Here is a 56,885-nt window from a genome sequence, read left to right as displayed (position 1 = left end):
CATCTCCGAACGCGATGTGGTCCGGCGCCTGGCCGAGGAGTCAACCAATGTGCTGGCTCGCACCGTCTCCGAGGTGATGAGCACCGAGCTACGCACCTGCGCGATGACCGACGAGCTGGCGGATCTGGCACGTCAGATGACCGATAGCCGCATTCGCCATCTCATCGTCACCACCGACGACGAGATGGTGGGCATCATCTCCATTGGCGATGTGGTGAAGTCGCGGCTCGACCAGCTCGAGTATGAGAAGGCCCGCTTGGCCGAAGAGAACGAGCAGATCACCGAGTACATCCAGACCGGACGCTGACCATCTAGCTTCGCAATCATGCTTGCTGTTGCCGCCGTCTCGCAGTCATCTCACGACCCACTGAGTGGACTGGAGGTGGGCGAACGACCCGAACCGGAGGTGCCCGAGGGTTGGACCACGGTGGAGCTTCGGGCGGCCACGCTGAACCATCACGACCTGTGGTCGCTTCAGGGGGTCGGGCTTCCTGCCGACCGGCTGCCAATGATCCTGGGCTGCGATGGTGCCGGGCTGGACGCCGAAGGCAATGAGGTGGTGGTGCACGCGCTGGTGGGCGACCACAACTGGCGCGGCGACGAAACCTTCGACCCCAAGCGCTCGATCCTGTCGGAACGCCACCCTGGCACCTTCGCCCAGCGGGTGGCCGTACCCAAGCGCAACCTGGTGCCCAAGCCGGCGTCACTCAGCTTCGAGGAGGCTGCGTGCCTCCCAACGGCCTGGCTCACCGCGTACCGCATGCTGACCACGCGGAGCGGCATTGCCCCCGGATCTGCGCTTCCCCCTGGAAGCACGGTGCTGGTGCAGGGCGCCGGTGGAGGCGTGGCCACTGCGCTCGTCGCGCTCGGCTCGGCGATGGGCCTGCGCATGTGGGTCACCTCGCGCGACGAGGCCAAGGGTGCCTCCGCCGTCGACCAACTGGGCGCCGATGCCCACTTCCCCTCGGGTGCGCGCCTGCCCCACAAGGTGGATGCCGTCATGGAGACCGTGGGTGCAGCCACGTGGGGGCATTCGATTCGTTCACTGCGGCCGGGTGGCACCGTCGTGGTCTGCGGGGCCACCAGCGGCGATCCCTCCCCTGCCGAGATGACCCGCATCTTCTTCCTCCAACTGTCGGTGATCGGCTCCACCATGGGCACCCGCGACGAGCTGGAACGACTGCTATCGTTCCTCGACGTCACCGGGGTTCGTCCAATCGTCGATGCCTCCTACCCCTTGGCCGACGCCGCCGGCGCGTTCGCCAAACTGCACGAGGGCGACGTGTTCGGCAAGCTCGCCCTCACCATGGGCTGAAGTGGCCGGGGTGACCCGCCGAGTTACCGGCGGGTAACGTGGCAGGTCCGACAGGACGTCTCGCGCACACAGCGCCCCAAAACGCACTCTGGGAGTTTCCATGGCAGGTTCAGTCATCCTCGGCGGAGCACGCACTCCGTTCGGCAAGTTCTCCGGCTCGCTCGCCGGGTTCTCCGGCGCAGAGCTGGGGGGCAAGGCCATCGCTGGCGCCCTCGAGCGCACCGGCATCTCAGCCGATCAGGTCGACTACGTACTGATGGGCCAGGTGCTCCAGGCAGGCGCAGGCCAGATCACGGCCCGCCAGGCAGCAGTCGCCGCCGGCATCGGCCTCGATGTGCCCGCGACCACCATCAACAAGGTGTGTCTCTCCGGCATCAACACGATCATGCTGGCCGACCTCCTCATCCAGGCGGGAGAGGCAGAGATTGTCGTCGCCGGGGGCATGGAGTCGATGACCAATGCTCCGTACCTGCTGCGCGAGGCCCGCTCGGGCATGCGAATGGGTGACAAGACCGTCGTCGACTCGATGATGCACGACTCCCTCTTCTGCGCCATCGATGAGCTGGCCATGGGCGCATCCACCGAAAAGTACGCCGCCGCAGCCGGCCTGAACCGCGACGTCCAGGACAATCTGTCGGCCCAGAGCCACGAACGCGCCGCCGCCGCCCAAAAGGACGGCAAGTTCGACAACGAGATCATCCCGGTGGCGATTCCTCAGCGTAAGGGCGACCCGATCTTGTTGGAGGCCGACGAGGGCGTGCGTCCTGGCACCACCGCCGAGTCGCTGGGCAAGCTGCGCCCGGCATTCGCCAAGGACGGCAACATCACGGCGGGCAACGCCTCACAGATCTCCGACGGCGGCGCCGCCGTCATCGTGTGCTCGGCTGCCAAGGCCAAGGAGTTGGGCCTCACCCCGTTGGGCGAGATCGTGTCGATCGGCCAGGTTGCAGGCCCCGATGCCTCGCTGATCTCCCAGCCCGCCCAGGCGATCAAGGCCGCACTGGCCAAGGCCAACCTGGCGGTTGAGGACGTCGATCTGTTCGAGCTCAACGAGGCCTTCGCCGCCGTCGGTTGTCAGTCGATGAACGACCTGGGTATCTCCGACGACATCGTCAACGTCAACGGCGGGGCGATCGCCATTGGCCACCCGGTGGGCGTGTCCGGCACCCGAATCGTTTTGACGCTGCTCAACGAGTTGCAGCGGCGTGGCGGTGGCACTGGTGCCGCTGCGCTGTGCGGCGGTGGCGGCCAGGGCGACGCCATGATCGTCCGCACCGTCTGAGCCGACCGAGTTCTCCAACCCTGGGGTAGACGAGGCGTCGCCGGCGACGATCACACGTGCGCGCTCGCAGACGGCACCGTCTCATGCTGGGGCCTCAATAGCGCCGGGCAGTTGGGCGACACCACCAACAACGGCATCAACACGGCCAATCCCACTCCAACACCGGTCGCCTGGCTCGACCAAATTCGGCGCCCCCCGGTTGATCAGGCGGTGCCGCCAACGGAGGGCGGAGCTTCGGTTGCGGTCGGCTCTGGTGATGGCGGAACGGCCGGTGATCCGCCGACGTGGGTGCGGCCCTCCAGGGCACGCCCCAAAGTGAGCTCGTCGGCATACTCCAGGTCGCCGCCCACCGGCAGGCCGCTGGCGATGCGGCTGACCTCCAGGCCGGGTAGGTCCAGCAACCGGCTGAGATACAGCGCCGTGGCCTCACCCTCAAGGTTTGGGTTGGTGCACAGAATCACCTCGGTGATGTCCTCCTCGCCGATACGAGCGACCAACTCACGGATGTGTAGCCGGTCCGGCCCGATGCCGCGGAGATGGTCGATGGCGCCGCCGAGCACGTGATAGCGACCCGAGTAGGTGCCGGTGCGCTCCACCGCCACCACGTCCTTGGGCTCCTCCACCACACACAGCACGTGTGCGTCGCGGCGGTCGTCGTCGCACACGCCGCACAACTCCGCCTCGGACACATTGAAGCAGCGCTCACAAAACCGCACCTTGTCCTTCACCTCGATGATCGCCCGAGTGAGACGCATGGCCTCCTCCCGATCGGCATCCAGCAGATAGAAGGCAATGCGCTGGGCCGACTTGGGGCCGACCCCCGGCAGACGCCCCAACGAGTCGATCAGTTCCTGAATCGGTGCGGCATAGGTGGGCACCGGCCTTAGGCCTCGCCGTCGACCGCACCAGGAAACGCGTCGCTTTCAGGTCCGCCGCCGAGACCCAACGCCGACGGGTCGAGCCCCATCGACGACAGGTCCAGTCCAGCCATCGGGTCAGCCGCCTGGTGGGAGCGTCCCACCTCTGCCACTGCGTCGCGCCATGCGGCAAGGATGAGATCCTCCAGCATTTCGGTCTCGGCCGGATCGACCACCTCGGGGTTGAGCCTCACGCTGACCGGCAAGAAGTCGCCGGTGATCGTTACGAGCACCTTGCCGCCCCCGGCGCTGCCCTCCACCTCGGTGGCGGCCAGCGCGTTCTGGGCTTCGGCCATCTGCTGTTGCATCTCCTGGGCCGTCTCCATCAGCGAACCCAGGTCCAGACCGCCCAGCAACGCCGCCATCGGGTCGGCATCGACGTCCGCCAGATCAGCATCGGCACCTGCCGGATTGGCGCTGTGATGGTCGTTGCCGGGTATCTCGGGTGTGGTCACGTCAGCTCCGGGGCGGGTTGGCCCAAGTTGGTGGATGGCGATGCAGGGCGGGGTTCACGTTACGTCGGCCGCCTCGGCGGGCCACGCAGGAGTCACTTGTCGTCGGGTGCGATCAACTCGGCGCCCGGAAACGCCTCCAGAAGCCGATTGGCGGCGCTCAGCGGTGGGTCGGCGTCCTCCAGGTCGGCCACCACCAGCCCGTCGTACTCGGAGTTGTCGGCCCATTCGGCCTCATCGGCATCGTCGCCGCCGCGAGGTGCCGGACCGCCATCGTGGGCGCTGCGCCCGTGTCGGCCAGAAGCATCACGCTCGGCGCCCGGGCTACCGGCGCTTCCCGTTCCGGCCACCAGCTTGAACGACACCCGGCGACCCGCCGCCCCAGCGAGCACCTCGCCAAACTCACCCTGACGAGACTGGGCCCGCTCCATGATGGCTGGATTGTCCAGCCTGAACTCCAGCGTGTCGCCCGTGTCGTCAAAGTGACCGACGAACAATGCCCGCGTGATGGGCTTCAGCTTTGACAACACTTCGTCGAGCAGGCCGTTCAGACGGTCGGCCTCGCCCAATGCAGCTGCCCCGGGTGCGTCAGGCAGGCTGTCGGGCTGGGCCTGGCCGGAGGGCGTGGTCGGCGGTGCCGGGGCCGTCGGCGCTGCTGGGGCGGTCGGCGCAAGCGGCACTATGGGGGCGGTCGGCGCGGTCGGCGCTATGGGGGCGGTCGGCGCAGCTGTCGCTATGGGGGCGGTTGGGGCGGTCGGCGCCGCTTCGCCGTCACTGCGATCAACCAGCGGGCGTGCGGGGTCGAGGCCCTGATCGGCTGATCTGGCGCCTTGAGGCGGGTTGGGCCGACGACGCCGGGGGGGCGGAGGCGGCTCGGCCGCGGGGTCGACGGTGATCGGTTCTGCCCTTGGAGCCTCCTTGCCGGTCTTGGCCCGCAGCATCTCCCTGGCCTCCTCCACCTTGGCTTTGTGGCTGTCCGGAGCGGCGCCTCCGCTAGGACTTCGGGGCGGCCGCGCTGCGGCGGGGGTATCCACGTCCGGCCGCCCTTGAGCGGCTTCTGGCGCCACAGCCCCAGAATCGGCTGCACTTTCACCGGCGGGACCTGCAGGTGCTGCACGAGTCGCAGGTGCTGCGGGAGGCACCGGCGCCGAGGAAGTAGGCGGCGAGGCTAAGGGAGGTGCCCCTGACCCGGGGGCAGCGATCACCGGGGCCGCACCCCCTGCCAGCGCCCGCTCCAGCGCCTCCACCCGCTCGGCCAGTGCATCCATCGACAGGTTCGCGCTCGGCGCCGTCAGCCGCACCAGCGCCACTTCAAGGGGCACCCGCGGATCGGACGCCTGGCGCATGTCGACCAGGGCCGACCCAAGTTGTTCCAGCGCCCGGGTGAGGCGGGCCGGTCCGAAACGTCGAGCCTGGTCGGTGAGTTCCTCTCGGTCCCCCTCGGCCACGTTGGCCCCATCGACACCCATGGTGAGGAGAAAGAGGTCGCGGAGATCGGCCACCAGTGCCTCGGCGAGCACCCTGGGGTCGCTGCCCTGGCCGAGCGCGTCGGCGACCGACGCCAAAACAGCACCGGTGTCGCGTTCCACCAACGCCGCCACCAGCCCGGCCGATGGCTCCTCGCGCGGCACCACGCCGCCTCCGGCCACTACCTGGTCGAGGGCGGAGAGGGTGTCACGGGCCGAGCCGCGACCTTGGCGAACCACGTAGGCGATGGCGTCGTCCTCGACGGTGAGGTCAGCCTCGTCGATCACCCAGCGGACGTAGTCCTCCAACTCGCCCGGCGACAGCAGTTCAAAGTTGAAGTGCTGGGTGCGGCTCTTGATCGTGGGCAGAACCTTCTGCGGGTCGGTGGTGGCCAGCACGAAGATGACGTGCGGCGGCGGCTCCTCCAGCGTCTTCAGCAATGCGTTCGAGGCCGCACCCGACAGCATGTGCACCTCATCGAGGATGTACACCTTGTTGCGGCCCGCCGTGCCCAGGGCCGCTCGGCTGACCAGGTCACGCATGGCGTCCACACCGTTGTTGGACGCCGCGTCCAACTCGTGCAGGTCCATCGACGTGCCGGCCTCCATGGCCCGGCAACTGTCGCACTCGCCGCACGGCTCACCGTCGACAAGGTTGGTGCAGTTCAGCGCCCGGCCCAGGATGCGGGCGGTCGAGGTTTTGCCGCAACCTCGCGGGCCGCTGAACATGTAGGCGTGCCCCACCGTGTCGCTGCGCACAGCATTGCGAAGGGCCACCGTGATGTGATCCTGGCCCCGCACCTCGGCGAACGTGCTGGGACGGAAGCGGCGGTACAGGGACTGGTAGGTCACGCCGCGAGGATACAAGGGGCGCCGAGGTGGGCCGTCCGATCAGCACGGCGGTCGGCCGCTACGGCGTACCCCGCCGTGCGGGTCCCGACGAGGGACGACCAGGCGGTCTGCGGCACTCCGAACGCTCCGCTGAGGGCTGCTGCCTTCCGGCCCTGACCCGGTTCACGGGGTTCGGTCGCACAGGACCCGGTCGTCCCACGTCGGGACCCGCCTCGTCCCCAACGGGTGGGGGCTTGGCGTGGTGCACACGATATCGTGTTGAAGCGCAGAACATGCCAACGGCTCCGGTCGTGGTCGGTTCAGCCAACCAGGAGAGGTGCGAGAGCGGCCGAATCGGCACGCTTGGAAAGCGTGTGAGGGGCAACCCTCCGTGGGTTCAAATCCCACCCTCTCCGCTCAAGTGAGTTGCAAGACATTCACGAGAGTTCAGCGAAGCCCCCGGACCACGTTCGGGGGCTTCCTCATACCTGGTTGGATTCGACGTAGGTGCGAAACCTGCGAAGCATCGCCCGGTTGACCGGTCCCATCGCCGGGCCGGTCACTGGAGCAAACCGCGCCGACACCCCGGCGAGGGTCATGGCCATGGTCCACTCCACCAACGACCGCCCATCGCGCAGGTCGGTCACCACGTAGTCCTCGGCGAAGGCGGTGGGGCCGCCCTTGATCGTCTGGTTGAACCGAAAAGCCATGCGGCGGAACGGCTCCCAGGCGATGAACTCCTCGTGGCCCACCATTCCGGCGCGCATCCACACCGTTCGGGTGGAGCCGACCTCCAAGGGGAAGGGTGAGGTCCAGTCCACCGACGTGATGGGATACGCCCAGCGACTCCACGAGTCGGCATCCAGAAAGACGTCGAAGATGCGCTCCGGCGTGGCGGCCACCACCTGGGTCGCCTGTACAACGACCGGAGCGGTCTCGAAGTAGTCCAACCCCACCCGTTCGCACTCGATGAGTTCCTTGGTCGGCAACGGTCACCTCGTAGGTCGACGAACCAGACATCGTAACGTTCACCCAACTCCACACAAGCGCCCGTTCCCGGCGTTCGCGTCCTCCATGGCCCAGTACGCGCGCTCCCCGACATGCCTGCGGGGGTCACCCTCCCATCAGATCCATCAGGGTGACCATCATCAGTGACTCCTGACACCGTAACAAAGGTTGCAATTCTGTAACCAGAACGTAAAGTAGCGACTCTTCAAACAACCCACACGGCCGCAGCATGCCGCCCCCAACCTCAGCACTGTCGCTGGCCGGGGGTATCGGCGCCGCAGCGGACCGTCCGCCATCAGCCGATGGCACCAACCCCCTGGAGGCAACTCCCATGACCACCCCCCTCAACATTCGCCGCGCCTTTGCCGCAGGAGCCGTCCTCCTGCTGGCCGCAACCGGCTGTGTCTCAGCGCCCCGCGGGCGCACCACGTCCCGCTACCAGGCAGGCGCCGCGTCGTACTACACACAGGCTGGCGGACCGGTGTCCTTCCCCCGGGTACGCACTTCCAATGGCTGTGCCCACCGGACCGCCGCACCCGGCACCCTCCTGCACCTACGTCGGGGCGACCGCACCGCCACCTGCGTGGTCAACGACCGCGGCCCGTTTGTTGGTGGACGCATCGTCGATCTGCAGCCACAGCAGTTCCGTCAGCTCGGGCCCATCTCCGCTGGGGTGCTCCGTGGCATCGAAGTTCGCTACTGAGCAACACCGCAGCCGCCCGTTCGTCGGGCAGCACCGGTAAACACCAAGGCGCCCCGGGGCAACCGCTCCGGGGCGCCGTTGTGTCCAGGCAGCTCCTCGGGCCCAGACCGTTTGGCGCCCCGCACGGGACCGCGTAGGGTTGTCCGCTCAACACATGCGCTCGTAGCTCAATTGGATAGAGCACCTGACTACGGATCAGGAGGTTGGGGGTTCGAGTCCCTCCGAGCGCACTGAAGATCTGCGACGTCAGGCGGCCTCGGTCGCCGTCGTCAAACCTGTGTCAAACAGCAGGGCAAGGTGAACCTACCGACGCCGAGTGATCCTTGTACCGGAGCGACCACACCAGTTGGGCTCAGCCTTTGCGATGGCCAGTGCCGCTATAGAAACATCGTCCCTTCACTGGCCCGCACGCAGAAAGTGGCTCGGCGGTTCCAATGTGGCGGTGCTACGGGCGGCGCGAACCCGATGAGATCACCCACATAACGCCGGTTTTGCGGCGCGGCATCTGTCGACTCCATCCGCGAATATCGATTGCGATTTCAGCGCTCTGAATGGATCCGATGGTCGTGATCATCGTCAGCGTGAGTGATTGAGTCCCGCCGGATGGTGTAGTTCGGTTGTGCGGTCCCCAGGGATTTCAGGTTCGGGGTGCTGCTGGGAGTGAGGCTATCGATCCTCCTGGTCGGTGGTGATGGTGGCGAGGGATCCGGCGGCGATGTAGCGCCGTCCGGAGGACATCTTTTCGTCGTTGACCTCGACGAGGAGCGCGCCGACGAGGCGGATGACCGACTCGGTGTTGGGGAGGATCTGGACGACGTCGGTGCGTCGTTTCGGTTCCCGGTTCAGTCGCTCGATCGGTTGTTCGACCACGGTCCGGCGTTGGGTTCGGTCGACTTCGGGGTCGGGTTGAGCGAAGATCGTGCGGATCAACGCGGCGATCATCAGGCGATGCTGGTGTTTGCCGACAGCGAGCAGGTTCCGCATGGCATGAACGCGGCATCGCTACCAGCCGGAGCTTTGGAACACCCTGCAGATCGCGGCTTTGAGGCCGGCGTGGGCGTCGGAGATCACCAGGCGGACCCCGTGCGGCCTCTCACGGTCCGCATTTCAAGCAGATTCCGCGGTGACGCTTGGTCGACCTTCTGACTACGGATCCGAAGGTTGGGGATCGCCGCTCGGCGATGTCTAGCTCTGCATGAATTGTCGGGGTGCCGACCCAAGCTCGGATCGAAACGCTGCGACGAAGGAACTGGGGGAGGAATAGCCGACGGTGACGGCGACTCGCGTCACGCTGTCGCCTTGGGAGAGCAGAGACACGGCAGCGAGCACGCGGGCCCGTCGACGCCACTGGCCAAGGCTCATGCGTGTCTCTGACTTGAAGCGCCTCTCGATCGTTCTCCGACTGGCACCGACAGCTCGTCCCAGATCGTCCAGAACCACCGCCGGGTCCGCCATGATCGATGATGCGACGACACGGGCTACCGGGTCGACTGGGAGCGGCAGGTGCAGTGGCGCGTTAACGGTGCTCGCCAGCCGATCAGCCAGCAGGGTGATCGTCGCGTGGTCCGCTGGGACTTCAAGGTTCATGGGGGCCGTCGAAATGGCATGACCAAGCAGTTCGCGTGTCAGCGTGGTCAGGTTGACGACCCGAACATCATCGCCAAGAGCATCGAGTCGTTCGTCGACGTAGAGGCACCTGATTGTAGTTCGACGTGCTGTCTCGATCCGCACATGGGTCCCATCGGGGACACACAGGGCCGTGTGGGTCGGGATGGTCCAGGCTTGGGCCTCGGTGATGGCGGTGAAGAGCCCGAGGTGGGCAAAGACGAGATAGTCCCAACCGGGTTGCGTTGGAAGCGCGACGCGTCCGGGGGGATGGGTGATCGAGTAGCTGCGCACCCGAGGTGGTACGTGGCGAGAATCCGACATCATTGGTCGAAGTGTAGGAAGTCGCCAACCGGGTCGTTGCGCGACGATGGCGCGCATGAACCCGAAACTGACCCACTTCGCGATCAACGCCGATGATGTCGATGCCACCCAGGCGTTCTACAGAGCGGTCTTCGGCTGGCAGTTCCAGGACTATGGGCCCCCAGGATTCGTGCAGATCCTGGATGCTTCCGGCTCGGCCCCAATTGGGGCGATTCAGCAGCGCCGTCAGCTTCTCGACGATGAACCGACCCGCGGGTTTGAGTGCACCTTCGGCGTCGACGACGTGGAGGCGGTCCGCGAACGGGTGCTGGCGGCCGGAGGCAGAATCTTGATGGAGAAGTTCACGATCTCGAAGGTGGGAACCCTTATCGCGTTCGAGGACCCGGGCGGCAACCCCGCCCTTGCCATGGAGTATGACGACGATGCCGAGTAGTTCTCCGTCCGGCCCTGACCTGAACTAGGTCTGCCGATCGTGAAATCTGGCAAACTGCCGTCGACGAGCCGAACGTCAGTTGTCCTCGGCGAGCAGGAGCATCAGCGACTCCACCTCTTCTCGACAAACCTGGCAGCCGGTCAGGTGCGCCGTCATCGCCAGCAACCACTCGAAGTCGGTTGTTGGCGAGCAGTCGACGTACTCATCGAGGTGCTCGAAGCACTCATCGCACGACATCCACGGTCGGGCGTCCACCACGAACTGCCGCGCCTGCGCATCGCTGAGTTGCGGTGACGGATTGAGGGTCATGAGGTCACCTGCTCTGCGATCGGCCCGCCGAAGTAGCCTGCTGCGGTGAGGTGGGCCCGAAGACGGGCCCGGGCTTCGAAGACGGTTTTGTAGAGAGCATTTCGGTTGGTGCCCATCCGTTCGGCAAGGACGTCGATAGGGACCCCCTCGACCAGCAGGGCGACGGCCACTTTGCGTTGGTGCGGGGTGAGAACCGTCTCGATGGCGGTCTCCACGGCTCGGGCGAACTCGAGGTGCTCGACGTGTTGTTCGGGGGAGGTGAATGCACCGGCAAACTCGGGCAGGTTGTCGAGGTTGACCTCACGATGGCGCCACATGTTGCGACGCACTTCGTTGGAGGCATACAGGATGCCGAACTTGTAGGCCCACGTCGTGAACCGGCTCCGCCCCTCGAACGAGGCGAGCTTGCCGAGGGCCGCGACGGTCGCCTCGTCCGCCGCCTGCTTGACGATCTCGTCCACCCGGACGCCTCCGATGACCGGAAGGTCCGGCGACATGTAGGCCACCTGGTGATGGGCCGCCTTGGTCATCAATGCGTGCAGCCGCCGCACCGCCGCGTCGTAGGCAGGTCCTCCGGCGAGGAACAACTCGGGCCACACCTGATTGGAACCGTCGGGCACCGACACGGTTGGTGCAGGCGAGTCGAGGAGTTGGCTGGCAATGCGTTCAGGCACAGGCACTCGGTCCTTGCTCCAAGTTGGGTCCGTCCCACCAGTATCACTGAACGACCATCGACTCGCAATGGCGAATGGGTGGCTGCGGGGGTGTGGTGCGGCTCCGCAGAAAGTTGGCGCAGCGCGGTAAGAACCTGCCGGGGCGGCACACCTACTTGTTGTGACCAACCGAACCCACCCGATGTTCGAACCGCACATTGTCAGTGGGCAGCGACTGGCCTGCGACCGGAACTCGTTCCGGCGCCCAACGAGAAAAAAGGACCTCCACTCATGAACATCCATCGCTCCAACCGCCAGGACGACTCACGCCGCCAAATACCACGTCGTCTCAGCGCGGTCGGCGTTGCCGTCGTGTTTTCAGCGAGCCTGCTCGCCGGTTGCCACTCCGGCCACAACAGCGCCCCGCCGCCCACGGATGCTCCTCCCACCACGACGGTCCCCGTTGACACCACGATGCCTCCGATGACGCCCGGTACTCGCAATGCTTCGGAGAACGCCCTGTACCAAGGCATGCAGACCCTGTGGATGCAGCACATGGAGTGGACGTACGCCGCCGTCGCCGCCTTTGCGGTGGACTCGCCCGGATTTCCAGCCACCGCCGACCGGCTGCTGCAGAACCAGGTGGACATCGGCAACGCGGTCCGGTCCTTCTACGGCGATGCCGGCGCCGACCAGCTGACGACGCTGCTTCAGGAGCACATCACGGGTGCCGTGGCCGTGTTGACCGCTGCCAAGGCCGGTGACTCGGCAGGGCTCGATCAGGCCGTGGCCGCCGAATATGCCAACGCCAAGGCGATCGGCGACTTCCTGGCCGATGCCAACCCGACGAACTGGCCGAAGGCGGACATGGAGGCGATGATGGCAACCCACATCGACCAGACCCTGGTCTATGCCACCGACATGCTCCAGGGCGACTACAGCCAGGCCATCGCCAACTACGGCCTGGCTGAGGCGCACATGGTTGAGATGGCCGACATGCTGAGCGCCGGGGTGATCGCCCAGTTCCCTGACAGGTTCATGGCGTAGCAACCGTCCATCCCCGCGACCGGGGTATCGACCTGCACCCACCGGGTAGGCGCCGGCTGCACAGCAGCCGGCGCTGCGCCCGTTCCGGGGCAGTCGGCACAGACGTCAGCTGGAGCGACGAGACCTTCGCGTGGCGCCGACCATCGCCAGCCCGCCGATGAACAACACCAGGCCGGCAAACAGCAGGGTCCCGTTGTCCGACCCGGTCGTCGCCAAGGCAAGCGGACGTGTCTGGGACGGGGCGGCTGGGGCCGGCGCTGGGGTTAGAGGCCGAAGCGTTACCTGCCTCGCCGCTGGGGGCGTAGCTGCCGGCGGCACCAACACCGGTGTGGAACCGCGGGGTGACGCCACCATCGGATCTGCGGCCGACGCCACCGACGAAGCGGCCGTGGTTCTGGGCGTCGCTGCACCACGGACAGCGGCCGGGGCCGTGGTGGGCGGGGTCGTGGCTACCGGAGTTGTCGTGAGCGGGGTTTTCGTGGCTGGGTTGGTGGTCGACGTCGTGGTCGGAGCCGGAGTCGTCGTGGACGGGATCACGGTTGACGTCGTGGTGGTTGGCTCGACTTTTGCCGTGTTGGTGACGACCAGGGTGTGGTCCTGGCCGTTGGGGAAGGGAACCGCATCGAACGCAGAGTCGATGGGCGACCCGTTGAGCGTCTCGCTGACCGTCCAGCCTGCGCCGGGGTCGATCTCGTGAGCGTTACAGACCTGGTACTCGACGGGAAGGTCCACCGACTTCGATTCGCCATCGTGAAGGCTGAACGTGTCGACCACGGTGTCCGGACCGATGAGGTCGTTCGGGTGACAGACCACCTCGAAGTTGAAGGCCGGGTTGCCAGTACCGCCCACCACGACTTTGGACACGGTGACCTGATTCGGCGGTGAACAGTCCACCACGGCGTCGATACCGTCGAGCAACACGCCGTCGGCGAAGGCCTCGGCTTTGAGCTGAACATCCTCGAAGACCGGCTTGGATTCGATGGCCGGGTCAGCCATGTTCTTGACGCCGGTCTTCATGATGTCGGGTCCGTAGGAGTCCACGAAGGTGAAGTCGACGGGAACCTGACTGTCGTTCTGGTAGGTGTACTCGAGTCGTGGGACCTCCCCAGGAAACGACGGGCAGATCACCGCCACGGTGGCCTCCGGGTTCGACTGACAGTCGACCGCTGGAACCTTCAACGAGAAATCCACACCGGGACCATCGATGGATGTGATCGTGATCGTCCCTTCATGACCCTCCGGGAACGCATGGCTCAATTCCCCCGGGTTGTCAGCGACATCGAAGGAGTACGACCCGCCGTCTTGAATGTTGCCATCCAGCGTGTCGTTCCAATCGGCAAAGAAAGTTGCGGTACCCGCACCCTCGTTGGTCATCAAGATGCTGACAAGCAGACCGCCTTCGACGCACTGCTGATTGGACGTGACCTTTGGGATCGGATCGAACTCGACAGCGCCGGCGCTCAGCGAGAACGCGAACAGTGCTCCGACGAACAGGGCGATCACCCCCAGCGATCCAAGCACTCTGCGGGAGGGGCGGATGGGCACGTTCTTCGGACTGACGCCATGAGGTTCCACGACGACACTGTCCGCCATCGTCGGTCCGATGTGATGAGTAGACACTGCTCATTGTCCCGCGCCGGGTGCACCCTCAGGTGCTGCCGAGTACCGATGCCAGCTGATCTCGCCCGGTCACCCCAAGCTTCGCGTACACCCGTTGCAGATGGTTGTCCACGGTGCGGACCGATAGATAGAGACGCCCGGCAATTTCCCGGCTGGACGCCCCCTGACCAGCCAGCGCTGCGATCTCGCGTTCACGTTTACTCAGGGGAACGACGGCCTCGATGGTGGCCAGCCCGGGGGTGACCGCACCGGGGCATCGGGCCGCGATTGCCTGGGAACGGCCGGCCTCCCGGGCCCCCGACCGTTGATCGCCACCACGCCGGAATGCATCGGCAGCGGACCCGGCGGCTTCGGCCGCAGCCAGATCCAAGCCGAGACCCTCCAGCTGTTTCGAGGCCTCGACCAACGCCGACGGGTCGCCGGACTCGAGCGCGGCGACGTGGAGAGCCCGAACGGAGATGAGCAGGCTGTCCGAGGCTGCTTCCAGGTTGCGGAGATGCGCGCTGATGCCGGTGGCGCCGAGACGTGCAGCGTCATGCCACAACCACGCGGCCGACGCTCGGTTGGATGCAGCGGCAGCTCGCTCGGCCTCGTCCAGCAGGATTGCCCGGGCCTGGGCGGGCCCTCCCCCGGCCGAGACGGCCCACGCGCGACCGATCGCCTGATCGGCAGCGAGAAACCCGAACGGCGGGAGCGAGTCCAACTCCTCGACCGCCGTGGCGGCGGCTACGTCGTGGCCGAGGGTCGCTTCGGCGACGGCCTCCCCGGCAACAGCCAGACGTAACGGTCCCCGGAATCGATGCAGGCGAGCAGTGGATGCACCCTCGCGGTACCAGGACCGACTGTCGGCGATGCGCCCCCGCAGTAGCTCGATCTTGCCCAACATGATGGCGAACCAGATCTGGGCCACAGGGATACGGTCGGCGACGGCGACGTCGTAACCGGCCCGCGACAGCTCCTCGGCCTCGCCGAGCCGACCTGCTTCGATGAGGCCGAATGCCTGGTTGACCACGTGGGTCCCTGGGTGGGCAAGGCCGACGGGTTGAGGGAGGCCGAGATGGTCGATGAGCCCCGCCTCGGCGACCGCGATTGCCTCGTTCGGTCGCCCCACCAATGCCAAAGCGGTGCTGCGGTCTATCGCCACCTGAACGGCCACGGCAGGAATGGGGGACGAAATTCCATCCAACAAGTCGAGTGCCAGCTGAGGCCGACCGGAGAACAGCATGACCGACGCTTCTGCGGTGGTCAGCTCGGCGGCGACTTCGGGCCCCGCCTCTACCCGTGCATCGATCACCACCTGGAGGGCGCCCTGCCAGTCGCACAACCCCCACTGGAGGTTCTTCGCCCGGGTGGTGGCGCGCTGGGCGAGGTGGAGCGATGAGGTTCCGTTGGCGGCCGGTTCTGCCAGAACAGCCTCTGCCTCCTCGAAATCCCCCAATTCGTAAAGCGCTTCACCAAGCAGGACAGCGGCCCCGACGGATGGATCCTGCCTGCGCAGGGAGCCCGCCAAACGCGCGACCCCACCAAAGTCGTTGGCGTTGCGGGCGACGTGCGCCGCCTGGCGCAAGAAGACGGGATCCGGGTCACCGCCACCGTCAAGAAGCCAGGTGGCCACCCGCCGCGGATCCTCCCGCCGTCGAGCACCTAGTGATGCGGTGGACTCGGCAACCGCAAGCAGGATCGCCTGGCGGTCCGTCGCAGTCATATTGGCGCGCAGCACCTCGCCGTAGAGGGGGTGTGCCAACACCAACTGATGACGCAGCCCATCCACCACCTGACGCACCAGGCCGGCCCGCTCCAGGGCAACAACGTCCGCACGGGACACATCATCGATCAACTCGGCAATGCCGAGCGGTGCGCACAGGGCCAACTGGTTGAGGATGGAGCGGGCATCGTCGGTGAGCGCTGCGAGACGAGCGCCGAGTAGATCGTGGAGCCGCTGACTGTGCCCCAGAGCTCCGACCAGACGCCAGGTCCCGGTGTCTGGTCGGAGCTGACCATCGGCCAGCGCGAGGTGGACCAATTCGCGCAACACCAACGGGTTGCCATCGCTCGCCTCATGAAACGACAGCACCGCATCGGCTCCGACCGGCCCCGCCAGGCTTGTCTCGAGGACCTCCCGGGTTGCGGTTTTGCTGAGGTCGCCGACGTCGATTCGGACGGCGTCCGGGGTGCGCCACCAGCCGGCCACCGCATCGGGAAGTGGCTCGCCATCGCGGATGGTGGCCACCACCATCACCACGCCGGCAGCGATGAGTTGGGTCAGCAGGACCGCCGAGGACACGTCCAGATTGTGGGCGTCGTCGACGAGGATCACCGGCCGCGAAGTGCCGAGGGTGGCCATGGCCCGACGAGCACTCTCGAACAGCGCACCCGGCGCGCTCGACGCATCAACATCCGCCGGCAGGACCGGTGCCATGGCACCAAGGGGCATGGTCGCCGCCGCTGCACTGGCCAGCACCCGCGCGGTGGGGTGACCCATTTCGTCGGCCGAGGCCAGAAAGGTATCGGCAAGCCTGCTCTTGCCCACCCCTGCCTCTCCGTAGAGCACGACCGCCGCACAGGTGGGCCGCGACAGCGCACGTTCGAATGCTTCGAGCTCGATCGCCCGCCCGATCAGTGGCCACTCGCCCAGCGGGGGTACTGCCCTCGAAGCTGACACCACGGCCCCCTTCGCTGTCCGCCTGGTGACACTACCGCGGTGCTCAATCTCGACAGGGCGGTGGATGAGCAGTCGTTACTCATGACCTCTTCGCTGGCTCGGCGCAGAGTTCATTCGACGGCCGGATCGACCGGTCGCCGGTAGAGGAGGCAGTTTCATCATGGGAATCTTCAAAGACATCAAGGGGCTGACGGACATGGCGCATGCAGCCCCCGGGCTGATCGCCCAAACGGGTCAACTGGCCGAAGCGGCGAAGGCCAACGGCGCCGCCCAGCAGGCTGCAGGGGCGCAGTACCTGAACCAGGCACCCAGCATGGCACCGCCATCGGCAGACGGGACCGAAGCGATTGCCGGAGTGGACCTGGTGCTCTACGTCACCATCTCCCGGTCTTTTGCCGAGGTTGGCTACGACCAGGCGCGAGGGCCGGAACTGGCCGCTCGACACGGCGTCGGTGCGGCTCAGTGGCAGATGGCCATGGACGGGTGGAACGCCCGCATCGCCTCCGACCCAGCGGTGGCCTCGGCGTTCAACACGCTCTACACCGGACGCTGAAATGGGGCTCTTCAAAGACATCGGGGACACCAAGCGGGCAGCGAAGAAGCTGAGCCGCGACACACCACCGGTGGGCGTCCGCCTCGCCGAGATGAATCAGAGGATGGCTGCGCACACCAACGCGTTGACGTCCTCCACCGTCGGCCTGGCTGCATCCTCGGCACAAACCATCCCGACGGAGGCTCAGGTGGTCTCCGCCGAACCAACCGGGCATCTCAACGGAGACCCGATCGTCACGGTCTCGGTGCTCGTCCTGATGAACGGCGCACCACCCATCCCGATCACCCAGTCGGTGGTGGTGCCCGCCATCCAGCAGCACCGGTTGCAGCCCGGTGTGCGGTTGCCGGCCCGCGTCAACCCCCACCGCATCGAGGAGTTCGCCCTGGACTGGACCGCTGCCGTCTGACCTTGCGAAGCGAGCGTGCATCGTTGGCAACCTGCACGCCGATGGTGAACACCTTCACCGACGTCGTCGCCCGGCCGGCGCCGGCACACTTGCTCCGATGAAACAGGTCGGCCGGTGAGCGGGGAGTCGTGGGCTTCCTCCGATGGCTCACGTCGGTCGATGAAGGCCAACCGGGGCCGGGATACGCGCCCAGAGATGGCGCTGCGGAGAGCGGTCTGGCGCCGGGGCCTGCGGTATCGGGTGGATGCGCGGCCGATCGCCGGGCTCAACCGGCGGGCCGACCTGGTGTTTCGCGGAGCGAAGGTGGCTGTGTTTGTGGATGGCTGCTTCTGGCACAGTTGCCCCACCCACGCCACCCGGCCGACCGCCAACGCAGACTTCTGGGCGGCGAAGCTGGACGGCACGGTTGAGCGGGATCGGGAGACCGACACCCGGCTGGAGGCGGAAGGGTGGACGGTGCTCCGGTTTTGGGAGCACGAGGATCCGGCGGAGGCCGCGGGGCGGGTTGACACCGCGGTGCGGTCCCGAACCAGCTGACCGATTAGTCGCACGAGTCGTGGAGGAACCGGGTGGGAAGGGCCACTGTCGCCGGGGCCGAGCGCCCAGGTTCTACCCTGTTGGCACGGAGTTCGAGCCCATCGGGGTCACGCCGCCTTCGTTGTCACACCCCGCTGTCACAATTGGACGCGCGCTATGGCGTTCAACGCGATGGGGAACGAGGCGATGGCCCGGAGGTACCAGCAGATGACAGGGCAATCCAGCAGCGAGTCGGCACAGCGAACCAGCGTCAACGACGGCGCGCCGCTGCGGCCGATCACCACGCTCGACCTGTTCGCCGGGGCGGGCGGACTGTCACTGGGGTTCCACCTGGCCGACCGGGGCTACACGCCGGTGTTTGCGGTTGAGCACGAGGCGGCCGCAGCGCGGAGCTTCGAACGCAACTTTGGTTGCGAGGTGTACGCAGGCGACATCGAGGACAGCCCCGCCTACCCCGACGAGATCGACCTGATCATTGGCGGGCCGCCCTGCCAGGGTTTCAGCCCGCTGGGCCGAGACCGCGACGACGAGTCACGGGCATCGCTCAACGGCCTGTGGAAGCACTACCTCGACGCTGTCCGCACCCTGAAGCCCCAGGCCTTCGTCATCGAGAACGTGCCCGAGTTTCAAAAGTCGGCCCAGTTCGCCGAGCTGCTTCACCTGTTGAACCACGACACCGAGCTGTCCGCCTACACGCCCGCCTACGGCGTGCTCAACGCGGCCGACTACGGCGTGCCACAACGGCGTCGGCGGGGCATCCTGATTGCCATCCGCGATGTCGACCGGAAGCTGCCCTGGCCTCCCACGCCCACACACGGTCCGGGCAGCCAGGGGCAGGTCCCGCAAGTCACCGTCCGTGATGCCATCGAGGATCTTCCATCGCGCACCAAGGGCACCGATCCCTACATCTCCGGCGACGACCAGCACCTGCACTTCGGGCGTCGGCCGCGGCCCGAGTCCATGGAGCGATACCGGGCCATCCCGCCCGGCGGTAACCGATTCGACCTCATGGCCAAACGTCCCGACATCACGCCCGCCTGCTGGCTGAACAAGCCCACCGGCACCACCGACGTGATGGGTCGAGCCCATTGGGATCGGCCATCGGCCACCATCCGAACCGAGTTCTTTAAGCCGGAGAAGGGCCGCTACCTGCATCCGAGCGCAAACCGGGTGATCTCCCATCGGGAGGCGGCACGCATTCAGAGCTTCCCCGACAGCTACATCTTCGAGGGCACCAAAATCGAGATCGCCCGCCAGATCGGTAACGCCGTTCCCCCGCAGCTGGGCAAGGCCCTGGCCAACTACGTCTACGAGCACGCCTTTGCGACCAGCTCGGACGCGGCCGTCAAGTAACGACCCCCGATGGCGGCCCCCTTCGTTCTTGACCTGCTCGGGTTTGTCGGCGACAAACCCAACACCGCAGACATCGCCAACCATGGGTCCACCGACATCGCTCGGGGCGTGTTGGAGGTGCTCGGCATCTCCCATCAGGCCCCAAACGCCCAAACCGCCGGGATGAACCTGGAGGACGGCGTGAAGGAGTACCTGGCGGCCGAACTTCCGCGCCTTGACCAGCGACGTCCATGGGAGGTCCGGCGCGGCGGCGCCATCTCGGAGTTCCGTCAATACGCCCACCTGGCCCGTCTCAACGAGCTGGTCGGGGCTGACCCCACCCTGAAGGTGGAGCTGGGTCAGGACTACATGATCTCGCCGGACGTCACCGTCGGGTTCATGCACGGTGACGTTTTCCAGCGGCCCATCCTGCACGCTGCGGTGTCGTGCAAGTTCTCGATCCGCTCCGACCGGGTGCAGAACATCCGCCACGAGGGGGTCAGCATGATCCGACACCGCCGAGGCCGCCAGCCCCACATCGTGACCGTCACCAGCGAGCCCCAGCCGAGCCGGCTGGCCGCCATCTGCCGAGGCACCGGCGAGGTGGACGCCGTGTACCACGTCTGCCTGCCGGAACTCGAGGAGGCCGTGGCCGGTGTCGGCAACGAACTCCAACAAGAGGCGTTGGCTGAAATCGTTTCGCAGGACCGCCTGTACGACCTGACCGAGCTGCCCGACCACCTGACCGTCTGAGCAGCCTTACGAGCCTCCGCGTCGTGTCGCCGTCGCCGGGAGGTCGAGATCCAACCTCTGACGCTTGGGGTCGGCCGAGTGGCGGCCAACCACGAATCGAAACAGCCGCCGGTGGCCGGTACCCAGGCGTGTAGCGCTGGGTCACGCAGCTGAAAATGAGCGCACCTTGGTCCACGGAAATGGTCACATCGGTGAGCTCGAACTCGGAGTAGGAGAGCCCGAACCCAAACGGGAACGCCGGGACGGTGCCGTTGCGGGTCGCCCCGGCGATCATGCCCATCACGAGTGTCATCACCTTGGCCGCGGGGTTCGGGGCTTTGGTGTGAACCCAGTAGCGGACCAGGCCGGGAAGTCCGAGGCATCTGGCCAGGGTGGACATCAACAGCAGGCCCGAATCGGACACCAGGTTCGGGTGATCGAAGACCACCTCAATCCGGTCGGAACTATGGCAAGATGTGTTCACAGAAAGTGTCTTTCTGATCTCAGTTGTGACTGGCTTTCAACACCGTCATTCTCCCATACAGGAAGGCACTTTCTGCGTTTCTACACGCCCCGACCACCTCACCAGACCGGTGGATCCAGGCTTACCCAGTAGAACATCGACCAGCCCCGGACCGGCCTGGGCCCCGCGAGCTTCGGTCCCCACCCGCGCTGAAACCCCGTGGCCGATCGGACAGACACTCGGGCTTCGTGGCTGGCGGCAGGTCGGCGATCGACACTTGGAAACGTTCAACCAGACCCGGGATCGTCCGTCGTGGGAAACAGCTCGAACAACCCAGGATCGGTCTCGCCGATGTGCTCACCCTCGTGGGTGTAGGTGCATCCGACCACCACGACGGCCACGTCGGCCGCGGCCGCGAAGTGCTTGACGCACGCCATCACGTGACGCTGGAGGCCGCGGGGCAGCGCTGCCCCCAGTTCGCCGACATGGTGGGGGGCCTCGCCACAGGTTTCCTGCGCCCGTCCCCAGGCCGGGTGGCGCAGCACATTGACGCAGAGACAGCGCCGGTGAGGTTGGCCCCCGCCGCCCGCAATTCGGCGCCAACGGCCTCGCCCACCCGCTCTTCAAGTTGAGGGTCCCAGGTGGCACCACTGGCCATCGGCAAATGCGATGCCGGGGACACTCAGCCGTTCGAGGCGGGCGGCCACGAACGACGCCCGGTGGGATCCGTCCTTGGTCAGGAACCCAACGCCGGCCGAAGCCGGCGCGTCGCCGTCCAAGCACCACAAACGTTCGTCAGGCGTAGCGAACCGGCAGGCCCTTGATCCCGTTGATCCAGGCGCTCCGAAGCCGTCGGGGTTCGCCCAGTGGGGCGATGTCGGGCGCCAGATCCGCGATGGCGTTGAACATCAGGTTGATCTCCATCCGTGCCAGGTTGGCGCCGATGCAGTAGTGGGCACCCCCACCGCCGAAGCCCACGTGGGGGTTGGGATCCCTGGTGATGTCGAAGCGGTGCGGCTCGTCGAAGACCGTCTCGTCGAAGTTGGCCGAGCTGTACGACATGCCCACGCGCTGACCCGCACGGATGGTGGTGCCGTGCAGCTCGTGGTCGGTGGTGGCAGTTCGCTGGAAGATCACAATTGGACTGGCCCATCGCACGATTTCGTCGGCGGTGGTCTGAGGGCGTTCGGCCTTGAACAACTCCCACTGGTCGGGGTTCTCGAAGAACGCCTGCATGCCGTGGCTGATCGCGTTGCGGGTGGTCTCGTTGCCGGCCACCGCCAGGATCAGGCAGAAGTAGGCAAACTCCTCGGAGGTCAGCAGTTCACCGTCGATGTCGGCGGTCACCAACTTGCTGGCGATGTCGTTGCCCGGGTCGGCCTTACGGGCCTCCCCAAGCTCCATGCCGTAGCCCAGGATTTCTGCGGCGGCGACTGCCGGCTCGACGTCGAACTCGGGGTCGTCGTAGGACACCATCTGGTTGGACCAATCGAAGATTCGCTTGCGGTCCTCCTGGGGAAACCCCACCAGGTCGGCGATGGCCTGCAGCGGCAACTCCGACGACACGTCGAGCACCAGGTCCCCGGTGCCGCGCGCCACCGCCTCGGCGACGATCTGCCGTGCCCGCGCGTCGAGCGCGTCCGCGATCCGGCCGATGGCACGAGGGGTGAAGCTGCCCCGGCCGATGATCCCGCGCACCTTGGTGTGACGGGGCGCATCCATGTTGAGGATCATCTCGCGCTGGATCGCCCGCTCGTCGGGGCCCACGGTCGCGCCGTCGAACTTCACGACCGCGGTGTTCTCCTCACTCGACCAGCCCTCTCGGGCCGACGAGATGGCCTTGACGTCCTCGTGACGGCTCACCATCCAGAACCCACCGTCGTCGAAGGACGATTCCTCGCGGGTCTGCGGATTCCAGAAAATTGGAGCGGTCTGACGCAGCGTGGCCAGCTCCTCCAGCGGGATTCGATCGGCGATCAGGTCGGGGTCGGTGAAATCAAACCCCTCCCTCACTGGAATCGGTTCGATGGGCCCACGGGCGACCGCCCCGGTGAACGGGCACCCGCCTGCTGTCGCAGCCATCCCCGCTACGGGCTCGGTTTGAGGTTCATTCGCGTCGAGGCTCACCGTTGCGCCGGCCATGTCAGACCTCCGCGTTCTGGTTCATCAGGTTGTGCATACGTTCGGTGGCATCGATGCACTCGCTCACCATGTCAAAGATGACGTCGCGGGTGGGGCGCATCTTGTTCATGCGGCCCACGATCTGGCCGACCGGGTTGAAGTTCACGTCCTTTGCCTGCTCCGGGTACTTGTGACCCCGCTGGACGGCATTGGAGGTGACCATGAACTGCATCGGCATGCCCAACGGATCGGGGTTGCCCTCCGCCTCCCACGCCTCGGTCCAGTCATTGCGCAACATACGACATGGCTTGCCCGTCCACGAACGGGACCGCACCGTGTCGCGACTTCCGGCCTCGAGCAGGGTCTTCATCTGAGCGGGCGGCACGTCGGCCTCCTCAACGGTGAGCCAGAGCGAGCCGGTCCACACGCCCTGCGCACCCATGGCCAGCGCCGCAGCCATCTGACGACCGGTGCCGATGCCGCCGGCGGCCAGCATCGGGGTGTCGCCCAGCGCGTCGATCACCTCGGGCCACAGCACCATCGAGCCGACGTCGCCGGTGTGACCGCCGCCTTCGGTGCCCTGTGCGATCACGATGTCAACGCCTGCGTTGGCGTGGCGCACCGCCTGCGAGGCGGCACCGCACAACGCCGCGACCAGCCGACCCGAAGCGTGGATCTCCTCGATCACGTCGGGCGGGGGGGTGCCCAGCGCGTTGGCCAACAGCTTCACCTTGGGGTGCGACAACGCCACCTGCACCTGGGGGCCGGCCGTGGCCTCGGTCCAGCCGAGGAGTTCCTGCATCTTCTCCGCGTCGGGAATCTCGGGCACCCCGTGCGATTCGAGCAGTTCGTTGGCAAACTTGCGGTGCTGTTCGGGGATGAGGTCTTTCAGTTCCTGCTCGAGCTTGGTGGCGTCGTCCTCGCCCATGCCCTCGTACTTGCCGGGGATCACGATGTCGACGCCGTAGGGCAGGTCGCCGATGTTCTCGTCAATCCAGGTGAGTTCGGTTTCCAGTTGTTCCGGGGTGAACCCGACGGCGCCAAGTACGCCGAACCCGCCGGCCTTGGACACGGCCACCACCACGTCGCGGCAGTGGGTAAACGCAAAGATTGGAAACTCGATACCCAGCTTCTTGGCAAGTTCGGTTTGCATGGATGACTCCGGTTGGTTGGATGAGTGGTTTCTGTTCAGTGAACGTGTAGGGATTGGTCAGCCGACGCGGCGAGCAGCATCGGCTGACCGGGCAACTCGAGCAGGCGCCGGAGCCCCGCCAGGACGACCCCGGCCGGCACGGCCGCCGGATCAATCCGATGTTGGAACGCCATACCGACCAGCAACGCGATCAGTTGGGCGGCCACTTCGTCCGCCGGGCCCGGCAAGTCAATTGCGAACTCGGCGGACCAGTCGTTGAGCGCGACGGCCAGTCCACCGCGCATCTGTCGAAAGCGTTCGGCGCCGATCTGCCCGATCTCCGGGTCGCGCACCGCGTGCAGCCACAGTTCAAACTCCAACAGCAGCCAGGCGTCTCCGGCCTCGTCGTCGGTGTGGATCAACCCGGACCACATCGCCGCCACGCGACCGTCCAGGTCGGGTACGCCCTGCATGCCGGCGGTCAGCCCGGCGACCGTCAGGGCGATCCAGTCTTCGAGCAACGCCACCAACAAGCCCGGCTTGCCCCCGAAGTGGTCGTAGAGGGCACCGGTGGTGCGTTCGGCGGCAGCCGCGACCGTCTCGACCGAGGTGGCGTGGTATCCCTGCCGGGCAAACAGTTCGGTGGCGGCGGTCAGCAACAGGCGGCGCGTCTCGGCGCGTCGAAATTCCTGGGTGGCCACAGGCGAGCAAGATACATAACGTCCGCTATGTATGTCGAACCTTTGATATATCCATCGTTCAACTTGTCTGGAGTTTGGGCAGCACCTCACCGGCGAACAGTTCCAGGCTCTGCCACGCCAGGGCTGGGTCAATGCCGCCCAACAGCGGATGCAGCGTCAACGTGTGCACCCTGGTGCACAGCTCGACGCACTCGTCCGGGGTGAGCACCTGGTACTTGCCCTCGGTGCGCAGTTCATCGATCGTCGTCGCCTCGGACTCGGTCAGCGATCGATTGCCCGCGGTCTGCCAGGAGCGCATGACCGCTGCGTCGGCCAGCGCGACCGGTCCGATCTTGGCCCAATCGCGTTCCGGGTCGTCACTGATGTGGACGAACATCGGACCTGACGGGATTACCGACCAGCCGCCACGGTGACCCAGCCGTTCACACTCAAGCTGGTAGATCACCTTCAGTTCGGGATGGTCGTCCCCTGCGAACAACGGCAGTCCCAGCCGGGCCGCCCGCTTGGCCGACGCGTCCACCGATCCGCCCACCGCCAACATCGGCCCGCCAGGCGTCAACGGCTTGGGCCGGACCACCACCGTGGTTCCGCGGAAGTCGAACGGTTCGCCCGTCCAGGCCTGACGCAGGACCGCCACCAGTTCCTCCAACAGTGGTCCCCGCCGGGCGCGGTCCGCCCCGAACACCTCAAACTCAATGGTGCGGTAGCCGATGCCCAGCACCACCATCAGCCGACCGTCAGAAAGGTGATCGAGCACCGCCAGGTCCTCGGCCAACCGGATTGGGTGGTGCAGCCCGGCCACCAGCGCTGCGATGGTGATGTTGATGCGCTTCGTCGCGGCGGCCACCGCCCCGGCCACCACCAGCGGTGACGGTAGGTAGCCCTCCTCGCTGACGTGGTGTTCTGAAAGCACCACCGAGTCGATCCCCAAGCCATCCGCCCAACGAATCTGTTCCATGGCGGCCCGGTACAGGGCGGCGTGGTCCACCCCACCGCGGGTCGTCCGCATGTCGTAGCGAAGGGCGACGAAGGTCATCGGCCCATCATGGCGCGCCGAGCGGCGCCGCCTGCGGGCGAACGCCGGATTCCGTCGAGATTCAGAAACACGTAGTGTCCTGATCGCGAAGCTGGAGAACCATTGACTTCACATTCATCTGCCCTCACCACCGGTTTCATCCGGGATCCGCAAACCCCGGGGCTACACGTCGCCGCATTCGAGTTGGCAGACGGTTACCTGACGATCGTCCGAGAGGCCGGGTCGGTGACCGATGGGGCCACCACACACACGGTTGCGCTCACCGACATCACTGGGCTTCCGGACGTGGGTGTCGGCCAGGACCACGACGGCTCCCGCACGATCACCTGCCGCATCGACGCCGATCGCTCCGTCGATGCGGTGCTCCCGGTCGCGTTCCTGACACAGGTGGCGCAGGCAAGCGAGCAGGTAGCCCCGCCTCCGGACCACTTCGGCGCCGCCGGCTCCGCCCAACCGCCCAAGGCCGCTGCCTCTGTCGATGAGGATGTCCACCCAACTCCTGCAGAAACAACTCCACCAAGTCTTACAGCGTCGACGCGTCGAGGGCCGACCCGGTGGCAGGTCGCTGGTCGGGTTGGGAACTCACTCCTCGTCTTCATCCTGCTGGGATCGCTCGTCTACGTCCGGAAGACCTCCAACGATCAAACCGACCGAGCCAACCAGGCCGAGGCAACGCTGGCCGCAACAGACGCCGAGTTGACCCAGACCAAGGAGAGTCTCGACGAGCGAACAAAAGACCTGTCCGATAGCAATGAAGAGAACGCAGACCTCACCGCTCGGGTCTCGGAGCTCTCGAACGAAAAGGCAGAGGTGCAGGACGAACGCAACGCCGCCCGCGAAGTCTCGAGTCTGGCCACCCAGGCCGCCGGCAAAATGCTGGAGTGCCGCGATCGAATTCTCGATGCCATGCAGTACTCAGCAGCACAGCTGTACGACTCGACGATTTCTGCGCTGGACGATGCTGCGCCCATCTGCCAAGAGGCCAACACGCTGGTGTCGGACCTGGTCGACTCGGTCGAGGGGTGAGCTCAGGCAGAAGCGCCGCGTTAGCACTGGTGCTCTCGCTGAGTTGTGCATGCGGAGGAATGAGCGAAAGGGCGCAGCCAACCTCGACGATCACACCGGCCCCGACCACCCCATCCAAGACCACTTCAACCTCGGTGGCCAAACTGTCCAACGACGAGTTGCTCGACCTGGCCAGAGCCTCGGTGGTTCGGGTTCGCAATACGGGGTGTGGAGCGGTCTCTACCGGATCGGCGTGGCTCGCTGATGACCAGACGATGATCTCCAACCGACACGTGGTCGAAGGCCTGCGCTTTCTGGAAATGTCGACCTGGGATGGCCGTGACCTGGACTCGAAGTCCGCCAAGGTCGCCGAGGAAGCCGACATTTCGAGGATCGCCGCCGACTGGAGTGCTGTCGCCGCATTGCGGCCGCTGAAGGTCCGAACGACGCCTGTGGAGGACGGCGAGCGGATTGCGATCGTCGGATACCCGGAGGGCAATGAACTCCAGGTGGTGACGGGCGTGTCCACCGGATACGCCCTGGACCCGAAGCTTGCCGAGCGAGCGATCCTGAAAACGACATCAGTGATCAAGCCGGGCAACTCGGGCGGCCCGGCCCTCGACATGCAAGGCCGGGTCGTTGGTGTTGCCTTCGCCGAAGAGGTCAAGACCGACGAAGCATTGGTGATTCCGATCAGCGACGTGACCGGCCCTGACGCTGTCGAGATGATCCCGGCCAAACGCTGCGACGAATGATTCGACCCAGGCCTGACTTGGGCACGGCATCTCCGTCGACCACGTGGCTCACCGCATCCGGATCAACGCCACAACCGGGCACACCCCCCTGGGTCACTAGTCGGTGATGGTCGAAGATGAAGGCGGTCTACAGGCCACCGTGCCAAAGCCTGATCATGCAAGCTTTCCTAGCCGGGAGCCATACCAAAGGTTAAGGCCCTAACCTTTGGTAAGGTGACCCATGGCGAAGGATGACCCATGGCCGGCATGTTCGACGGAGTCCCGACACTGGATGCCCCGCGACGATGCCTTGATCCCCCGCAGCCGACGAGCCCAGGTGAGCGGTGACTACGAAGCCACGGTGACCCCCCTGATCGCCGACCGCTCGTCCATTCCGCTCTCGGGCTCCTTGGCGGCCGACGTGGCGGGAGCCGAGGCCGCCATCACCCGATTCGACGAACGAACCGGTGCCAACCTGGCGGGGTTTTCGGTCATCGCACTGCGGACAGAAGCGGCCATGTCGTCGCAGATCGAGAACCTGACGGCAGCTGCCGGCTCGATTGCAGTCGCGGAACATGCGCCTCCGTCGAACGGCCCACACAAGTCCAACGCTGAACTCATCGCGTCGAATGTGGCCACCCTGCTCGCGGCCCTGTCCCGCAACTCACCACTCGACACGATCGAGGTCATCGAGCTTCAGCGGATCCTGTTTGAGGACTCTGCTCCTCGGTTGACCGGCAGATTTCGGAACCAACAGGTGTGGGTCGGCGGAAGCAGCTACTCACCCCACGGCGCCGTGCACGTTGCGCCCCACCACGAACGTGTGCCCGCGGCAATGACCGACCTCGTCGCCTTCGCCAACCGAACCGACCTTGGCGCCCTGGCCCACATCGCAGTCACCCATGCCCACTTTGAGACCGTTCACCCGTTTCCCGACGGCAACGGCCGAACCGGCCGCGTCCTCATTCAACGCATGCTCCGCAGCGCTGGACTGACCCGCCGCTCCAGCGTTCCTCTATCGGCAGGCCTCCTCACCGAGAGCACTCGCTACTTCGATGCCCTGAACCGCTACCGCGATGGCGACGTGGAACCAATCATCGGCACATTCGTCGACGCCACTTTTCACTCGCTTAACAACGCCGACCAACTCGTTGACACCCTCTCCGCCGCCCGCCTCAGATGGACCGACCGGGTGGTTGCCCGCTCTGACTCTGCTGTCTGGCCCTTGCTCGAATACTGCATCGGTCACCCGGCGATCACCATCAAGGCTGCCGTCACCGCTCTGGGCGTCTCAGAGGTTGCCGTCTCGAATGCCATCGACCGACTGGTCAGCTTGGGGATTCTGCACCAGAACTCACCTGCACGCCGGAACCGAATCTGGTTGGTGTCCGATGTGCTGGACGCAGTGGAAGATTTCATGGACCGAGCCTGCCGTCGCTGACCATCTCCGGGTCGACGGTCGGACCGATGAGAAAACGGGTTCTGCTCCGTCGGTTCTCCGTGTCAACATGTTTCGCTGCCTTCGCACCTGACGACGGGGCCCGAATTTGGAGTTTGTGATGTCATCAGCACATGCAGTTGAGGCCGCCGGGCTGGTGAAGCGCTACGGCGACACCACGGCACTGGCCGGGGTGGACATCAACGTGCCCACCGGGACGGTGACCGGAATCCTTGGCCCCAACGGTGCCGGCAAAACCACGGTGGTGCGCATCCTGACCACGTTGACCAAGGCCACCGACGGCTCGGCGATGGTCGCCGGATTCGACGTCGTCCGCCACCCGACCGAGGTCCGTCGACGCATCGGTCTTGCCGCGCAGGACGCCACCGTCGATCCGCTCCTGACCGGCCACGAAAACCTGGTGATGAACGGCGAACTCCATCAGCTGTCGAGCCGAGACGCCAAGGCGCGCTCAAAGGAACTGTTGGAACAATTCTCGCTGTCGGCCGCCGGTGGCCGGGTGGCCTCGGGCTACTCCGGCGGCATGCGGCGACGATTGGACCTGGCCGCCACGCTGGTCGGCCGCCCCTCGGTGCTGTTCCTCGACGAGCCGACCACCGGGCTGGACCCGCGGGCGCGGACCGAACTGTGGGGTGTGCTCGAGACGCTGGTGGACGACGGAACTTCGATCCTGTTGACCACCCAATACCTCGATGAGGCCGACCGCCTGGCCGACGACATCATCGTGGTGGACCACGGCCGGGTGATCGCCCGTGGCGACGCCCGCAACCTGAAGCGACAGGTCGGCGGCGACAACATCGGCGTCACACTGCGCGATCCGGCCCAGCTCGACCAGGTGGTCGCCACCCTGGCCCGCGTCACCGGCGCCCGGCCGATCGTCGACCGCCCGGCCCGCACCGCCACCGCCCCCACCGCCGAAGGCGTCGCCGGTCTCGCATCGGTTGCCAACGCACTGGCGGCCGACGGGGTGGCCGTCGAGGACCTCAGCCTGCGCCAACCGACCCTCGACGAGGTGTTCCTCACACTCACCGGCGCGCCGGCAGACGACGTCCAACCATCCAACGAGACCGAGGAGGCACGCCCGTGACCGCCATCACCAATCCCACCAGCTCCAACGGTCGCAGTGCCCCGGCACCCGCAACATCCGAGGCGCTGCCGAAAGCACGCGGAGCACTCCACGACGTGTGGGTCATCGCCCGCCGCGGCCTGATTCACATGAAACGCCAACCTGAACAGCTGAGCGACGCCACCATCCAACCGGTGATGTTCGTGGTGATGTTCGCCTACGTCTTTGGCGGTGCCATCGTGGTGCCCGGCGGAGGCAACGCCACCCCGCAGCGTTACCGCGAGTTTCTGATGGGCGGCATCATGGCCCAGACGCTGGTGTTCACGGCGTTTGGGGTGGCGCTTGGCCTTGCCAACGACCGCAAAAATCAGGCCGTCGACCGATTTCGATCGCTGCCGATCTCCCGCGGTGCGGTGCTGGGCGGGCATGCGGTGGCCAACATCATCAAAACGCTGCTCCCGATCGCGCTGATGTCGATCACCGGCTACATCATCGGATGGCGCATCCGAGGCAGCGTGTTCGAGACGCTTGGTGCCTATGCGCTGATGGTGGCGTTCGCGTTCGCCATGATCTGGATCGGCGTGCTGCTCGGCAGCCTCGTCTCCACCCCCGAGGGAGTCAACGGCATCGCGTTTGTCGCACTTTTCCCACTGACGTTCATCGCCTCAACGTTTGTTCCGATCTCCTCGATGCCCGGCCCGCTCCGCACCATCGCCTCGTGGAACCCGATTACCACCGTGGCCGACGCGCTCAGGAAGCTGTTTGGCAACCCCAATGCGCCGGCCCGGCCGGGCGACCCGTGGTCGCTCCTCCACCCGGTTGCGTACTCGTGGATCTGGATCATTGCCATCATCACCATCTGCGCGCCGTTGGCGGTGCGCGCCTACCAACGCTCCATCGATTCCTGACCGCTCGGCCCGGACACTTGCAGAGCCTGCCCGAGCAATGCGGCAACTCGGCGGAGTGAATACGCTCATCGCATCGTGACGACAACAACCGACTCCGTCGCAGCCCACCTCGGCGAACCGCCGAAGCTGGGCTATCTTCCAGCCTGGGACGGATTGCGAGCGTTGGCGGTGGTGGCCGTGATGCTGTTTCACTTCGACATACCCGGTTTCAGGGGCGGCCTGTTGGGCGTCGACGTCTTCTTCGTCATCTCTGGCTTTCTCATCACCTATCTACTGCTTGGAGAGGTCGTCAAGCACGGCCACATCGAGTACCGCCGATTCATCGGCCGGCGGTTCACCCGGCTCTACCCGGCGGTGCTGGCAACCATCGTCGGCACTTGGGTGGTCTGCCTGTTGGCCAGGGGAGCGGCGGCGCCAGGCCGAGACCAGTCGCTCGCCGGGCTGACCTACACCATGAACTGGTTTGACCTGGCAGAGCCCGGGGTCGCCACCTACTTCGCCCACCTTTGGTCGTTGGGGGTGGAGCAGCAGTTCTACCTGACCTGGCCGCTGATCCTGATGGTGCTGTTGGTGAGGCGCCCAACCCCACAGCAACTGCTTCGCAGGTGCCTGGCGCTGGTCGCCATCGTGATTGCCGCACGGGCCGCCTACGTGGTTGCCGGGTTCGCCTGGCGCCCGGCCGGTTGGAACCCGGCTGCGCCGGACCCATTCTTGTATGGCGCCATCTCGGATCGGCGCAATCAGGTCGTCGACTGGGCCTACTTCGCCTTGTGGTTCAGAGTTGACGGGATCTTTCTCGGCGCAGCCGCCGCCATCTGGGCAGCGGGCGGCGGCACCATGAAGCGTTGGATGTCGACCACCTTGACCATCTGTTGTTCCGTCGCGGTGGTTGTCGCGATCGCCATGGCCGAGCCGCGCACCGAATCGCTGTTTCTCCTCTGGATTCCGTTGGCGGGAATCGCCACCGCCGGACTGCTCGCTGCGTCCTGGGGTGCACGTTCATCACCGTGGTCTCGCTGCCTGAGCATCCCGCCGCTCAAGCTCATCGGCCAGTGGTCCTACTCGATCTACCTGGTGCACATTCCGGTGTGGGTGCTGCTCGGCCAGAAGATCAGCAACCAGCGCCTCCGCGCCTTGGCCTCGATTGTCATCACCATCGCCGTCTCCGGCGTCTTGCACACCGCGCTCGAAAAGCCCGCCAACCGCGCCCTTCGACGCCGTCTCAAACTTGGATGAGCCACCTCGCCGGACCGCTCCACCGTCACGGCGAGTTCGGCCGTGCTCAACCGGGCATCGCCCCCGTCAGCACCGGCGGCAACCCGAATTCGGCGAACAGTTCCGGGTAGAGAAAGTTGTGATGGCCGGTGATCTCACCGTCGATGACGTCGATCACCTGCAACGCCCACGGCTCCCAACGACCGGCGCCCGCCGGCCTGTAGCTGGCAAACCCAGCGGTGCCGTTGACCTCGACGGGCACCAGCCTCGACCCCGAACACTCGTGGCCCGGCCCGGCCATCCACCCGGTGACCTGGTCCACCCCCTGGAGCCAGAGGTCGTGGGGCGGCATCGTGATCACCGCGTCAGACGCCAACAGCTCGGCCAGTGCACCCATGTCGTAACGCTCAAAGGCGTCAACGTAGCGAACGAGCAGCGCCTCGTGTTCGGGGGTGAGCGTGGGGTCGAGTGCCTCGATATCGAGTTCGACCAGCGTGGCCCGCGCCCGTTGGAGGGCGCTGTTCACCGACGCCACGCTGACGTCGAGCAGGGTGGCCACTTCGGCCGAGCGCCACTTGAGCACCTCGCACAGGATCAGCACGGCGCGCTGCCGGGGCGGTAGGTGCTGGAGTGCTGCGACGAACGCCAGACGGATCGAGTCGCGGGCGATCGCCACTTCGGCAGGGTCGCCCGAGGTCTCGATCACCCGACCATCCGCGATCGGTTGCACAAACGTGCTCTCGGGCAAGGGCACCAGCTGTGCGGTGGCCACGGTTGATGGGCCACCGAGGTCCATCGGACGGGCACGTCGCTGGGGTGCGCGGCCCATATCGATGCACACGTTGGAGGCGATCCGGTACAGCCAGGTGCGAACCGACGAGCGGCCCTCGAATCGGTCGGCGGCCTTCCAGGCCCGCACCATCGTCTCCTGTACGGCGTCCTCCGCCTCGGCGCCCGAGCCCAGCATCCGGTAGCAGTAACCGGTCAGCTCGCGCCGTCGAAGATTGAACTCGGCGTCCAGGTTGAGGGTGGCTGTCTCCATTCACCGAACACTACGACGATGCCAGGACAGTTCAGGCGGACGCCCTCAGCCGGCCCGCAGCGCCGCGATCAGGTCGTGCTTCTTCATGCCCGAGCGGCCCTCGATGTTGAGCTCCTGGGCACGCTCGTACAGCTCGGCGCGTGTCCAGGTTTCGTAGCCGCGGTCGGGCGAGATGCCCTGCACCCGATCGGTGACGTCTTGGGCGGCAACGGTCGCCGTCTTGGCGCCGTCGTCGGCCGCAGCGGATGCGGCGGAGCGGAGCGACGTGACCTGAGTCGTAGCCGTCTCCTTCACCCGCTTGGCTTGCGCACGGGCCTGGCCGGAAGCGGTCTTGGCACCGGTCTGTGCCGTGTCGGCAACCCGCTTCGCCTGCGTACGGGCCTGGCCGGCAGTGGTCTTGGCACCGGTCTGTGCCGTGTCGGCAACCCGCTTTGCCTGCGCACGGGCCTGACCGGCAGTGGTCTTTGCCCCGGTCGAGGCGGTCTCCGCCACATCCGCAGCGGCGCTTCGCGCCTGACCAGCCACGGTCTTCGCCTGCGTCGACGCCTGCGTGGTCACGCTCTTCAGGGCCGTGCGGGCCTGGCCGGCATCGGGGTGGGCGGCATCGGTGGCGGCATCGACGGTGTCCTCGGCGGCATTCCGAGCCTGACCGGCCACGGTCCCAGCAGCATCGGTCGCCGACTCAACGGTGTCCTCGGCGGCACTCCGAGCCTGACCCGCCACAGTGCGGGCAGCATCGGTCGCCGACTCAACGGTGTCCTCGGCGGCATTCCGAGCCTGACCCGCCACAGTGCGAGCAGCGTCGGTGGCGGTGTCCACCGTGTCCTCCACGGCCTGCAGCGTCTGGTCGGAGGCTGTGGCGACGGCGTCAGAACCGGTCTCGAAGATCGACCGTACTGCGCCCACCAACAACTCGACCCCCGAGCAGGCAGTCCGCAGGCTTGCGATCACCAGCGCCCGCTGCAACGACACCAGGCTGGCGGGCAACGCCGGGAGGCGATCCTCCAGTTGGTCGAGGCGGTCGTCCAGTGCACCAGTGATTTCGTTGGATGCGTTCATGCTGATCCTGCTTTCGAGCAACGCTCGTCAATGTGGCCCGGCGGCGTGGGCCTCCTCCCACATTGTTGAATGCCCGGCGCTCCCAGTGGTAACGCGCCGGGGGCGTCATGTGTCACGTCGGTTCACAAAGCCCGATTATTCGATGACGATGTCGAGTCCGTTCAGCAGCCGCGCCGCCTCGGGCATTGAGAACCTGGCGCCCTTCAACAGCCCTGAGGTGACGTCGAGGTCATAACCCTCGGCCCCTCGAAAGTCGGCCTCGAGAAGCCTGGCGTTCTGGAAGCGCGCACCCGACAACTCGGACTCGGCGAAGGCGGCCCCGGCGAGATCAGCATCGCTGAACTCGGCCTCACGAAGGTCGCAGTTGCGAAACTCGACCCTGGGCAAATGTGCCTGCATGAAAACCCCGTATCGCATGAAGCACTCGCGGAACCGCAGTTGGTTGCCGAGGCCACCCGCCTTGGGGGCACGCCAATCGACCCCCTGCATGCGGCACCTCTCGAAGCGCACGTCGCGCCAGGTGCAATCGTCGACCACGAGCACGCCAAAATCGCACTCCCGGAAGACGCAGTCAACGAACGTACAGTCGGCGAACCTGGTCTGCTCCAAGCGCAATCCGTCGAAGACGCAATCCTCGAACTCGACCCGAGTCAGTGCCACCACGGTGTGGTCCGCGCTCTCGAAGGCGACGTCCAAGCACTCCTCGCCATCGCGCACCAAGCTGAGATTGGCCATGGCAACGACCGTAGCGTGGGCCTCCGAGCCAGTTCCTTCGGAGACGCCGTACGATCTTTCGGGACGGCCCCGGCGGCCGTCGACTTACAGGAGGACCAGATGAGCACGGCTTCCAACCCGACCATCGAGCCAATCGGCCGCGACGCGCTGCGGGCACGATACCGAGCCGAGCGGGACAAGCGGCTGCGCACCGACGGCAGCAACCAGTATCTCGAGCCCACCGGCCCCTTCGCTCACTTTCGCGACGACCCCTACTCCGAGCGCGTCGAGCGCGACCCGGTCACCGACGAGGTCACAGTGGCCGTCATCGGCGCCGGGTTCGCCGGGCTGACCACCGGTGCCCGGCTGGCCGAGGCCGGCGTAACCGATGTGCGCCTGATCGAAGGCGGCGGTGACGTGGGCGGCGCCTGGTATTGGAACCGCTACCCGGGCGCCATGTGCGACACCGCTTCCATGGTCTACCTCCCCCTCCTGGAGGAGACCGGGCACATGCCCAGCCAGAAGTACACGATGGGCCACGAGAACTTCGCCCATGCCCAACGGATCGCCCGGCACTTCAACCTGCACGAAAACGGGCTCTTCTCGACCGAGGTCACGTCCATTGACTGGGACGAGGCCGCAGCGCGCTGGGTGATCCGTACCGACCGCGGCGACGAGGTGCGGGCGCAGTTCGTGGCGATGGGCACCGGGCCGATGCACCGCCCCAAGCTGCCGGGCATTCCCGGCATCGAATCCTTCGCGGGTCACTGCTTTCACACAAGCCGTTGGGACTACGCCTACACCGGCGGCGGCCCGACCGGCGAGGCAATGGACCATCTGTTCGACAAGCGGGTTGGCATCATCGGCACCGGCGCAACGGCGGTGCAGGCCATTCCTCACCTGGCTCGGGATGCCGGTGAGTTGTTCGTGTTTCAGCGGACGCCGTCTTCGATCGACATCCGAAACAACCGACCAACCGACCCCGACGAGTTCGCGGCGCTGGAGCCCGGCTGGCAACGGTGCTGGCTGGAGAACTTCGCCACCCTGCAGACCGGCGGGTTCACCGACGAAGACCTGGTGATGGACGGCTGGACCGATATCGCCAAGCGCATCCGCGACCGGGTGATCGTCGAGATGACCACCACCGGCGAGGCGTTTACCCCCGAATTGGTCGCCCGCGCGTACGAAGACTCCGACGACGAAAAGATGAACGAAATCCGAGCCCGGGTCGATGAGATCGTCACCGACGAGACCACCGCCGAGGCGCTCAAGCCCTGGTACCGGCAGCTGTGCAAGCGGCCCTGCTTCCACGACGAGTACCTCGATGCCTACAACCGGCCCAACACCCACCTGATCGACACCGACGGGAAGGGGGTCGAGGCGATCGACGCCACCGGCGTTTGGGCGGCCGGAAACCACTACCCACTCGACTGCCTCGTCTTCGCCTCGGGCTTCGACGTACACCTGGCCCACTCGGCCACCTACGAGACCACCGGACGGGGCGGGCGGACGCTGAGCGAACATTGGGCCGATGGCATGCGCAGCCTGCACGGCAACCACGTGGCCGGATTTCCCAACCTGTTCATCGTGGGGTTGAACCAGGGCGCCAACCTGATCTCCAACGTGACCCACAACCTCACCGAGGCCGCCACCGCCATCGCAGCGGTCGTCGCCCACGCCCTCGCCGTTGGAGCCACCGAGGTGGAGGTGACCGCTGAGGCCGAGGAGGCCTGGGTGGCGCAGTTCGAGGGCTCCACCCGCGGATTTCTGGGCAACCTCGACTGCACGCCCGGCTACTACAACAACGAAGGGGCCGACCCCACACCAGCCCAGCGGCTCAACGCGTGCGGCTACCCCGACGGGCCGGTCGCCTACTTTCAACTCCTCGACGCGTGGCGCACCAGCGGCGACTTCGACGGGCTGACGTTCAACGTTCAACCCAAGGTCGCACCGGGCCCCAAGAGCACGGGGTAACCGTCGGCGTCACCTCGCCAGATCGTGTTGTGGTGCAATCGCACGCAGGCGGAGGTACGCCAGCACCGTGACCGCGCCCGCCTCAGTGAGGTACGCACGAGGCGGTTCCACTCGCCTGAACGGGTCCTTGGCCCACCGGCCCATCTGGTACTTCATGACCCCGATCACCCGCCACCAATGCCATCGGTCCCAAATACTCAAACCAACCTCGTGCTGGTCGAGGGATCCCTCATCGGTTCGCCAGCCCAGTTGGTTCACCACCGGCATCAGTTCCTCCGCCAGCGCGTCGCCGACGGCGTCGCCCTCGACCATGCGCATGCCAACCAGCTCGGCCATCATCGCCTCGAGCTCGTCACCACCCCTCAGGCTGGGAACCACCAGGCGCCACAACGACACCGGGTCGGCCAGCGATGAGGCCCCCAACTTGGTGAGCTTGAGCGTTCGGCCCGTGCGTCGGGTGAGGCGCAACCGGGTTGCGGCCTCACGTAGGTGCAAAAGTTGATGCACCTCGCTCTCGCTGCGGGGCGCCCTGTCGTGATCCCACCAACCGAACCGCTCGGCAGCCGCCCTCACGGTGACGGGCGTCAGGTATTGGGACTGGGTGAGGTTCGCACCCTTGGCGGCCTCGCCCAGCAACCACAGCATCGGTGCCAACATGGTCTCGACACCCTCGGGCGGCTCAATCGGGTTCAGGAGGCGGTTGGCCACCTCGGATCGCCATCGCTGCAACTGCGGCACCCGCACCGCCCCGATCCACGATTCCACCCGGTCGGTGATGATCATCGTCAATCGGGTCTGCCCCGGCGGGAACTCGACCGGTCTGTTGATGACCTCCGCGGTCACCTCGAGGGCGCGACGTTTCCACGCTGCTCCGTCGGGTCGCAGGCCGGAACGCACCAGTTCCGCCTCCAACGCATGTTCAACCGCGGTCAGCGCGTCGGACTCCTCGCCGCCCATGATCGACCCCCAAGCAAACTCCTCAAGGTCGGGCGCCACCAGCCCGGACGCCTTGCGGGCCGCAAGCGCCTCCGCATGTCCTGACTCGGGGCCCTCACCCCAAGCCTCCAAGATGCGTGCCGTCTTGTCCGAACGAGCGATTTCGGCGTATCGATCAAGTCCCAGCCCCTCCAGCAACGCCGCCGCGCCGGCGACGGCATCCTGCCAATCATCGGGATCGAGCCGCTTGGGTACCCGCCACCACAGCGTGTCCTGCAGGTAGGCCTGACCCAGTACGTCGACGTCCTCACCAGCGGTCAGCAGGTTGGCGGCCAATTCCACGAAGGGGCCAAGCGACGGGTCGCGCTTGGTTGCGGCGGCAACCACCTGTTCAACGGTTGGTTTCATGAAGTCCATGGTGCCACCGTCCCGCTCCGGGTTCGCCATCACGGCGACCGCTGCGGTGAGGTGTGCCCGGCGCTTCTACGCTGACCCAATGCGGGTTGCATTCGTCACCACCGATGACCTCGACGCCCTCGGCACCGAGGACGTGGACCGTCCGATCAACGAGGCTGCCTTCGCCGCTGCCGGTATCGACCTGCACCACCGGCCGTGGACGCAACCGGCGAACTGGGAGGACTACGACCTGGTGGTGATTCGATCACCTTGGGATTATCCCGAGCGCACTCCGGCCTTTTTGGCCTGGCTCGCCTCGGTGGAACACCTGCCCACCTTGATGAACCCGGCTCCGATCATCCGCTGGAACCTGGACAAGCGATACCTCACCGAGCTGGGCGATGCCGGGGTCTCAGTGGTGCCTACCGGGTATGCCACATCGCTTCATGAGGTTGATGAGCTGCTGGCCGACGAGGCCAACCACCTGGCCCTGCGCGACACTCCGGCCGAGGTTGTGGTGAAACCGACCATTTCGGTTGGGAGTCGCAACACCGGCCGGTTCGCCGTTGAAGACCCGGCAGCCCGCGCCCTGGCCGAAACCATCTTGGACTCCGGCGGCACCGTGATGATTCAGCCCGCCATCGCCTCGGTGAGCAGGCGGGGCGAGGTGGCAGCGGTCGTCTTCGACGGCGCCATCTCACACGGTCTGGTCAAAGGACCGATTCTGGACGTTGGGGGCCGCCTGCTCGGGGGCGGCTATCAGGAGGCGGTGTCGGCCACCGAGCTTTCCGCCGGACATCGAGACGTTGCGCTGCGCGCGGTGGAGGAGGTGCGGGCGTTGGCTGAGCAGCGTGGCTGGGTCGCCCCCGGCGAACACCTGCTCTATGGCCGCTACGACCTGGTGCAGTTGGACGACGGCTCCCAGGCGCTGCTGGAGGCGGAGCTGTTCGAGCCGTCGTTCTTTCTCCAGGTCGATCCCGGCGCACCGGAACGCCTCGTCCAGGCGGTGCGTCGTCGTGCGCTCCAGGTCGCCGGGCAGCGCTGACCCAACCGGGGGTTCACCCAGCCACGATCTCGCCCAAGGACGACATCGGAGCCTCGGCTGACGTTGGCTCGACGCCAACATGGTCGCCAGCGACGGCCTCACCGCTGTCGGGTCGGGACCGTGCCGCAGCATCATCACCAGGCAGCAGGCGATCGATCAGCACGGCGGCGAGCACCACGATGGCCACCTCGGCAGGAACCCGGAACCGGGTCAGACCGTAGAGCAGTGCAGCGGTCACGGTGACCATCACAAACGTGGCCAACAGCGGCCACACAGCCGTGCGCCGACGCCACAGCACCACCACTCCGGCCATGGCAGCGGCCATCAGCGGGTAGTAGACCCACGTGCCGATCAGGCTGAGCGACCGTTCACGGCCCTCGCCCCTGCTGTACTCCGCCATTTGGGTGGGCTTGTAGACGCCCCACACCCGGCCTATCCGGGCCGCCAGCACTGCGGGAACGCGGTCGAGGTGATCACCCACGTACTCGATGGCAGCGCTGCGGTAGGCCGCCGACACCTCCGACTGATCGCCCTCGGCGGGCACGTCGTCAGCGCAGAACCCATTCCACAGGCCCGTAATCGGACCGAAGTACACGCTGTCGCAATTGGCGCCAATCAAGGTGAGCCCGTCGTTGGTTGACACCAACACCGGCCGTTCAAACCGGATGGCGTTGTAGATGGTCCACGGAGCCATCATCATCAGAGCTGCGGCACCAACCACGGCCAACCTGATCACCTTCACCCGCAGTTCCAGGTCAACCCGCCACAGCAGGACGGGCAGCACGACCAGCGGCAGATACATCGCCAATTCGGCTCGCGCCAACACGGTCAACCCGATTGCCGCCCCCAACCAGAGCGCTGCCCACACGGTTGGTCCACGGATCAGGCGGTAGGTAAGCCACAGGCAGGTGGCCATACCCAGGGCGGTGAGGGCCTCGGACATCACGACACCGTCGTTCATCCACAGGTTGGGGTACAGCGCTGCGATGCCTGCGGCGATGAGCCCTGCTCGTTCGCTCATCACCTCGCGGCCCAGCAGCCCGATCATCAGCACCGCTCCCGTGCCGACCAACGCCATGGTGAGGCGCTGCGCCATGACGTTGTCGCCCGGCAGCAAGGCTGCGGGGGTGGCCACAATCGCGGTCAGCGGCGGGTGATCGGCCGCCTCGCCGCCGCTGAAGGGTCGATCAAATCCATCGCCGTTTGCGAGCACCTCGGCCTGGAGCCCGTAGTAGTAGGCATCGCCGCACACCACTTGGCCACAGGCATCACCGTTGGACTTGGCAATCACGATGTAGGCCACCCGAACCCCGAGCGCCACCAATCCAATGAGCGCCAACCCCACCAGAAACCCGCGTGACCACGGAATCGCGCGGGGCGAGGCCGACAAGTCGGACGATGCCGTCAAGTCAAGGGACTCGGTCGCGTGGGGTGAGTCAATCGGGTGGGGTGAGTCGGTCGGGTGGGGTGAGTCCGAACCCGGTGATGCTGTTGGATGAGACCCGCCGTCGACCTCAGGGTTCGCATCGCGGTCGGCCTGCCCATCTTCACCGAGCGGTCCTCCTGTTGCCGAAGCATCGAGTTCCGTCGGCGAATCGCCTGCCGGTTGTGCCATCGAGCGACATTCCCCTCGGAGGGGCCCCACGCGAGCCCCGACCTCGCCATCGTAGAGGCCGGCGGAGCCGCAGTTGCCAGCGGACTGGGCCGCTCCGGCGGCGAGTTCCGTTCCCGTGTTCCCTTCGCACCCCTCGCGGCCTTCGCCCCCTCGCCCTTCGCCCCCTCGCCCTTCGCCCCCTCGCCCTTCGCCCCCTCGCCCTCTCGCCCCCTCGCCCTCTCGCCCCCTCGCCCTCTCGCCCCCTCGCCCTCTCGCCCTCTCGTCCCTTCGCCCCCTCGCGGCCTTCGCCCCCTCGCTCTCGCCTGGTTGTTAGGGGATGGTTTCGCTGTGGCGTTGTGAGTGGAGGGTTTGGCCGGAGGGGGTGGTCCAGTGGAAGGTGCCGTTGGGTTGGCCGTTGGGGTGGTGGTTGGGTGACATCTGCCAGTGGTGGCGGTGGGTGATGTCGTGGTGGGTGGTGCAGAGCAGTGCCATTGAGTCGAGGTTGGTGGGGCCGCCTTTGGACCAGTGGATGGTGTGGTGGGCTTGGGTCCAGCCAATGGGGGTGTCGCAGCCGGGGAACACGCAGCCGCCATCGCGGACCCGGAGGGCGCGTTGTTGTGCGGGGGTGGCGGTGCGGACTGCTCGGCCCATTTGGAGGATTTCGTGGGCGGAGGTGGTGACGAAGGTGTGGATGGTGGGGTTGCAGAGGAGCCGCCAGAGGTTGTTGTCGGCGAGTTTGGCGGTTCCGGCGAGGACGTCGCCGCGTTGGCCGAGGATCCGTCGGAACCAGTCACGGGAGGTTTCTCCTCCTGGTGGGGCCTGCGACACCACCAACGGATCGGCAGGGTTGGCAGGGTTGTTGTTTCCCTCGTCGTTGCGACCGTTCGTGGGAACGTCACGGTCGTTCGGTGTGGGAGCCTGCCCACGACCGGCAGCGGTACCCCCGGCAGCGGTACCCCCGGCAGCGGGATCGTCGGCGCGGTGATCCCCGGCAGCGGGAACCTCGGCAGCGGGATCGTCGGGGGGCGGATCCCCGGCGGCGGGAACCTCGGCAGCGGGAACCTCGGCAGCGGGAACCTCGGGGGGCGGATCCCCGACGGCGGGATGTTGGGCGTTGCGGTCTGCGGGGTTGGTGGTGTTGGTGTTGGTGGCGGGGATGGGTGCGGCTTCGATGTCGAGGTTGATGTGGGTGACGGGACCGCCGGTGGACTGCTCGGAGGAACCCCGGCGTAACAGGTCCAGCAATGCTCGTGCTCGGAGGACCGCCCGGGTTGGGACTCTCAGGTCGGGGGTAAGGTTCGTGTCTCGGCGGGCCTGGCGGTACAACCGGTCGGTGTGGGCCTCGACCAACTGTCGGATCTCCTCCGCGGTCGACCCGGTGAAGGTGCCCTTCAGATCAACGAGACCGTCAAGGGTTTCGGACAGAAACACCTTGTCGTCGTGTTCGACCGCAGGTTCGGGGCCCTCAGTGTCCAACAGGGCACACACCGCAGACAGTTCGCGTCGCCACGAACCGAACCGGCGTCCCGTCACACGGCCCAACAGTTCGTCCTGGAGATCAACCAACGCTGTTTCGGTGCGGTCGTTGGAGGCACGCACCAGCGCCGCACAATAGGAGTGATCGATCTCACCTGCGGCCAAGGCTGCTGCGAACCGGTGGAACGTGGAATCGAGTTTGGCGGCGACCCGGGTGGTCTCAGCAGCCTGGGGGCCTGGGACCTCCTGGGTGCGGCTCAGCCAGGACGTGGTGCGTTCACCGAGTTGGTTGAGTGACGCGTTGGTGTCTTCAAGGCGGGCGATCATCTGGGCTTCGGCCGATGCCAGGAACCGGCGACACAAGCCGATCGCCTCGACCGCGACCATCAAATCAGCCACATCCACCCCACCCCCAGCACCGTCGGCGGCAGCAGCGGCGGCACCGTCGGCGGCGGCACCAGCGGCACCGTCGGCGGCGGCACCAGCGGACCCGGCATCTGCCGTGCCTGCAGCAGCGGCTACACCCGGGTTGGCGGTGCCGGACTCGGCATCGTCGGCATCGTCGGCAACGTCGGCAACGTCGGCAACCGAACCCCACAACGGTTGGCGGGGCTGTGCTTTGCCGACTCCTCGCTCGACCAACAGGCGTGCCGCGTCGGCCACCGAACCCGCCAACACGCTGACCGGCACCGAGGACCCCCGATCGGGGTGCCACCGTGCGTCGACCTCGGCGGAATACACCGAAAAGTCTTTCGCCTCAGTCGTGTCGAAAACGTCGAGCATGAGGCCAGTATGACGATGGCCTGTGACAACGAAGCCGCCACAACACCCACATCAAGAGGAAGTCCCAGGACACTTGGCTGGTGATCGAGACGGGTTGTGGCCGGCTACGCTGGCGCCCTCCATGACCCTTCGCCCCCAGCCCCCGACTCCGGTGACCGAAGTGCACGACAGCGCCGCCGAAGCCCTGGCGGCCGTCGACCAGCAGTACACGGCCAACCGCCGCACCCTGGTTGCGTTGTTGGCCTCAGCCAACGCCCCGCTCAGCCTGCCCGAGATCATGGAACTGCAGCCCGACCTGGCGCAGAGTTCGGTCTATCGAACCCTGGGAGTCTTGGAACAGGCCGGCGTGGCGCTTCGAATTGTCACCGGGGACGAATTCGCCCGATTCGAACTGGCCGAGGCGCACAGCGGCCTCCACCATCACCACCTGATCTGCACCGCATGCGGGTCGGTCGAGGACGTGACCCTTCCCAGCGACGTCGAGGCAGCGGTCGTCAGCGAACTGGAGGCGCTCGCACACCGGCATGGGTTTGCTCCGGCCGACCATCAGGTGGATCTGATCGGCGTGTGCGCAGCGTGCCAACAAGCGGCCTGAGAAGGCGTCCGACCGAAGGCCCCCATTGAGAATGGGTATCATTTCCGGATGCGCCCCACTCGAGTTCTTCGCAGCGCTGCAGGCGTCCTGAGCGTCGCCATGCTCGTCGGCCTGGCAGCGACCGCCTGTGGGACGGGCGAGCAGGCCGATGCCCCGCAGGGTGATTGCCCGGTGAAGCCGGTGCGGGTCGTCGCCACCGTTAATCAATGGGGCGAGATCGTCGAAGCGCTCGGCGGGGACTGTGTGGCGGTGGACACGATCATCTCCGGATCAGCCGCAGACCCCCACGACTACGAGCCGTCACCCGCCGACAGCGCAGCGTTTGAGCAGGCCCAACTGGCCGTACTCAACGGACTCGGGTACGACAGCTGGGCCCAACGGGCCCTCGACCAACTCGGCGATGACGGACCCGAGGTGATCGACGCCGGCATCGTCTCCAACCTCACCACCGGCGACAATCCGCACCTGTGGTATTCCCCGGCCGCGGTGCGCTCCACGAGCCAGGCGATCACCGAGGAACTGACCGACCTTGCCCCCGACGCAGCCGACTACCTCGACCAGCGCTCCACGGCGTGGGCGGCAGCGCTCCAGCCCTACGACACGGCGCTCGACGATCTGCGGGATGCAGCCGACGGCGCCGCTTTCGCCTCGACCGAGCCGGTGGCGGACGACCTGTTGGAGGCCGCCGAGCTGCGCAATGCCACACCTCGGGGGTTCCGGGCGGCTGCACTCAACGAAACCGACCCTTCTCCCGCAGATCTGGCTGCGTTCGAGAAGCTGCTCACCTCGGGCGACGTCGCCGTGCTCGTCGTCAACCCACAGAGTGAAAGCCCGGTGGCCGACCAGCTGCGCCGAACCGCCGAAGCTGCCAAGGTGCCGGTGGTTGAAGTGACCGAGACCGTGCCGGCCGACACTGACGGGTTCATCCCCTGGCAGGTCGCCCAGATGCGGACGCTCACGAGCGCTGTCGCCTCATGAACGGCTCTGACGCGAAGCGTCCGGTCGTCCGTTTCTCCGACGTCGCAGTCGTTCGAGGTGGCCGAGAGATCTGGTCGGAGGGCACCTTCGAAGTCCCCCGCGGTTGCATCGTCGGAGTGATCGGTCCCAACGGCTCCGGCAAAACCACCTTCCTGAAGCTGCTGCTGGGCCTGCTCACCCCGAGCACCGGCAGCATCGAGGTGCTGGGCGAAACACCCCGTCGGGGCAACCCTCGCATCGGATATGTACCTCAGAACTACACCGCAGCCGTCGGCGATGCGGTGCGGTGCCGCGACCTGGTGCACCTGTCCCTGCTGGGCACCCGCTGGGGCGTGGGCCAACGCAACCTCCAGCCTCACGCCCTCGTCGACGAGGCATTGGCCGCCGTCGATGCGACCGGCTTCGCCGACGAGCGAATGTCGCAGGTGTCCGGTGGGCAACAGCAGCGGGTGGCGATCGCTGCGGGGCTGGTCAACTCGCCGGACCTGTTGTTACTCGACGAGCCGTTGGCCAACCTCGACATGCGTAACCAGCGCCAGATCGCTGCGCTGCTCGGCCGCCTCGCCACCGAGCGAAACATGACCGTGTTCGTCGTCGCCCACCAGCTCAACTCGCTGCTCGAGGTGCTCACCAGCGCCGTGTACCTGCTGGACGAACACGCCCACTACGACGTGATCGGCAAGGTCGTCGACGAGGAACTGCTCAGCCACCTGTACGGAACGTCAATTGCGGTGGTCCGGACCCCGCAGGGTGATCTGTTCACCCGCAACGCCTGATGGGTCTGCTCGCACAGATCGGCTACCAAAACAGCTGGATCGAGGTGCTCGGCGCCACCTTCATGCGCCACGCGTTCATCGGCGGAACGCTGGTGGCGTTGGCCTCCGGGTTGGTCGGGTACTTCGTAGTCGTCCGTCGTGACGCCTTCGCCGCCCACGCCCTGGCCCACATCGGGTTTCCGGGAGCCACCGGGGCGGCCTTGATCGGAGCACCGGTCACGCTCGGTCTGGCGGTGTTCTGCGTCGCCGGGGGCCTTGCGATCGGAGCGTTCGGCAAACGGGTGGATCGACGGGAGGTGGCCACCGGCACCGTGCTCGCCTTCGCCACCTCGCTCGGCGTGCTGTTCGCCTCGATGGCGACCGACAGCACCACCAGCGTCACCAGCGTGCTGTTCGGCAACCTGTTGGCCATCTCCGCCGAGCAGTTGATCGTGTTCGGCACGATGACCGCCGTGCTCGTCGTCGCGATGGTGATCATCGCCAGGCCGCTGTTATTTGCCTCGATCACCCCGGAGGTGGCCGAGGCGCGCGGCGTGCCGGTCCGCTCCCTGGGCATCGCCTTCCTGGTGCTGTTGGCACTGGTGGTCGCCATGGCCACCCAGGTGGTCGGCACCCTGTTGCTGTTCGCCTTGGTCGTCACGCCGGCCGCCACCGCACTGGTGATCACCGCCCGGCCGATCGCCGCGGTCGCCATCGCCACAGGGATCGCCCTCGGCTGTGTGTGGGGCGGCCTGGTGTTGTCGGCGATGTTCAACCTGCCGCCCAGCTTCCCGATCGTGTCGCTCGCCTTCGGCGGTTGGCTGGCCGCACTCGCCCGCAGCCGTGTACTGGAACGTTCCGGCCGGCCGACGGCGTCCGCATCTACCCTGGGGCGATGACCGAACCGGCCCCGTGGTGGCGCAGCGCCGTCGTCTACCAGATCTACCCACGCAGCTTCCGTGACACCTCCGGCAACGGGGTTGGCGACCTGCGGGGCATCATCGACGGGCTCGGCCACCTGGAAACCCTCGGCGTGGATGCCATCTGGTTGTCGCCGGTGTTTCCATCGCCGATGGTGGATCACGGATATGACGTGTCGGACTACTGCGACATCGACCCGCTGTTCGGCACGCTGGCCGACTTCGACGAGTTGGTGGAGGCGGTGCACCAGCGAAGCCTTCGAATCATCCTCGATTGGGTGCCCAACCACACCAGCGACGCCCACCCATGGTTTATTGAATCTCGCTCGTCGCGGGACAACCCCAAGCGCAACTGGTACCACTGGCGCAACGACAACCCCGGCGAGTTGCCCAACAACTGGACCCGGGCGTTCCCTGCCGGCGAGCCCGCATGGGCCTGGGACCCGGGCAGCGAGGCCTGGTACCTCAACCAGTTCAGCCCCGAACAGCCCGACCTGAACTGGTCCAACCCCGAGGTTCGGTCCGCCATGGCCGACTCCCTGAGATTTTGGTTGGACCGGGGCGTGGACGGGTTCCGCATGGACGTCATTCACTTGATCGGCAAAGACCCCGCACTGCCCGACGTACCCGCTGAGTTGGCGGCGTTGCCGGCCGTGGTGCTCGTCGACGAACCGGCGGCTCACGAGTACCTACGAGAGATCCGCGCGGTCCTCGACGGTTACCACGGCGACCGCGTGGCCATCGGCGAGGTGTACCTGCTGGATTCCGCCCAGATCGCCACCTACTACGGCAGCAACGGCCCCCCGGGAAGTGACACCGCACCGGAGCTTCACCTGGCGTTCAACTTTCCTGCCATGTTCGGGCCGTGGGATGCCGAGGCCTGGCGAACCAACCTGGCCGGCGCCGACCAGCACTTCGCCTCAAAGGGCCTGCAAACCACCTGGGTCTTGTCCAACCACGACAATCCTCGGCACCGCACCCGCTTTGGCGGTGACGAGGCCGTGGCTCGTGCCGCGGCGGTGCTGCTCCTGGGACTCCCGGGAACGCCGTTTCTCTATGCCGGAGAAGAGTTGGGCCTGGAGGACGCCGATGTGCCGTCCGAGGCGATCGTCGACCCATCCGGCGGGCGGCGCGACGGGTGCAGGGCGCCCATCCCGTGGACAGCCGAGGCGGGCCACGGTTGGGCGTCGGCCAGAACGTGGCTGCCGTTCCCGCCCGGGTCCAACGTCCACAGCGTTGCGGCACAGGGCGACGACCCTCGTTCGATGCTGGCCCTCTACCGACACCTGCTCGCGGTCCGCTCAGCCTCCGATGCGCTTCGGCTGGGCCACCACGAGGTCGTGCAGGCCGACGATCAGGTACTGGCCTGGGTTCGCCCTGTCGCAGACGGCGGCCAACAAGACCGCGCCCAACAGCACGGCGCCCAACAGCACGGCGCCCAACAGCACGGCAGCACCCAGGTTGGCGACGTGCTGGTGGCGGTCAACTTCACCGCCGGGCCCGCCGGTCTCGACGACCGTGCCGGGTGGACCGTGCTTGCGTCATCGAATCCCAGTCGTGCGATCGGCGGAACCATTAGTGACCAACTGATGGAAAACGAGGCGCTCTGGGCGGCCCCGCCGCGTTGAACAGCCCTTCCGGCCGGGCCCCACTGGGCATCGCACGTAGGATGGACGGTCGATGTCGACCCCGTGGAACCTCACCAACCCTCCCACCGACGTCGACATCGCCGCCGCATTGCGGGCGTTCCCCGTGGTCGCCGACTCGCTCCGGGCCACCGAGCACCTCCCCAACCGCATCGTTCCCTTTCATCATGTCTGCGGGTTCAACCAGCTGTTTCCGTGCCTCAGCCCCTTGGGGCTCAGGCTGCTGCAACTCGACAGGTTTCACCGGGGCGTCACCCGGGAGCTGGCTCTGGCCGAGGCCCCTGACATGCCGCCCGAGTTGGTCGACGCCGAGGCATCCAACCTGGTGATCGCCGGCTTGGCCCATCTGAAGGACGGCCAACTGCGATCGCACTCGGACATCGCCCGGTACATACCCATGGCACTGCCCATGTTTGAGGACGATGCGTCGTCGATCAACACCAATCGGCTGGCCACCGCATGCCGTCGCATGGGCATCAAGCCCGGCCTCACCAAGGCCGAGCGGGCCGAGGCGTTGCAGCAGGCGCTGCGCGACCCGGACGCGGTGGCCCACTCGCTGTCGACCGCCGGCCCCGAGGCGCGCCGCATGTTCGAACGCATCGTCGAGCTGACCACCGTGGATCGCTACGGGTTCGCCGATACCGACGAGCCGGCCGGGTACGTCCCCCTCGACCGACTGGTACGGGAAGAGTCGCGGGACTACTGGGCCGCCTCCCGAGACCTCGTCACCGCCTTCTCCGGGCGCAGCGTGTCCACGCCCGTCGGTGAGCTGATCGAACGGGCGCTGATCAGCACCTCGCACGGCTGGGGCGATCAGCTGTGGTTGTACCTGGACGTAGCGCACACCCAAGGCCTCTCCCTGGGTCCGGCGCTCGTGCCCCCGCCGGTCATCGATGGCAGTCCCGTGCACGAGACGCCCACCGCGCCCACCAGGGTGGTGGCGCAACTCGGCGACGTGGTGGCCTACCTGGGCGACCACCCGGTGGAGGGCAAAAAGTCGGGCGACCGTCGGGCACCGGTTTCCACCTGGCGCAGCGCGGCCAAGGCCACCGCAATCCCCAAGGAACTCGGCGTGCTGTTGGGCGGCCTCGCCGCAGATCTTGGCTTGATCTACGCCCGAGCACTGCCCGCACGCGGCCGAGGGCGCAAGGTGGAGCGGCCGGTGCAGTGGCTGGCGAACCCACGTCGACTCGCCGCCTTCGGACAGCTGGACGTGGGCACCCGTTGGCTCAGCATCGTCGACCATTGGCTCGGAGGGGGTCGGGACGAGGACGCCTATGCCAACTCGGTCAAGCGGTCGGTCACCATGTCGGTCCTGGCATCCCTCCCCGATGGCGAGGCCATCGCGGTCGACGACTTCGTTGCGTTCGCCACCCGCCGTCATCTGGCGCTGAGCGACGTCAACGAGCTGAAGGGTCAGCTGGTGGCGGCAGCGTCGCTGGGCCTGATCGGCGATCCGGAGGTGCCCGGCCTGACCGCTGCCGGACGGGCCGCGATCGTCGGAGCCGACGCGGTCAACCAGCTGCTTGGCGGTGGGGCCCGCACGTTCTTGGTGCAGCCGGATCATTCGGTGATGGCGCCGCCGGACCTGGCCCCCGACGTCGCCGCCACCCTGATGCGATACGCCGACCTGGAAAGCGAGGGAGGCGCCTCGGTCTGGCGGCTCTCCGCCCGGCGGCTGGCCCAGGCGGCTCCCACCACAAGCCCCGAGGAGGTGCAGGCGTTTCTCAGCGAGGGCTCCTCGGTGCCGATACCCGACGCCGTGCTGCGCTTTGTCGGCGATGCCATGGGGTCGGTGTCACCGGTGACCGTGACGGAGGTGGGTTGCGTGATCACGGCGGCCGACCCGGTGGTCATCACCGATGCAGCTCGCCACAAGACCGCCAAGCTCACGGTGGTCGCCCCGGGCGTGGCCACCTCCCCGCTCGCCGCCTCCAGGGTGCGCGACGTGTTGGCGACGAAGGGGATCGTGCTGGCCTCCTCGGTCGCCAACGCAACCGAGACCGTGCTCCATCCACCGGGCAGTGCCCACGGTGCCGCCGACCATCCCGAAGGTGGCACGTTGCCGCTCCCCGTGAGCGATGCCGCCGCCGGCTGGGTGGTCGATCAGCCCGACCCCAAGGCCAAGCTACCGGCACCCAAACCGATTGGCTACGACAAGGCGCTCGTCGAGACCATCACCATGGCTGCTGCCAAAGGGACACACCGATGACCGACCCGACCAACCCTCTGATCGTGCAGGGCGACCTGTCCGTGCTCGCCGAGGTCGCCTCTCCTCGCTTCGAGGAGGCCCGCTCCCAGTTGGCCCGGTTTGCCGAGCTGGAGAAGGCACCCGAACACATCCACACCTACCGCATCACCCCGCTGTCGCTGTGGAACGCCGCGGTGGCCGGGCTGAGTTCGGGCGATGTGGCCGCCACGATCACCGACCTGGCGAAGTATCCGGTGGCACCGTCGGTGCTGGCCGAGGTGCACGATCAGATGAGTCGCTACGGGCGGCTCAGGCTGGTGCGTGACCACGACACCGCCGCCCTTGCCCTCACCTCGGCCGAACCGGCACTGCTCGAGGAGGTCAGCCGCGACAAGCAGGTGGCCGAGCTGCTGGGCGACCGTCTGGACGGCAACCGGTTCGCGGTGCGCGCAGGCGACCGCGGCGTGCTCAAGCAGGCGCTGATCCGGCTTGGTTGGCCTGCCGCCGATGAGGCCGGATACGAACGGGGTGCCCGCTTGGAGGGGGCCGAGCTCACCGCCGAACTTCGCTCGTACCAGGCGGATGCGTTGGCGGCCTGGTGGGCCCAGGGCCACGATGAGGGCGGCAACGGCGTGCTGGCGCTGCCCTGCGGTGCGGGCAAGACAATCATCGGACTGGCAGCCATTGCCACCGCCGGCACCCACACGCTGATCGTCGTGACCTCGATCAGCTCGGCACATCAGTGGCGCCGCGAGCTGCTGGCCAAGACCAACCTGACCGACGATCAGATCGGCGAGTATTCGGGCGACTCCAAGGAGATCCGTCCAGTCACCATCGCCACCTATCAGGTGCTCACCTGGGCCAAGCGTGGCATGGGTGCCGATGCCGACATGTTCGATCGACACCCGCACCTGAAGCTGTTCGACGAGCGCGGCTGGGGGCTGGTGATTTACGACGAGGTGCACCTGCTGCCGGCGCCGGTGTTTCGGGCGACCGCGCGCATCCAGGCCATCCGTCGTCTCGGGCTGACCGCCACCCTCGTGCGGGAGGACGGCAAGGAGAGCGATGTCTTCAGCCTGATCGGCCCCAAGCGTTTCGATGCTCCGTGGAAGGAGTTGGAGGCGATGGGTTGGGTGGCACCCGCCAGTTGCACCGAGGTTCGGGTGAACCTCACCGACGAGCAGCGCATGACCTACGCGGTGGCCGAGCCCGCCGAGCGGCACCGCCTGGCGGCCACCACGCCGTCCAAGCTGGTGGCACTCGACGCGCTGATGGAACGCCACAAGGGCGACCGGATTCTGGTGATCGGCCAGTTCCTCGATCAGTTGGCCACGGTCGCCGAGCGGCTCGGCGCCCCGCTGATCACCGGTAAAACCTCCCAGAAGGTACGCGACGAGCGTTTCGAGGCATTCCGCTCCGGAGAGATCGACGTGCTGATCGTGTCCAAGGTTGCCAACTTCTCGATCGACCTGCCCGAGGCCAACGTGGCCATCCAGATCTCCGGGCAGTTCGGCTCCCGCCAGGAGGAGGCCCAGCGCCTCGGTCGCATCATGCGCCCCAAAGCCGAGGGCGGCTCGGCCGAGTTCTACACCATCGTCGCGGCCGAAACCGTCGAGCAGAGCTTTGCCCTCAACCGTCAGAGGTTCCTCGCCGAGCAGGGCTACACCTACACCATCGTCGACGCCGCCTAGCCAGCGCGTTCCTGGGCGGCTACCGGGAGGTGTGGAGGTGTGCCGGTGAAACTGACCGGCACACCTCCACACCTCGGCTCCACACCTCGGCTCCACACCTCGGCTCCACACCTCGGCTCCACATCTCGGCTCCACACGTCGGCACCATCTGGCCGATGCCGGGTACAGCTAGATCTGGCCGATCCAGGCGTTGAGGGTCGCGGCGTCGGTGACGAGCTGCGCGGAATCGTCGTCGGCGACGTACTCCAGCAGCGCGTATCGAGGCAGATCACCGGACAGCGGCGGAGCCTCGGCGGCAACGGCCAGGGCGGGCAGCCACAGCTCGGCGCCGTCGGACAGCGGATGACGGTCGGCGATGCCGCCAGGGCCCCAGGTGAACACGTGCAGGTGGGCCAGTGAGTCGGCCACAGACTCCAGCTCGCCCAGCGCCTCGGCCTGGGTGAGCGCAGGGTCGGGTTGCCAGTGGGTGCGCAACGGATCGTTGCCACCCTTCAAAGCACAGCCTTCGAGCACGATCCGGGCACCGGCGGCCGTGTGGGTGAGCGTGCCGGGGTGGAACTCCAGCGCCACACCCAGGCGACGCCGGGCGGCCGCCTCGACGATGGCGGCGGTCGTGGCGATCACCGCCGTCCGGTCGGCCTCGCGTGCGTCGCTCTCGACGCCAAACGCCGTCCACACCCGCATGAGCGGGGCACCGAGCGCCTCGGCCGAATCGAGCGCTGCGCCCAGCTCGTCTGGCGGCAAGTCGGGATCGTCGAAGGGCGCCATGCCCAGGTAGGTGCCGTAGCTGGTGATGGCCACCCCGGCGTCGGCGCAGCGCCGGGCCACCGCCTCGGCCACCCCGGTCTCGCCGGGAGGCACGTGCCCGTCGGCGCCCCATTCGATCCCCGCAAGCTCGGCCCGCACGGCCAGGGCGACCACCTGGTCGGCGCCCAGGTGGCGCATCGTGATCGAACACATGCCGGACTTCAACGAGGGGGTCATCTCCGCACCTTTCGGCCGGCCCGACGTTTGATCGCCACCAGCTCGCGGCGTTCGGGCAACGCCTTGTAGTACTCGTCCAGCGGGTAACAGCCCGAGATCAGCCCGTTGCGGGGGCCGGTGGTGCAGTCGCTGAACGTGCGGCACACCAGCCGGGTGCGCAGCTCCTCACCGGCAAGCAGGTCGGCGGGCATCCACGGGTAGCTCAACATGTTGCGGCCGATGCCCACCGAGGTGATCGCTCCGGTGCGCACCTGGTGCTGGGCGACGTGGCCCAGCCACTGCTGGAAGTACGAGTAGCCGCTGCCGACGAAAGTGAGGTCGGGATGGGCACAGGTCAACCGCGCAGCCGCGTCCACCATGACCGCCGCGTCGATCAGCGGGTCGCGGGGAGGGGCATAGCCGTCGGAGGGCGGGAAGTAGGCGGGCCGCTGCGCGTGCGGGTTGTAGTACGGACTGCCGGCGGTCAGGCACACCATGCCGATCCCCAGCTCGCCGCACAGGCCGAGGAACCGGTGGGTCTCGGTCAGGTCGAGGCCCGTGCCGGTGTCGTCCCCGCCGAAGTTGGCGCCCGGCGCCGCACCCGGCGACGGCACCCCGATGCCGTCGGCGTCGCCCTCGTAGGGGCCCAGGTCATAGGCGGAAAGCCGCACCCCGATTGCCAGGCCGGGCGCCTCGCTGCGGATGCCCGCCACCACCTCCCGGAGGAACCGGGTGCGGCCCTCAAAGTCGCCGCCGTAGCGACCGGGACGGTCGACGCCGGTCAGCAGCTCGTGCAGCAGGTAGCCGTGGCAGTGCTTCACGTCGACGAAATCGAAACACGCGTCTTGGGCCCGTACCGCGGCGGCCACGAAGTACCCCACCAGTTCGTCCAGTTGGTCGTCGGACAACACCTCGGCGGCGCCGATCCCCTGGCGACGATCCAGTTCGGGGTGGAGATGAGCGGTTTGGGGCAGCGGTTCGCCCTCGGGGCGCGACCACCGTCCGGAGTGGGTCAGTTGCAACCCCACCACCAGGTCGTCGGCGCCACCCATCGCCTCCCTGTGTGCAGTCTCCAGCCCTTCACGCAACCCGGCGATCGCCGCGATGGTCGCATCGCCACTGATCAGCTGGTGGGGGTTGGCCCGCCCGTCGGGGTGCACGGCCACCGCCTCGCCGCCCCACACCAGCTTGGCGCCGCTCTCGCCGAAGCGCCGCCAGCGCCGGGCGACCAGCTCGGTGGGCGCTCCATCGGTGGTGCCGTCCCAGCCCTCCATCGGCAACGCGCAGAACCGGTTGCCCACCGCCAGGTCGCCCGCCGATGCGTCGGTCACGGTGAACGGCTGGGCCAACGCACCGTCGGGCTCAACCTCGGCGTCCACTCCCACGAGGTCGTCGATGCCCAGCTCGGTCAACCGCTGCGCGAACTCGTCGATCGTGGTGAGTCGCTTGATCTGTTTGATGCCGGTCATTCGCCCCCGTTCGGTACGTGCCCCGCCACTCTTACAGCAGACGCCGCACCTCCGCCGCTGCGACCCTGCCCGCGTCGTCCAACGGAATGGTCGAGCGGGTGGTTCGGCTCAAGACAAACGCTCCCTCCAGCAACATGATCACCACCCGAGCGAGCCCGGGCGCGTCGGCCTCGCCGATGCCGTGCTGAACAAACCTGGCGGCCGCTCGCCGCACCCAGTCGTCAAACACGGCCGCTGCGGAGCGACGCAGGTCGTCGTTGGTCGAGGCCACCTCGAGCGCGACGGTGGCGATCGGGCATGCGTCGGCAAAGTCTGACTCGGTCAGCGTCCAGGCGGCACCGGCGAAGAACGTCTCGGTGGCGCCGACCAGATCGGACGCGTCATCACCGAAGAAGAGGGGCGCAGGCCGATACAGCAGCGGCCTGGGAAGCGGCGCTTCCATACGAGGAACGCAAGGCGTTGCGTGCCCGAGACGCAGAGGTCGATGCCGCGTTCAACGGTATCGGCTAACTGACGGAACGCTCAGACCATCGCGGCCAGCCGACCGGCGATGTCGGCCAGCACCTCACGGTCGGCGTCGGGGCGCTGCGGCGCCCCGACCGGCGTGGCGTCGCTGTCGATCCAGCCCCGCAGCTTCAGGAACATCGCGGCGTCGTGGCGATAGCCGGGCACCGGCGGGCGGAACGCGAAAAACCCCAGGTACTGCAACAGGTCGTTGAGCTCGTCAAACGACGATTCCTCAGCGGCCCACCGGCGGTCGCGTTCGGCGAACGCGTCGGGGGCGAACGCCGACAGCCCCAGCAGGTAGTCCGAGCCATAGCGCACCATGTCGATCGCCAGGTCGTTGCCGGTGAACACCGAGAAGTCGCTGCGCACCTCGTTGCGCAGGGCCAACCGGGCCCACTCGGCCTGGCGCGACAGCGAGCTGTGCTTGGCGCCAATGCAGCTCGGGATGCCCATCAGCCCCCGGTAGGCGTCAAGTGAGTAGATCCGGCCGTAGGGCACAAACATGTCGCCCAGCTCAAACGCGATGAACCGGTCGACGCCGGAGCCCAGCCGCTCCTGGGCTGCCACCCACTCGGCCTCGTCGAGGGCGGCCAGCCCCCACGAGGGAAACAACACGGGCGTTCCGCCGGCTTCGGACACCTCGGCCATCGCCCGGGCGTAGGCGTCGTGGTCGTAGGCGTCGCCCTCGCCGTCGGCCACGAACGCGCCTGCGGCGAACCCTCCGGCGCCGGCCAGCGAGACCGCCACCGTCAGCACCCGGGTCCGGTCGGCCTCGGTCAGCAGTTGCACGTACCCGGTGTCCATGTTGACCGCCGGGATCAGCCCGGCGCCGAGGGTGCGCCCCAGCAGTGACTCGAACCCGTCCCAGTCGACCTCGGCCGTGTCGGTGTGGGGCAACAGCACCGCCGAGTAGCCGACGATTCGACGGCCGGGCACCACCGGCGGCAAGCGGAGAGGCACCAGTTGGTCGCTCACGCCAGGAGGTCCAAGTCCTCGGCTCGCACCTCGTGGCAGAGCGGTTGACCGGCCATGAACCGTTCCACCTCGTCGACGGCCAGGCGGCCCATGCGGGCCACCTCGTTGCCCATCGACCCGGCGATGTGCGGGGTCAGCACCGCGTTGGGCAGGTCCCACAACGGCGAGGTGGGCGGCAACGGTTCGGGGTCGGGGGTATCGATGAAGCACGACAGGCGACCCGACGCGCACTCGGCCTCCAGCGCGGCGGTGTCGACGATCGACCCCCGGGCGGTGTTGATCAGCCAGGCACCGTCGCGCATCAGCGCCAATCGTTCTGCGTCGATCAGGTGCCGGGTGGCGGGTAGCTCGGGTGCGTGCACGGTGACGATGTCGGCCCAGGCGCACATTTCGTCGAGCCCCATCCGGGTCGCACCCAGGGCGGCGGCCTCGTCGACCTCGACGAACGGGTCGTGGAGTCCGACCTCCACGTCCAGGCTGCGCAGTCGCTCCAGCACCATGCGGCCGATCTTGGAGGCACCGAACACGCCCACCTTCATGCCGTAGGTGCCCAGCGGGCCACAGGGTCCGGTGCCCATCACCGGCTGTTCGCCCCGCACCTCCCGGTAGGTGTCGCGCACCCGGAAGACGTCCTTGGCAATCATCACGATGGTGGCGAAGGTGAACTCGGCCACCGGTACCGCGTTGGCCGCAGCGGCCGACGACACCACCACGCCCCGGGCCCACAGCTCGTCGGTGACCACGCCCTTCACCGTGCCGGCGGCGTAGGCCAGCAGGCGCAGCGACGGCAGGCGGTCGAGGGCGGCGGCGTCCAACGCAGCGGCACCCCAGCCACCGATCAGCACCTCGACCGACTCCAGGTCGGCCGCCGGCGCACCCATCACGTCGATCGGCGCATCGTCGACCAGCGTCACCACCTCGGCGAGCGCCTGACGCACCTGCGGCGTCAGCAGCATCTCGTCCACGCCCGGCCACATCAGCAGCGCGGCGTTCCCTCGTTTGGCCACCGTCCAGCCTCCCCTGTCGACCGACGAAGCCTGCCACAGCCCAGCCCAACCCCGCCCGACCGACAACGGCGCCGCGGCGCCGTTTGCGCTGGTCCCCAAGCGGGTACTGGCTGTGGTCATGGCGCCCGTTGATGACACCGAC

Annotated in this window: 51 protein-coding genes, 2 tRNA genes, 1 other RNA gene and 3 pseudogenes (2 of these 57 running past the window's edge); 30 read left to right on the top strand and 27 right to left on the bottom strand. The window is 66.9% G+C overall.

The genetic code is table 11. The annotated features are described in order from the left end of the window. The 4 genes and pseudogenes from MPARV_RS0115165 to MPARV_RS26145 all read left to right on the top strand — a co-directional run. Window positions 1–307, top strand: partial view of a CBS domain-containing protein gene (locus MPARV_RS0115165; protein WP_012224827.1) — the 3' portion only. Its footprint begins 167 nt before the window's first position; only the last 307 of its 474 coding nucleotides appear in the window; the start codon falls outside the window, past its left edge; the stop codon is at window positions 305–307. Window positions 308–325: 18 nt separating this feature from the next. Continuing rightward, on the top strand, window positions 326–1,315 hold the full coding sequence (locus MPARV_RS0115160; protein ID WP_012224826.1) for a zinc-binding dehydrogenase: 990 nt from the start codon (window positions 326–328) through the stop codon (window positions 1,313–1,315). A 100-nt stretch (window positions 1,316–1,415) separates the two neighbouring features. Next, on the top strand, window positions 1,416–2,597 hold the full coding sequence (locus MPARV_RS0115155) for an acetyl-CoA C-acetyltransferase (protein ID WP_012224825.1): 1,182 nt from the start codon (window positions 1,416–1,418) through the stop codon (window positions 2,595–2,597). 48 nt (window positions 2,598–2,645) lie between these two features. After that, window positions 2,646–2,699 (top strand): annotated as a pseudogene (locus MPARV_RS26145) (hypothetical protein); the annotation flags it as partial. A gap of 101 nt (window positions 2,700–2,800) precedes the next feature. On the opposite strand, the gene recR reads toward MPARV_RS26145, so the two are convergent. The 4 genes from recR to ffs all read right to left on the bottom strand — a co-directional run bounded on the left by recR (window position 2,801) and on the right by ffs (window position 6,476). After that, window positions 2,801–3,475: a recombination mediator RecR gene (recR, locus tag MPARV_RS0115150; protein WP_012224824.1), complete on the bottom strand. Its 675-nt coding sequence runs from the start codon at window positions 3,473–3,475 to the stop codon at window positions 2,801–2,803. Window positions 3,476–3,480: 5 nt separating this feature from the next. Further along, window positions 3,481–3,969 (bottom strand): YbaB/EbfC family nucleoid-associated protein, encoded by a 489-nt coding sequence (locus MPARV_RS0115145; RefSeq protein WP_020378898.1) that lies wholly within the window; start codon window positions 3,967–3,969, stop codon window positions 3,481–3,483. 92 nt (window positions 3,970–4,061) lie between these two features. Continuing rightward, entirely contained in the window at window positions 4,062–6,284 is a 2,223-nt protein-coding gene (gene dnaX, locus MPARV_RS22945; RefSeq protein ID WP_051012014.1) for a DNA polymerase III subunit gamma/tau, read from the bottom strand. A 93-nt stretch (window positions 6,285–6,377) separates the two neighbouring features. Beyond that, an RNA gene (ffs, locus tag MPARV_RS23830) (signal recognition particle sRNA small type) lies at window positions 6,378–6,476 on the bottom strand. Window positions 6,477–6,594: 118 nt separating this feature from the next. On the opposite strand from ffs, the gene MPARV_RS0115135 reads away from it, so the two are divergent. Beyond that, window positions 6,595–6,679 (top strand) — tRNA-Ser (locus MPARV_RS0115135). 66 nt (window positions 6,680–6,745) lie between these two features. On the opposite strand, the gene MPARV_RS0115130 is transcribed toward MPARV_RS0115135, so the two are convergent. Beyond that, window positions 6,746–7,252 (bottom strand): SRPBCC family protein, encoded by a 507-nt coding sequence (locus MPARV_RS0115130; protein ID WP_012224820.1) that lies wholly within the window; start codon window positions 7,250–7,252, stop codon window positions 6,746–6,748. A 248-nt stretch (window positions 7,253–7,500) separates the two neighbouring features. Between MPARV_RS0115130 and MPARV_RS0115125 the strand changes: the two genes are divergently transcribed. Further along, entirely contained in the window at window positions 7,501–7,974 is a 474-nt protein-coding gene (locus tag MPARV_RS0115125; protein ID WP_012224818.1) for a septal ring lytic transglycosylase RlpA family protein, read from the top strand. Window positions 7,975–8,130: 156 nt separating this feature from the next. Further along, window positions 8,131–8,204 (top strand) — tRNA-Arg (locus MPARV_RS0115120). A gap of 407 nt (window positions 8,205–8,611) precedes the next feature. Here MPARV_RS0115120 and MPARV_RS25670 read toward each other — a convergent pair. Together MPARV_RS25670 and MPARV_RS0115110 are read right to left on the bottom strand one after the other, a co-directional pair. Then, window positions 8,612–9,057: pseudogene (locus MPARV_RS25670) on the bottom strand (transposase); the annotation flags it as partial. A gap of 102 nt (window positions 9,058–9,159) precedes the next feature. Next, entirely contained in the window at window positions 9,160–9,906 is a 747-nt protein-coding gene (locus MPARV_RS0115110; protein ID WP_020378896.1) for a helix-turn-helix transcriptional regulator, read from the bottom strand. Window positions 9,907–9,958: 52 nt separating this feature from the next. Here MPARV_RS0115110 and MPARV_RS0115105 point away from each other — a divergent pair, with 52 nt between their 5' ends. After that, entirely contained in the window at window positions 9,959–10,336 is a 378-nt protein-coding gene (locus tag MPARV_RS0115105; RefSeq protein ID WP_020378895.1) for a VOC family protein, read from the top strand. A gap of 75 nt (window positions 10,337–10,411) precedes the next feature. Here the strand turns inward: MPARV_RS0115105 and MPARV_RS0115100 are convergent, their stop codons facing one another. Together MPARV_RS0115100 and MPARV_RS0115095 are read right to left on the bottom strand one after the other, a co-directional pair. Next, window positions 10,412–10,645, bottom strand: coding sequence for an anti-sigma factor (locus MPARV_RS0115100; protein WP_020378894.1), 234 nt, complete (start codon window positions 10,643–10,645; stop codon window positions 10,412–10,414). Next, the gene (locus tag MPARV_RS0115095) at window positions 10,642–11,319 is read right to left on the bottom strand and encodes an RNA polymerase sigma factor (protein WP_020378893.1); all 678 of its coding nucleotides are present in this window, start codon (window positions 11,317–11,319) and stop codon (window positions 10,642–10,644) included. The genes MPARV_RS0115100 and MPARV_RS0115095 overlap by 4 nt, the downstream gene beginning before the upstream one ends. Window positions 11,320–11,781: 462 nt before the next feature. Here MPARV_RS0115095 and MPARV_RS0115090 point away from each other — a divergent pair, with 462 nt between their 5' ends. Next, window positions 11,782–12,345: a hypothetical protein gene (locus tag MPARV_RS0115090; RefSeq protein WP_157789663.1), complete on the top strand. Its 564-nt coding sequence runs from the start codon at window positions 11,782–11,784 to the stop codon at window positions 12,343–12,345. A 105-nt stretch (window positions 12,346–12,450) separates the two neighbouring features. Here the strand turns inward: MPARV_RS0115090 and MPARV_RS0115085 are convergent, their stop codons facing one another. Both MPARV_RS0115085 and MPARV_RS25175 read right to left on the bottom strand, forming a co-directional pair. Further along, window positions 12,451–13,920: a hypothetical protein gene (locus tag MPARV_RS0115085; protein ID WP_157789662.1), complete on the bottom strand. Its 1,470-nt coding sequence runs from the start codon at window positions 13,918–13,920 to the stop codon at window positions 12,451–12,453. Between the two features lie 73 nt (window positions 13,921–13,993). Further along, window positions 13,994–16,627 (bottom strand): LuxR C-terminal-related transcriptional regulator, encoded by a 2,634-nt coding sequence (locus MPARV_RS25175; RefSeq protein WP_172636589.1) that lies wholly within the window; start codon window positions 16,625–16,627, stop codon window positions 13,994–13,996. Window positions 16,628–16,787: 160 nt separating this feature from the next. Between MPARV_RS25175 and MPARV_RS0115075 the strand changes: the two genes are divergently transcribed. From MPARV_RS0115075 to MPARV_RS0115055, 5 genes are all read left to right on the top strand, one after another. Then, a complete protein-coding gene (locus tag MPARV_RS0115075) occupies window positions 16,788–17,180 on the top strand; it encodes a hypothetical protein (RefSeq protein WP_012224800.1) in 393 nt (130 codons plus the stop codon). Between the two features lies 1 nt (window position 17,181). Next, the gene (locus tag MPARV_RS0115070) at window positions 17,182–17,586 is read left to right on the top strand and encodes a hypothetical protein (protein WP_012224799.1); all 405 of its coding nucleotides are present in this window, start codon (window positions 17,182–17,184) and stop codon (window positions 17,584–17,586) included. Window positions 17,587–17,700: 114 nt separating this feature from the next. Next, a complete protein-coding gene (locus MPARV_RS0115065; protein WP_085951980.1) occupies window positions 17,701–18,123 on the top strand; it encodes a very short patch repair endonuclease in 423 nt (140 codons plus the stop codon). Between the two features lie 156 nt (window positions 18,124–18,279). Continuing rightward, the gene (locus MPARV_RS0115060; RefSeq protein ID WP_012224797.1) at window positions 18,280–19,476 is read left to right on the top strand and encodes a DNA cytosine methyltransferase; all 1,197 of its coding nucleotides are present in this window, start codon (window positions 18,280–18,282) and stop codon (window positions 19,474–19,476) included. Window positions 19,477–19,485: 9 nt separating this feature from the next. Then, a complete protein-coding gene (locus MPARV_RS0115055; RefSeq protein ID WP_020378888.1) occupies window positions 19,486–20,208 on the top strand; it encodes an NgoMIV family type II restriction endonuclease in 723 nt (240 codons plus the stop codon). A 729-nt stretch (window positions 20,209–20,937) separates the two neighbouring features. On the opposite strand, the gene MPARV_RS25405 is transcribed toward MPARV_RS0115055, so the two are convergent. From MPARV_RS25405 to MPARV_RS0115025, 5 genes are all read right to left on the bottom strand, one after another. Then, entirely contained in the window at window positions 20,938–21,195 is a 258-nt protein-coding gene (locus MPARV_RS25405) for a glycoside hydrolase family 3 N-terminal domain-containing protein (protein ID WP_020378887.1), read from the bottom strand. 250 nt (window positions 21,196–21,445) lie between these two features. Then, window positions 21,446–22,792 (bottom strand): cytochrome P450, encoded by a 1,347-nt coding sequence (locus MPARV_RS0115040; protein ID WP_012224788.1) that lies wholly within the window; start codon window positions 22,790–22,792, stop codon window positions 21,446–21,448. A 1-nt stretch (window position 22,793) separates the two neighbouring features. Next, a complete protein-coding gene (locus tag MPARV_RS0115035) occupies window positions 22,794–23,924 on the bottom strand; it encodes a nitronate monooxygenase (RefSeq protein WP_020378885.1) in 1,131 nt (376 codons plus the stop codon). A gap of 35 nt (window positions 23,925–23,959) precedes the next feature. Continuing rightward, entirely contained in the window at window positions 23,960–24,604 is a 645-nt protein-coding gene (locus MPARV_RS0115030; RefSeq protein ID WP_020378884.1) for a TetR/AcrR family transcriptional regulator, read from the bottom strand. Window positions 24,605–24,662: 58 nt separating this feature from the next. After that, entirely contained in the window at window positions 24,663–25,640 is a 978-nt protein-coding gene (locus tag MPARV_RS0115025; RefSeq protein ID WP_020378883.1) for an LLM class flavin-dependent oxidoreductase, read from the bottom strand. 102 nt (window positions 25,641–25,742) lie between these two features. Between MPARV_RS0115025 and MPARV_RS0115020 the strand changes: the two genes are divergently transcribed. From MPARV_RS0115020 to MPARV_RS0114995, 6 genes are all read left to right on the top strand, one after another. Beyond that, window positions 25,743–26,666: a hypothetical protein gene (locus MPARV_RS0115020; protein ID WP_020378882.1), complete on the top strand. Its 924-nt coding sequence runs from the start codon at window positions 25,743–25,745 to the stop codon at window positions 26,664–26,666. 59 nt (window positions 26,667–26,725) lie between these two features. Next, on the top strand, window positions 26,726–27,400 hold the full coding sequence (locus MPARV_RS0115015; protein WP_051012013.1) for a S1 family peptidase: 675 nt from the start codon (window positions 26,726–26,728) through the stop codon (window positions 27,398–27,400). Window positions 27,401–27,671: 271 nt separating this feature from the next. After that, window positions 27,672–28,820, top strand: a complete 1,149-nt coding sequence (locus MPARV_RS0115010) for a Fic family protein (RefSeq protein ID WP_020378880.1) — start codon at window positions 27,672–27,674, stop codon at window positions 28,818–28,820. A 118-nt stretch (window positions 28,821–28,938) separates the two neighbouring features. Beyond that, a complete protein-coding gene (locus MPARV_RS0115005) occupies window positions 28,939–29,925 on the top strand; it encodes a daunorubicin resistance protein DrrA family ABC transporter ATP-binding protein (RefSeq protein ID WP_012224777.1) in 987 nt (328 codons plus the stop codon). After that, window positions 29,922–30,812: an ABC transporter permease gene (locus tag MPARV_RS0115000; RefSeq protein WP_020378878.1), complete on the top strand. Its 891-nt coding sequence runs from the start codon at window positions 29,922–29,924 to the stop codon at window positions 30,810–30,812. Before MPARV_RS0115005 ends, MPARV_RS0115000 begins: the two co-directional genes overlap by 4 nt. Before the next feature lie 75 nt (window positions 30,813–30,887). Beyond that, complete coding sequence (locus MPARV_RS0114995; RefSeq protein ID WP_012224775.1) at window positions 30,888–32,048, top strand: acyltransferase family protein; 1,161 nt, start codon at window positions 30,888–30,890, stop codon at window positions 32,046–32,048. 46 nt (window positions 32,049–32,094) lie between these two features. On the opposite strand, the gene MPARV_RS0114990 is transcribed toward MPARV_RS0114995, so the two are convergent. From MPARV_RS0114990 to MPARV_RS0114980, 3 genes are all read right to left on the bottom strand, one after another. After that, window positions 32,095–33,069 (bottom strand): sigma-70 family RNA polymerase sigma factor, encoded by a 975-nt coding sequence (locus MPARV_RS0114990; protein WP_020378877.1) that lies wholly within the window; start codon window positions 33,067–33,069, stop codon window positions 32,095–32,097. A gap of 45 nt (window positions 33,070–33,114) precedes the next feature. Next, window positions 33,115–34,128 carry a Rho termination factor N-terminal domain-containing protein gene (locus MPARV_RS22940; protein WP_020378876.1) on the bottom strand — a complete coding sequence of 338 codons (1,014 nt, stop codon included), beginning with the start codon at window positions 34,126–34,128 and terminating at the stop codon, window positions 33,115–33,117. 135 nt (window positions 34,129–34,263) lie between these two features. Continuing rightward, window positions 34,264–34,863 carry a pentapeptide repeat-containing protein gene (locus tag MPARV_RS0114980; protein WP_020378875.1) on the bottom strand — a complete coding sequence of 200 codons (600 nt, stop codon included), beginning with the start codon at window positions 34,861–34,863 and terminating at the stop codon, window positions 34,264–34,266. Window positions 34,864–34,962: 99 nt separating this feature from the next. Between MPARV_RS0114980 and MPARV_RS0114975 the strand changes: the two genes are divergently transcribed. Further along, on the top strand, window positions 34,963–36,816 hold the full coding sequence (locus MPARV_RS0114975) for a flavin-containing monooxygenase (RefSeq protein ID WP_020378874.1): 1,854 nt from the start codon (window positions 34,963–34,965) through the stop codon (window positions 36,814–36,816). Window positions 36,817–36,825: 9 nt separating this feature from the next. On the opposite strand, the gene MPARV_RS0114970 is transcribed toward MPARV_RS0114975, so the two are convergent. After that, a complete protein-coding gene (locus tag MPARV_RS0114970; RefSeq protein WP_020378873.1) occupies window positions 36,826–38,160 on the bottom strand; it encodes a hypothetical protein in 1,335 nt (444 codons plus the stop codon). Here MPARV_RS0114970 and MPARV_RS0114965 point away from each other — a divergent pair. After that, window positions 38,159–39,193, top strand: a complete 1,035-nt coding sequence (locus tag MPARV_RS0114965; RefSeq protein ID WP_020378872.1) for an ATP-grasp domain-containing protein — start codon at window positions 38,159–38,161, stop codon at window positions 39,191–39,193. The two genes, MPARV_RS0114970 and MPARV_RS0114965, sit on opposite strands and share 2 nt — an antisense overlap. Window positions 39,194–39,206: 13 nt before the next feature. Here MPARV_RS0114965 and MPARV_RS0114960 read toward each other — a convergent pair whose 3' ends face one another. Next, complete coding sequence (locus MPARV_RS0114960) at window positions 39,207–40,601, bottom strand: ArnT family glycosyltransferase (protein ID WP_157789661.1); 1,395 nt, start codon at window positions 40,599–40,601, stop codon at window positions 39,207–39,209. Between the two features lie 516 nt (window positions 40,602–41,117). Next, on the bottom strand, window positions 41,118–43,046 hold the full coding sequence (locus MPARV_RS21520; RefSeq protein WP_020378870.1) for an HNH endonuclease signature motif containing protein: 1,929 nt from the start codon (window positions 43,044–43,046) through the stop codon (window positions 41,118–41,120). Between the two features lie 121 nt (window positions 43,047–43,167). Here MPARV_RS21520 and MPARV_RS0114945 point away from each other — a divergent pair, with 121 nt between their 5' ends. Genes MPARV_RS0114945 through MPARV_RS0114915 form a run of 7 tightly spaced genes read left to right on the top strand, consistent with a single transcriptional unit; the run spans window position 43,168 to window position 51,822 of the window. Next, on the top strand, window positions 43,168–43,641 hold the full coding sequence (locus MPARV_RS0114945) for a Fur family transcriptional regulator (protein WP_012223617.1): 474 nt from the start codon (window positions 43,168–43,170) through the stop codon (window positions 43,639–43,641). Window positions 43,642–43,689: 48 nt separating this feature from the next. Next, entirely contained in the window at window positions 43,690–44,619 is a 930-nt protein-coding gene (locus MPARV_RS0114940) for a metal ABC transporter solute-binding protein, Zn/Mn family (protein ID WP_031278764.1), read from the top strand. After that, on the top strand, window positions 44,616–45,395 hold the full coding sequence (locus MPARV_RS0114935; protein WP_012223614.1) for a metal ABC transporter ATP-binding protein: 780 nt from the start codon (window positions 44,616–44,618) through the stop codon (window positions 45,393–45,395). Before MPARV_RS0114940 ends, MPARV_RS0114935 begins: the two co-directional genes overlap by 4 nt. After that, a complete protein-coding gene (locus MPARV_RS0114930; RefSeq protein WP_012223613.1) occupies window positions 45,395–46,273 on the top strand; it encodes a metal ABC transporter permease in 879 nt (292 codons plus the stop codon). Before MPARV_RS0114935 ends, MPARV_RS0114930 begins: the two co-directional genes overlap by 1 nt. Continuing rightward, window positions 46,270–47,922, top strand: coding sequence for an alpha-amylase family glycosyl hydrolase (locus tag MPARV_RS0114925; RefSeq protein WP_020378868.1), 1,653 nt, complete (start codon window positions 46,270–46,272; stop codon window positions 47,920–47,922). The genes MPARV_RS0114930 and MPARV_RS0114925 overlap by 4 nt, the downstream gene beginning before the upstream one ends. A gap of 52 nt (window positions 47,923–47,974) precedes the next feature. Next, entirely contained in the window at window positions 47,975–50,152 is a 2,178-nt protein-coding gene (locus MPARV_RS0114920) for a helicase-associated domain-containing protein (protein ID WP_020378867.1), read from the top strand. Continuing rightward, a complete protein-coding gene (locus tag MPARV_RS0114915) occupies window positions 50,149–51,822 on the top strand; it encodes a DNA repair helicase XPB (protein ID WP_012223606.1) in 1,674 nt (557 codons plus the stop codon). The genes MPARV_RS0114920 and MPARV_RS0114915 overlap by 4 nt, the downstream gene beginning before the upstream one ends. A 168-nt stretch (window positions 51,823–51,990) precedes the next feature. Here MPARV_RS0114915 and MPARV_RS0114910 read toward each other — a convergent pair whose 3' ends face one another. The 5 genes from MPARV_RS0114910 to MPARV_RS0114890 form a co-directional block, all read right to left on the bottom strand. Beyond that, window positions 51,991–52,806: a sugar phosphate isomerase/epimerase family protein gene (locus MPARV_RS0114910; RefSeq protein WP_020378866.1), complete on the bottom strand. Its 816-nt coding sequence runs from the start codon at window positions 52,804–52,806 to the stop codon at window positions 51,991–51,993. After that, window positions 52,803–54,254 carry an oxidoreductase gene (locus tag MPARV_RS0114905; RefSeq protein ID WP_020378865.1) on the bottom strand — a complete coding sequence of 484 codons (1,452 nt, stop codon included), beginning with the start codon at window positions 54,252–54,254 and terminating at the stop codon, window positions 52,803–52,805. The genes MPARV_RS0114910 and MPARV_RS0114905 overlap by 4 nt, the downstream gene beginning before the upstream one ends. Before the next feature lie 31 nt (window positions 54,255–54,285). Then, window positions 54,286–54,696 carry an LmrA/YxaF family transcription factor gene (locus MPARV_RS0114900; RefSeq protein ID WP_020378864.1) on the bottom strand — a complete coding sequence of 137 codons (411 nt, stop codon included), beginning with the start codon at window positions 54,694–54,696 and terminating at the stop codon, window positions 54,286–54,288. Between the two features lie 80 nt (window positions 54,697–54,776). Continuing rightward, entirely contained in the window at window positions 54,777–55,736 is a 960-nt protein-coding gene (locus tag MPARV_RS0114895; protein WP_020378863.1) for a beta/alpha barrel domain-containing protein, read from the bottom strand. Continuing rightward, entirely contained in the window at window positions 55,733–56,863 is a 1,131-nt protein-coding gene (locus MPARV_RS0114890) for a hydroxyacid dehydrogenase (RefSeq protein ID WP_020378862.1), read from the bottom strand. The genes MPARV_RS0114895 and MPARV_RS0114890 overlap by 4 nt, the downstream gene beginning before the upstream one ends. Between MPARV_RS0114890 and MPARV_RS26140 the strand changes: the two are divergent. Further along, a pseudogene (locus MPARV_RS26140) lies at window positions 56,862–56,885 on the top strand (DUF1206 domain-containing protein); its annotated part runs 459 nt beyond the window's last position; the annotation flags it as partial. The gene MPARV_RS0114890 and the pseudogene MPARV_RS26140 overlap by 2 nt on opposite strands.

The sequence above is a fragment of the Candidatus Microthrix parvicella Bio17-1 genome (genome assembly GCF_000299415.1).
Taxonomy (GTDB): domain Bacteria; phylum Actinomycetota; class Acidimicrobiia; order Acidimicrobiales; family Microtrichaceae; genus Microthrix; species Microthrix parvicella.
The sequence above is the reverse complement of the archived record's forward strand: the minus strand, read 5'-3'. Positions and strand labels throughout refer to the sequence as shown.

Bases quoted from the DNA above. Each gene is read 5' to 3' on its own strand.
- MPARV_RS0115110 (WP_020378896.1), bottom strand. From the start codon at position 9,906: ATGATGTCGGATTCTCGCCACGTACCACCTCGGGTGCGCAGCTACTCG.
- MPARV_RS0114930 (WP_012223613.1), top strand. From the start codon at position 45,395: ATGGGTCTGCTCGCACAGATCGGCTACCAAAACAGCTGGATCGAGGTG.
- MPARV_RS0115055 (WP_020378888.1), top strand. From the start codon at position 19,486: ATGGCGGCCCCCTTCGTTCTTGACCTGCTCGGGTTTGTCGGCGACAAA.
- MPARV_RS0115070 (WP_012224799.1), top strand. From the start codon at position 17,182: ATGGGGCTCTTCAAAGACATCGGGGACACCAAGCGGGCAGCGAAGAAG.
- MPARV_RS0114925 (WP_020378868.1), top strand. From the start codon at position 46,270: ATGACCGAACCGGCCCCGTGGTGGCGCAGCGCCGTCGTCTACCAGATC.
- MPARV_RS0115025 (WP_020378883.1), bottom strand. From the start codon at position 25,640: ATGACCTTCGTCGCCCTTCGCTACGACATGCGGACGACCCGCGGTGGG.
- MPARV_RS0115005 (WP_012224777.1), top strand. From the start codon at position 28,939: ATGTCATCAGCACATGCAGTTGAGGCCGCCGGGCTGGTGAAGCGCTAC.
- MPARV_RS0114945 (WP_012223617.1), top strand. From the start codon at position 43,168: ATGACCCTTCGCCCCCAGCCCCCGACTCCGGTGACCGAAGTGCACGAC.
- MPARV_RS0115075 (WP_012224800.1), top strand. From the start codon at position 16,788: ATGGGAATCTTCAAAGACATCAAGGGGCTGACGGACATGGCGCATGCA.
- MPARV_RS0114910 (WP_020378866.1), bottom strand. From the start codon at position 52,806: ATGACCCCCTCGTTGAAGTCCGGCATGTGTTCGATCACGATGCGCCAC.
- MPARV_RS0114990 (WP_020378877.1), bottom strand. From the start codon at position 33,069: ATGGAGACAGCCACCCTCAACCTGGACGCCGAGTTCAATCTTCGACGG.
- MPARV_RS0115010 (WP_020378880.1), top strand. From the start codon at position 27,672: ATGCCCCGCGACGATGCCTTGATCCCCCGCAGCCGACGAGCCCAGGTG.
- MPARV_RS0115090 (WP_157789663.1), top strand. From the start codon at position 11,782: ATGACGCCCGGTACTCGCAATGCTTCGGAGAACGCCCTGTACCAAGGC.
- MPARV_RS0115035 (WP_020378885.1), bottom strand. From the start codon at position 23,924: ATGCAAACCGAACTTGCCAAGAAGCTGGGTATCGAGTTTCCAATCTTT.
- MPARV_RS0114935 (WP_012223614.1), top strand. From the start codon at position 44,616: ATGAACGGCTCTGACGCGAAGCGTCCGGTCGTCCGTTTCTCCGACGTC.
- MPARV_RS0115060 (WP_012224797.1), top strand. From the start codon at position 18,280: ATGGCGTTCAACGCGATGGGGAACGAGGCGATGGCCCGGAGGTACCAG.
- MPARV_RS0115125 (WP_012224818.1), top strand. From the start codon at position 7,501: ATGCCGCCCCCAACCTCAGCACTGTCGCTGGCCGGGGGTATCGGCGCC.
- MPARV_RS0114980 (WP_020378875.1), bottom strand. From the start codon at position 34,863: ATGGCCAATCTCAGCTTGGTGCGCGATGGCGAGGAGTGCTTGGACGTC.
- MPARV_RS0114890 (WP_020378862.1), bottom strand. From the start codon at position 56,863: ATGACCACAGCCAGTACCCGCTTGGGGACCAGCGCAAACGGCGCCGCG.
- MPARV_RS0115105 (WP_020378895.1), top strand. From the start codon at position 9,959: ATGAACCCGAAACTGACCCACTTCGCGATCAACGCCGATGATGTCGAT.
- MPARV_RS0114920 (WP_020378867.1), top strand. From the start codon at position 47,975: ATGTCGACCCCGTGGAACCTCACCAACCCTCCCACCGACGTCGACATC.
- MPARV_RS0115015 (WP_051012013.1), top strand. From the start codon at position 26,726: ATGAGCGAAAGGGCGCAGCCAACCTCGACGATCACACCGGCCCCGACC.
- MPARV_RS0115040 (WP_012224788.1), bottom strand. From the start codon at position 22,792: ATGGCCGGCGCAACGGTGAGCCTCGACGCGAATGAACCTCAAACCGAG.
- MPARV_RS0115160 (WP_012224826.1), top strand. From the start codon at position 326: ATGCTTGCTGTTGCCGCCGTCTCGCAGTCATCTCACGACCCACTGAGT.
- MPARV_RS0115100 (WP_020378894.1), bottom strand. From the start codon at position 10,645: ATGACCCTCAATCCGTCACCGCAACTCAGCGATGCGCAGGCGCGGCAG.
- MPARV_RS0114940 (WP_031278764.1), top strand. From the start codon at position 43,690: ATGCGCCCCACTCGAGTTCTTCGCAGCGCTGCAGGCGTCCTGAGCGTC.
- MPARV_RS22940 (WP_020378876.1), bottom strand. From the start codon at position 34,128: ATGAACGCATCCAACGAAATCACTGGTGCACTGGACGACCGCCTCGAC.
- MPARV_RS0114970 (WP_020378873.1), bottom strand. From the start codon at position 38,160: ATGAAACCAACCGTTGAACAGGTGGTTGCCGCCGCAACCAAGCGCGAC.
- MPARV_RS0114905 (WP_020378865.1), bottom strand. From the start codon at position 54,254: ATGACCGGCATCAAACAGATCAAGCGACTCACCACGATCGACGAGTTC.
- MPARV_RS0115155 (WP_012224825.1), top strand. From the start codon at position 1,416: ATGGCAGGTTCAGTCATCCTCGGCGGAGCACGCACTCCGTTCGGCAAG.
- MPARV_RS21520 (WP_020378870.1), bottom strand. From the start codon at position 43,046: ATGCTCGACGTTTTCGACACGACTGAGGCGAAAGACTTTTCGGTGTAT.
- MPARV_RS0114915 (WP_012223606.1), top strand. From the start codon at position 50,149: ATGACCGACCCGACCAACCCTCTGATCGTGCAGGGCGACCTGTCCGTG.
- MPARV_RS0114900 (WP_020378864.1), bottom strand. From the start codon at position 54,696: ATGGAAGCGCCGCTTCCCAGGCCGCTGCTGTATCGGCCTGCGCCCCTC.
- MPARV_RS0114965 (WP_020378872.1), top strand. From the start codon at position 38,159: ATGAAGTCCATGGTGCCACCGTCCCGCTCCGGGTTCGCCATCACGGCG.
- MPARV_RS0114975 (WP_020378874.1), top strand. From the start codon at position 34,963: ATGAGCACGGCTTCCAACCCGACCATCGAGCCAATCGGCCGCGACGCG.